Source organism: Pedobacter sp. AJM, from assembly GCF_002197755.1.
Taxonomy (GTDB): Bacteria; Bacteroidota; Bacteroidia; order Sphingobacteriales; family Sphingobacteriaceae; genus Pedobacter.
In genome coordinates this window covers 57672-115342 of the sequence record NZ_NHOT01000012.1, presented here as the reverse complement: position 1 = coordinate 115342, position 57671 = coordinate 57672, and the positions used below count along the sequence as shown (strand labels likewise).

The following is a 57671-nucleotide window of genomic DNA, read 5'->3' as shown; positions in this document are numbered from 1 at the left end:
ACAACATGTTACCTATCAATTATTTTGCCGGGCCGGAGGCCTACAATTCCGATTTTTTCAACAGTACAGCCGAGGCATCTTTTGCGGTGTCAACCCCCTACCTTGTTGCCCAGGGCAATATCAGTATTCCGGATGTAACCGTGAGTGGCGAAACCGTAAGTTTCAACAACATAGCCTTTACTGTATTGACCAATTACATTAATCCCGGTCCCAATTCGTCAGGCGAAAATTATTACACCGAAACCCCTGCGGCTTTTGAACCGGTATGGCCGAAACCCTTATATCCTGATGCGGTATTTACTCCGGTTACAGGTGCTGGCGGCGGTACATTTACCGGCACACTAGATTGTGTGGGGTTTGGCTGCCGTGTCATCACTGCTGTGGGCAGTAATGATCCGCAAAACAATGCCTATAGCCTGTTACATCAACAGGTTGATTTTGATGCGATCCATTTTGCTGCACCTGGAATTGTACCCACGGCATTGGAAATCGCGATTGCCTTCCCGGTACTTTTACCAGGCCGGTGGAGTTATGTTGCGGGTTGTATATCCGCAAGCACCATTCAGGAAGCTGAAAACGAGGAATCTCAAAAACTGAATCAGCCACTCAAAACCTATACCGGTGAATCGCAGAGCGGACTATCTACTGCACAAGCCGGAGATATTGTATCCTTTGGTTATACTGCCGGACATTCTAACGGCCATTTCATGGTGCTTACTGCGGTACCAGAACGTGTACCACTTGATGAAGTGCTTAACCCGGAAAGCTTTGTCAAACAGGTTTACCGCATTTCCGTTTATGACAGTACGGATGCGGGAGGCTCTTTACATTTCAACGATTCCAGGAGAAACAGCAATCCGCAGAGCTGTGGCATCGGCTATGGTGAATTACTGCTACTGGCCAACGAACAGGATCAGCCTGTGGGATTTGTGTTTGGCCCCGAAGAACGCCCTCATTATGTCACCGGCTTAAGCCAGCTGGCAGACGAACTGGTGGTAGCTGCCATTACCGTTGCCCGTTTTCAATAACCATTCACCGTTTAAAACCTCAACCATGTCTACTGAAAATTTAGCTGTAGCAGATCCGCACTGGAATCTGAAACACCTCTATGAACATATCCAATACGCCGCAGACCTGGAGCTGTGGACGATTCCTTTTTACATGTCGGCCATGTATTCTGTTGTGAACCGCAGCGCAGAACCGTTTCAGCTGATCCAATCTGTTCTTCACCAGGAGATGCTGCATTTACAATGCGTCGCGAATATCGGCAATGCCTATGGTTATCGTCCTAAAATCAGCATGCCTGTTTATGAAGGACAGACTATTCCACATCTTGATTTTAACCTGGATGTACCAAATCCTACGCAAAACTATCAGCCCTACACTGCCGAAATAGGTCCGCTGGATATGTCCCGGATCAATGCCATGTGCCTGATTGAATATCCGGAATGGGATTCTGCGACCCAGCCATCGCTCAAACAAAATATAAAGGAATATGCCAATATTGGCGATTTCTACCGTGCACTGCGTTATGGCGCCAGCCTTTTTAAAGACCGCATTAAGGGCGGTGTAAACCAGGTAAACTATTTTTCGGCTTATTACAGGCTCATGCCAGGTATGACAATCACCGAAAACGGAAATGCCGGTTTCAACCAGGTGAGTATGCTGATTGATCTGATCACTGATCAGGGAGAAGGTTCAAATGCCAGCCAGGGCAATGATCCGCTGATCGCGAATTTCCAGAACACGGCAGATGACCCGGAACAAAGCGCTGATCATTTTGAAAAATTTGAACAGATCAAAAACAATACATCGCTACAGGATACCTATGCATTTAAACCGCTAAGCGATTATACCGATTACGACCGGCAACTGATCGAAATATTAAAAGAGAACTTTAATAAACTGCGTAACCGGCTTGATGCCCTTTTTGTTGGCGAAAACCCGGATGATTTTATACCCGCCATGGTCAGCGTAGGCGCAGCCATTCAAAACTGCTGGAAAAACGGCGTGACCCCACAATTCAGTTAACCTTAAAAGATTCAAACCATGTCAGTAAATAAAGTATTCCGCATACACCCTACCATTAATTTTGCGCGCATAGGCACCAGTAAAGCGTATTATCTTTCGCCAGAAACCAGTGCCGGCTTGCCGCTGGCGGGTTCGGCAACGACGGGAGGACTGCCTATTAAACCAGGAACGGAAAATGAAGTCATAGCGGCGACCGACCTTCGCGATGAGGATGGTTACCTTAAAAGACAGGCGGCCCGCTTCCGCTTATATTATTATGAATTAGACGGACCTGATGCTTATCCCTGCCCCGCCAAACCTGCGGAAGTAGTTAAGGGGACCACGCTTGCTGACGGACGGGTGGTTAAAGATATCATCTGGACGGTGCACCTGGCCAATAAAAAGGCTGCTTCCTACAATGTGGTACCGCTGGTGGGTATCAATGCATTCCAGGACGGTTTTCCGCAATTGCGCAACCCGCAGGTATACGGTACAACAGGTACTGTAGCAGACCCGATCCGCTTAAGAAACCTGGTGATTGATCCTGGTCCGAGGGCTGTTTCCGCCATTGCGAATAATAAAGCCAAATTCAATGCAAAAACCCCGGCCAGTTACTGTTCAAATGGAAAGATTGAGGAAATCACCGCCTATCCGGTCACCTTCCCTGCCGGCGAACTGCATTACCCCGCTGGCAAACTCGATTCATTGGGTGAGGTACTAACAGACGAGCAAGGCAGATTACTGGTATTGGCTGCTCATGGCCATACCGCTGCAGGAATAGATGAATATGGCGATCCGGTACCTTGCACAGGCGATCTTAATAACGCCAGCTGGTATGATGACGCTGCCGATGGGCCTGTATCTGCCACCATTGTCTTTGAAGATGGCAGCTTTCAGGAGGCTTTTAATGCCTGGGTGGTTTGCTGCGATCCGGCTTATGCGCCGCAGATCCGCAATGTTGTTTCCACCTGGGATGATGTTTATGATACCTGGGTAAGGGAAATGAACCTGCAGCCGGAACTGTTTGATGCCGAAAGTTTTAATCCGGCCTTTCTCCCGGCATTTGAAAGCATGGTGAGGCCGGTATTCAGGGCTGCGTTACTGCAACGCTGGACCGTAAACCTACCCCGAATGGCCGTTAAAGCACATGAAGCCGTGGATGCCATCACCGGCGCGGACAACCCTGACAAAACCATCATGGCCGGACTGAATTTTATCAGAAATCCGAACCTTACAGGTACCCCACAGTCTGAAGTGAACACCGGTGTACCGCTCATGCCTTTATCAGTGGGTGATGCCGGAACATCCTTCCTGACGGTGACCAAAACCCAGTATTTCTTTTTGGAACAATGGAGCAGGCACCAATTTATTGATGGTGAGGGCCAGCAGCTCGGCAAGGGTGAATACCTGGATATGGCATCCCTGAGCAACTGCCTCGGCGGCCGGTATGTACCCGGCATTGAAATGAGTTATATCGTGAGATCAACAGATATCTACCAGCAAGACTGGCAAACAACCGGCGCAGGACCGTTCAGATTGAAAGCCAGCCCCCTAAATTATGCTTCAGCGAATAAAGCGCCATTTTTAACTGCCGGATGGTTTCCGCTGCAGGAAGACCTGAGTGGTCTGGAGCCCGGTGACATGACCAAGTTCATGGCCATACCCTGGCAAACGGACTATAATTCCTGTTCCATACACCAGCCAAGTATTAATACCAGCGGCGTAAATAAAACGAATGGCAATGGTACAACCCTGTATTGGTCGTGGCCCGCACAACGGCCTGATGCGGTTTACGTATCCAACCAGGTGGTTAATAATGTTTTACCTAAACAGCAATGGGCCATCAGGGGAAAAGGCACTTATTCGCTGGATACTAAAAGTGCCAGTACTTTCCAGAAAGCCAATCAATCTGTAAAAGACTGGGATAAGCTGGGCATTGTTGTGCAGGGTACGGTGATTGGACCTGACTACGATCCGGATTATTACCTTGAGGTACAAAACCAGTTTGATGAAACCATCATACCGGATAACCCGGCACTGGAGTGGCCCTTTAACACCAGTCCTTCTGCCAACAACCCCATTTGATGCGGAGCGCAGCATATGATGTAGTGATCATTGGAGCCGGGCCGGCCGGGCTTGCAGCAGCCATAACCCTGAAAAAACATGCTGATGTACAGGTGCTGGTTATCGATTCGGGAAAGGCTGACAAGATCAGGGCGGGGGAAAGCATCCCACCCGCCGCCCTGTCTTGCATCAGTTTTTTAGGTTTAAGGGACATTTTTGACCGTGCAAACCATTTTGCCTATCCTGGTCATGTATCGGTTTGGGGGCGTCACCTGGCCGGATTTAATGATTCGGTACTTGACCCGATGGGTCCGCCGTGGCGGCTAAACCGGCCGGTATTTGACTGCATGCTGGTGGAAGCGGTAAGCCGGCATCAAACCACTATCGCCTGGGAAACACAATACCTGAGCCGGCAACCCGCTCTCGATGGTTTTGAGCTTACCCTGTATGACCGTGTTAAACGGCAAAATTACAGCTTACGTGCAAAAATGGTGATCGATGCATCCGGACCTGGTGCGCACTTTGCCCGTTCGTTAGGCATCAAAACACATCTTCAGGATCAACTGATCGGTTTACTCAGGTTCAGTTCCATCAACGCCGGAAAACTGACTGCCCAAACCCTGTTAGAAGCAGATCAAAACGGATGGTGGTATGCAGCCAAACTACCGCAAGATAAACTGGTCAGTATGTATATCACCGAAGCCCCGGTGCTCCGGCGAATCAATATGGCTATGGCTGAAAATTTTTCCAAAGGCATTAGCCAAACCCAACTCCTTGCTGCCCATTTAGCGCCGGTTGCGCTAAGCGATCATTGCTTTTATAAATTTCCGGTCTACTCCTCCCGTTTGGAACAAGTGTATGGAAAACATTGGCTGGCTGCCGGCGATGCTGCCCTCTGCTTTGATCCAATTGCGGCGCAGGGCATTTACAAAAGCCTTTCAACTGGCATTAAAGCCGGAAAAACAGCATTGGCCATGTTAAAAAGCAATGGCCATGACATGAGCGCGGCGGTGCTGTATCAAAACCACATTGACGATTCCTGGCAGCAATATATTGATCAGCGCAATCAACACTACCAGCAAGAACAACGCTGGCCGGAATCCGTATTCTGGCAGAAACGGGCAGAGACTAAAGTATACCCGTATAAAATGATGCAGGAATTCAATACTTAATTTGCAGCAGCTGAAATTGATTTCACATCCCTGGAAGATACAAGCAGAACTCATATCTTCCAGGAAAACGGCCGCATACCGCAGCCGGAGTGGAAATTCTGTTTGTGGCTTTAAAGTTAAATAATGGTTTTGCGGGTGCTTAACCTGTTTAACGGATCATTTGCATAATTTCTCTTGATGTCTTTCAGCTTGGCATAACTCTCCTGAAAATACACAGCAGTAGGGATGCTGGCATCTTTGAAGCTGATAAATGCACCGTATGTTTGCGGAAAATCAAGATCCCGGCACCATTCCAACCAGTCCAATGCTTTATTTACATACTGGTCTGCCTGTTTATTAACCCCGTTCTGGTTCCACCATACCTGATACTGTATGGTGTAGGGACTGCTTTTGTATGGAAATGCACTGCCATCATATTCACCTCTTTTCTTTTTATTGATCTCACTGTTATATTCTGTATAAAAGGAGCCTGAAATAGCCCCGAGGGTGATATAACAGGCTAACCCGGCATCAAATCCTTTCTGTTCGAGCAAGTCAGACTGCAGACTTTGAATTAAAATTTCCCGACCGGCTTTACCCAGCCCGCCACCTTCATGACCTGCCTTCACCAGCTTTGATGTAATTTTCCGCGGTGCGGGATCATCAACCTCTGGCGGAATAAATTCATAGCTTTTCAATCCTGAATACTGAAGCGGTGAATTACTGTTATCTTTCCAGTCAATCACCCGGTCCCAGGCAGAAAGACCGCCCCAGAAACTGTTGCTATTTAATCCATTCTCACCGGGATCTGCTGATAATCCATCCTGGAACGTCACATCATCAGGCGTCAAATCAGAATGGAACCATTGGCCAATTACTTTCCGGATCGCATTTTGGTCAACATCACTGCTCTGGTAATACCCATAAAAATAGCATCCCTGACCAGTTGATTGATCATCGCCTGATTTAGCCATTATTTTTAAGTTTGTACCCAGCAAATCAGGGTTGTCGCCACTGATAATTTCTTCCCACTTTTCCAGTATTTCCAATGCCTTTCCATTTTTCCAGGACACGGTAAATTTGGTGGTGTAAGGGGGAAGCTGAAATGTTTTATAGACTAAACTGGTCACAATGCCATAGCTCATGCCGCCGCCGCCACGGAGTGCCCACAGCAATTTCCGGTCATCATCGGTCATGCTGGCTACCGGCTCGCCATTTGCTTTTTTGGGCAACAGTTTTTCATCCCATAATTCCTTTACTGTTCCATCACCTAAAACAATCGTTACGCCGGCCAGGCTTTCGCAGCCCATGCCTTTGGCGCGTGTCCATGGCCCCCAGCCACCACCAAATGAAAATCCGGCAACCCTTACCGAATGGCAGGTACCATGAGGGATCCCTACCCCATTCTGATTTAACTGCGTAATCAGATCAATAAACTGGATGCCCGGGTCAATGATGGCGTAATTGTTATCCTGTTCCTTTTCCAGATTAAAAACCTGCACACTGTTCATACCAGAAAGGTCTATCACCAGGGCATCTGTACCCATGCACTCCCCTTCATGATCATGTCTGCCGGAACAAACCCTGATCGGCCCATCGAAAAAAGGGATCATCTTCACAATGCTCTGTACATGCTGCGTTGTAAAACACATCGCAATATATTTTGGCATAAACCGGTAATAGCGGTTATGGATTTTTCTCTGTTGATCATAATAGTAGGTTTTACCCTGATAGGTGATCTCTTTTTTTTCAATCTGAAGCAACGGCGGAAATCCTTCGCTTATGGTGTCTATAATATCCGGCCGATCGGCCAATTCTTCAAACTGACTGCGCATACTTTCTATATACGGACGAATCTGCTCGCGCTCCGAAACGCCGTTTTCATAGCTTACATCCAGCTTAGAGAGGAAGTCTAAAATTTTTGACATCGTTAAATTGTAATTTAAATACGTGTTGTGATCCGGAAGATAACAGGCTAAAGAGCGCTTTTAAACAATTCTTCGGCTTAAAAAGCAGCCTGTTTTGCCTGTTAACCTGTATTGATCAGCATGAATACATGAATGTAATGTTTGATTTGAAAAAGCGTCAGCCCCTCATGACGAACATGTGGAGGCTGACGTATTGAATTTGCGCTATATCCGGCCTTTAACAGCCTCATCAGATGTTATCCGCATAATGACCAGTCTTTGTTCAGTACCTCATCTTCACCTGGCCGGTCATTTTTATAGGCAATGGCTTCCGGAATGTCCACCTCGGGCAAATGCACATGCACAATAAAATTGGTATCTTTTACATCAAGTTTTTTAAGCACATCTTCCAGCTCATTCATAGTAGACACTTCGAAACCTTTGCCACCAAAAACATCTGCTAATTTGGCGTATTTCCACTGGTGCATTTTATTATAAGGGTAAACCTCGTTCATATGCTCTACCGGATAATTTATTTTTCTATCGGCCGGCCTGAAAGGGTTTGGATTCGTGAGCATTTGTTCGATCCCATAAATGGTGTTGTCGAGAACAAATACAATGGTATTGTGCCCCAGTCTGGCCTGGTTGCTGATGGCCTGACAGGTTTCCTGGAAAGCTCCATCACCCACAAAAACAATCACCTGCTTTTCAGGTAAGGCACACTTGACGCCTACGGCAGCTGGTACCGAATAACCGATAGAAAGCCACGAGGCCTGCGCCACAAAACCATTGGCTTCTTTAATACGCAAACCTTGCGCACCCAGTAAGGAAAAGCCGGAATCAGAAACCACCACATGATCTGTCGTGATGAATTGATTCATCCGGCCAAAAAAGCTGTCGTAGGTAATTGGCAAATCAGCATCTTTCTTCCGTGGTTCAACCACAAAAGTTGCATCGGCCACTTTCTGACTACTATCGTACATATGATGGGGTTTATACGCCACGTCTTTGAGTTGCCTGCGCAGTTCGCTCATAAAATCGCCCAGTGATACGTTGGGTTCAAACTGTGCACCGATCCGTACCGATGAATGGTTGGCCAGGACGGTATGCTCCCCCCAAATATTAAAGCCACCCAGGTTTTTACCTGTGGTCCAGGCACCGAGCCCGATTTTGACACCGGCTTTCTTAAACCGTTCCTGCACATCTTTTGGAGAAGCATTGCCATTAAAAACACCCCGGAAATACCGGTTGCTTTCTGAAACGACTGATTTGCCCATGATGGAAGTGGTAAATTCAATCTTCGTCTCTTCCACTAACTTTAGAAATTCTTCCTGTAAGCCTTTCCGCTGAATTTCTTCACCGGCCCAAAAAATGGGCGCACCAAATTCCTTAATCAGTTCTACCGTTTTCTTTGCAGCCTCCACAGCATTTTGCGTGCAACTCCTATAACCATTAATCGCCAGTTTATGCTTCGGTGCTTCACAAGGCATGCGCCATACATCTTCAAAAACCTCGAGATAAACCGGCCGGCCATAAATCAGGCAGGCCATCAATACAGCGTCTATTTTATAGGGTGCATCTACACTGCTCATCACCAGCTCTGCAGCAACGGTAACATGGCGATATACGTTGATGTTGCTATACATGTCGCCGGTCATGTGTGAGGCCAGCAGGCCTTCGCCAATACTTTTCATCTGATCGGCATTGGTGGGCGAACCATTGATCACCAGTACCGGGCAATGCTCTACATACGAACCTGCCGTAGCATTCAGCAAGGTAAAAGCACCCACGCCATAGGTCACTGCTACGGCAGCAAAACCCTTCAGCCTGGCATAGGCATCGGCGCAATGGCCGGCATTAATTTCATTCGTGTCGCCTATAATGTTTATTTTATCTGCGCTTTCATCTTCATCAATGGTATTTAAAAAAGGAGCCGAATAATTACCCGCTATCCCAAATAAATGGGTCAGGCCAAGCTCCTTCAGCCGCAATACCAAATATTTTGCAACGGTCATGTCTGTTAAATTTTCCATGGTGCTCAGGATTTAAGATCAACAGCCAACGGATTAATTACAGGTGAATCGCCATGAACAGCAGCTTCCTTCAGCTCATTCAGGTAAACAGGTGTTTCATTGATCTCAAGTGCCGTGCGTATTCCTGATTCAATGGCTCCTTCTATCCATGCATGTTTCAAAGAGGCATGTTCACCGGCGAAATGGGCCTTCCCCTCCCATTCTGTTTTTACAATATGCTTTTGCAGTAAATGCAACTGGCCGGGGTTAAATATGGCTGCTTCGCCGAAAGCATAAGGGTCCTGCATCCAGCTTTGGGTTGCACCGCCTATAATATTACCAGGATCGGCATTATTGCTCTGGTCTTTCTTTTCTTCACCACGGGTGACATGCAGTACTGCCAGACCTTTGATCCGCTTTTGTTCGGCCAGGTCCTGAGGTGCGTGGATAACGGCCACATTGTCCAATGCAATATTGTACCTGTCGATATCACTCATAGAATCCCATCGGCTCGCCTCATCAGACCAGCAATAGGAGGCCAGCATCAAACCGTGCCCGTCTTTACCGATATCCTGACTAGGATAATAAACAAACCTGTTGGACAGGTCAGTAATGGTACCACCGCCAACTATCCCATAAGGTTCTTTTTCCCACCAGCGCTCCTTAAATTCGAGCAATACCTTGGTTGCAGAATCGTAATGGAGTTCACGTATCGCTCTTCGTTTTTCCTGACTGAATTTCGGCCACACATGCACCATCCGGAATGCTGAAAAAGGAATGGTAACGATTACTTCATCAAATTCCATGCTGTCAAGCCTGTGGCTGTGCACGGTGTATTCATCTTTTTCCGGATGTTTCGTTTGATGGTCTTTTTCGCGGTCGGTGGTGATTTTAACCTTTCCCGTTTTTTCATTGATCCAGAGTTTGGTGACATGGCAATTAAAATAAATGTTCTGGTGCAATTCATGCTTTTCGAAAAATCCGGTGGTCAGCAAGTCTGTACCGCCAATAATCTGCCAAAACTGGGTATCATCCTTAATCACGTTGGATTCGATAAAACTCTGGATAAAATCATAGGCCAGACGCGATTCCAGGTTTTGCAACACGGCGATCATTTCTATGGCATTCTGCGAATACAGCGACTCCATTAAAAAGCGCATCATCGAATAATTGCCATAGCGCTCGATCAATATCGGCCAGTTTTTTTCAGGGTTTTGCGCCAGAAACGCTTTTAATGGATTAAGCAATGTACCCAGCAGCTGATCAGCACGCTGGTTTTCAAAGTTATTGGGACTGGTTTCCAGGTGATAATCCAGTAACTGGTTCACATCAACACCTTTTTTATAATATTCACTTTGGATCACCCTAAGGTAATTCACAAACAAGAGTGATTTCCGTTCCTGTTCGGGCAAATCTTTACGGGTGCCATTTTTATAGGCGATGGCCTGCTCTTTATTTACCGAAACATAGTAAAAGGGTTCTGTTTTCAGTTCAAGCTGTTTAATATATTCCATGACCATCAGGTGGATGCTGGGAATGCGCATGGCACCCGCTTCGCAATACAGGGAGTCATCTTCGAAATACTTTTTTCCGGCGGTATTGCGGAAGGTTTTGATCCGTCCGCCAACACGGGTATTGGCTTCTGCGATAGTAACCTCATGCCCAACCTGCTTTAACATGGCCCCGGCAACCATACCTGCCATGCCGGCGCCAATGATCAATACCTTTTTTTTCTTTTTGGGGTCAGGAATTTGTGTGCGGATGTAATGAAGATACTGTTGGATAACAGGGTCTGCGCTTTCATCAAGCAGACCATGGAGATAATTTTCCATTTAATGAGAGTGTTAAGAGTGATTAATCAGTTTGTTTTTGTATGATAAATATAAATACAAAATTATGATTTCAACAAATAACTGCTATTAAATATGAGACAACAGCAAAATAATCCAGATAATATGAATCAAGCACTCACTTCAGATATGTATTAAATTTTATGCTCGAAAATATGATTGACCAGCACTACAAGAATAACAACAATTGCTTTTATATAACAGATTACTTAGGCATATTTGCTTTCAGAAAATCGAAGTATTCTCCATCACTGTCTTCTAAAATTTCATCACCCGCCATTTAAAACATTCCAGCTAAACATCCCCCCTCCTTAAACCAGCAAGGCAGTTAAAACTCAGGCTTCACCTCTTTATTCCAAATATCCTGATATTCATCAGGATGGCGCTTAAACTGTGTCGCCACGTAAGTGCATAAGGGAATTACCTTCAACTGATTGGAACGGGCATAATTACTCATGGCATCTAACAGCAGTTTAGCATATCCCTTCCCTTCCTGATCTTCATCTACTTCTGTGTGATATACTTTTAGATCACCACCCAGAATCTCCACGATCATTTCGCCAATTTTCTTATCCTCATCAAACAGGTTGAATGCGGCAGGCTCCTCCCCATCATGTTGAAATTTAACTTCTGCCATAATATCATTTATAAAACAATTTATTTTTCTTCGTTATCTGCATTTGTTTTCCCTTCTTCATAGCGGTCTTCCCCACTTTCATCTTCATGTACAATTAAGGAGTTTGGTGCTGCACCTGCGGGGTTCCCCCCTGTTCCGGTTGTTTTGGGTGTGCGCAGTAGGTCATCGTTTGCCTGTACATCTGCTGTTTCGGCCACATCTGTGTTGCCCAGTGCCTGCTGGCTTAACTGTTCCTGATCTTTTTCTTTTCTTTCATTTACTTCATCCAGAGGGGATGAGTGTACTGTTTTATTGCTCATATCATTTCGCTTTGATTAAGGAAACAACAATGCGAAAATCTGAATGTTTCGATAAATACTTTCTTTATCTCAGCTGACGGTAAACAAAAAAACAGTATCGGGGTTCGATACTGTTTTTTTAAGATCACTAGCTGTAAATGATCTGGTAGTTCACATTCACCCGTTTAGGATAATTGCTTTCCTTTTCATTTAAAGATACAAAGGCCGCATTGGTGTGAACCTTTGCCTTCAATGCGTGTTCGTAATGAAATTGAATGGTTTTTTCGTAATCTTTTTCTGTGTACATGGTGTTTTCTGCTAACAGATTCCGATCATTCAGATCTTCTGGCAATAAAGTGATGTCGCAATTTCCATCACTTATTTCTTTTACTAGATATTTCATTTTTGTTTAAATGTTGGTTTCCGCGCTCTAAACTATCTTCTGCGAAAGCACCAAAAATATGGTAAGTCTGCGTGTTGCATGTAATCTGAAAGTTAATTTTAAATTATTTATACCTGTGAACGTCATTCACCTTGCTTTAATTTATGATTTCAATCTTTTAAATACGTTGAAATTATTTATCTTTAGGTAAAGATCTCACCATGAATCATCTCCAACCCATAAAAGTAGAAACACTGATTGATGTCCCTGTTGAAAAAGTCTGGACATTCTGGACGCAGCCGCAACACCTTACCGAATGGACCTTTGCTTCCAGCGACTGGCATGTTCCATATGCTGAAAATGACCTGAAAGTGGATGGAAAATTTAAAACCACCATGGCTGCAAAAGATGGCAGTATGCAGTTTGATTTTGAAGGCATTTATGGCGTAGTTGATGCACATAAACGCATTGCCTATCAATTAGCCGACGGGCGGCAGGTGGATATTACATTTGAAGAAATTAACGGACAGACCAAAGTGACAGAAGTTTTCGATCCGGAAAATCAAAATCCAATTGAAATGCAGAAAGAAGGCTGGCAGTCTATCTTAAACAATTTTAAAAAATATGCAGAAGAACACGCATGGTAAGTATCATGCGCAACGTTAACCAGTATTTTTTTGATCACCCATTTCACTTGACCCACGTAACATTTCGATGATTATTTGATTCGCATAATTTTTGATTTGAACTAAATAATTGGATATTGTAGCCATAATTTACATTTGCGGTGTAAATTATACCATATGTTTCGCAAGTCTTTATCCTATTTTGCCGTTTCATTCCTTATCTTTCTTTCATTAACTGCAAAAGCACAAAAAATAAGCTTAAAAGAAGCTGTAAACACTGCTTTAACCAATTATGGTACCATTAAGGCAAAGGATAATTATGCAAACGCATCAAAATCTTCCATTCAGCAAGCCAAGCGGGAATATCTTCCAAATTTTAGCTTAAGTGCACAGCAGGATTATGGAACCATTAATGGTCAGAACGGGCCTCAATATGGTTTGGGTGGCCTGGGAGCCGCATCATCTGGTCCTGCACTTGATCACCAGAACTGGAATGCTGCTTTTGGTGCATTATATTTAGCCAATATCAACTGGGATTTTTTCACTTTTGGCCGGGTAAGTGCGCGCATTAACATTGCCGGCGCCACCTATCAGAGAGACCAGAATGACCTGGAGCAGGAAAAATTTCAGCAGGAAATCCGGGTTTCAGCGGCTTATTTAAATCTGCTTGCTGCAAAGCGTTTAACCCGGTCGCAAGAAAAGAATTTAGCGCGGGCCATTATTTTTAAAAACACGGCAGTAATCAGGACTAAAAACGGTTTAATCGCCGGTGTGGACTCCTCCTTTGCCAAAGCTGAGGTATCAAGCGCAAGGATAGCGCTTACAAAAGCCAGGGATGTAGAACAGGAACAAGCCAATAAACTCGGGGTTTTAATGGGGTTAAGTGCTGTATCTTACGAGGTAGATACCGCTTCCATTACGCGAATCCCCGGCAACCTGCTGAGCGACACCAGCATTAAAAGCTCACATCCTTTATTAAGATTTTATCAAAGCCGGATAGCCGTAAGCGATCAGCAGGTAAATTATTACCGGAAACTGTATTATCCCACCTTTTCTTTTTTCGGGGTAACCCAAACACGTGGCTCCGGTTTTAGCTCCGCCTACCTGCTCAACCAAAATGCTTATACCAGCAGCTATCTTGATGGCATTAAACCTACCCGTGAAAACTATTTGATTGGCATAGGTATGACCTGGAACTTGAGTGCCTTGCTCAAAAACCATCCGCAGGTCCGGGCACAATCCTTTATCAGTGCCGGTTTGAAGGAAGAATATGAAATGGCCGATCAGCAATTAAGGGCGCAGCTTTTACTGGCCGAGGCCAAATTGAAAAATGCCCTCGAAAATTACAGGGAGGCCCCTATCCAGGTAAAGGCGGCATCTGATGCCTATCTGCAAAAAAGCACGCTGTATAAAAACGGGCTGACGACACTGGTGGATTTAACACAATCGCTCTTCACTTTAAACCGGGCTGAAACCGATCGCGACATCGCTTATACCAATGTTTGGCAAGCCTTATTGTTAAAATCTGCAGCATTGGGCAATTACGACATATTTATTAACGAATTTTAATCAACACCATACATGAACCTTATCCGTTTTGCCTTACGTAAACCCATATCCATATTGGTTTTAGTTGCGGGCTTATTCTTTTTCGGCATCGGGGCCATCAACCAGATTAAGGTTGATATTTTGCCGCAGATGAATTTGCCGGTGATCTACATAGCCCATCCCTTTGGCGGCTATACGCCCACGCAGATGGAATCTTATTTTGGCAAGCAATACATCAATATTCTGCTGTTTGCAAATGGTGTGAAAAGTATTGAAACCAAAAACACCCAGGGTTTGATGCTGATGAAACTCACCTATTATGAAGGTACCAATATGGCGCAGGCGGCTTCCGAACTAAGTGCCTTATCCAATCGTGCGCAGGCCATTTTCCCGCCGGGTTCGCAGCCGCCTTTTATTATCCGTTTCGATGCATCCTCACTTCCTGTAGGTCAGCTGGTGCTGAGCAGTCCCATTCGTTCCAATAATGAACTGCAGGATTTAGCCAATACTTACGTCCGTTCTTCATTCTCTGCCATACCAGGACTTTTATCTCCGGCACCCTTTGGCGGTAGCCCCAGGACCATTGAAATCAATGTAGACCCAACCCTCTTGCGCTCGCACAATTTAACGGTTGATCAGATTGTAGAAGCCATCAGGTTAAATAACCAGACTGCACCATCCGGAAATGTCCGCATCGGGGATAAAAATTATATTACGCCTACCAATTATACGATCAAAAAAATAAAAGATTTTGAACATATTCCACTGTTTAAAGGCGGGGTACAAAACCTGCAGCTCCGTGATGTGGCCACGGTAAAAGATGGTGCAGACTTAACCGCAGGTTATGCCCTTATTAACGGGAAGCGATCGGTTTATTTAAGTATTGCCAAATCAGGCGATGCCTCTACCTGGGATGTGGTTAAAAACTTAAAAAAGAACCTTCCGGCCATACAAAATACCCTGCCCGAAGATGTTAAATTATCCTATGAATTTGACCAGTCGGTTTATGTGATTAATGCTGTAAAAAGTCTGGTTAGTGAGGGAGCTATCGGTGCCATTTTAACTGGTTTGATGGTATTGCTTTTCTTGGGCGATAAAAGAGCGGCCTTAATTGTGATCCTCACCATTCCCACCTCCATTATTGCAGGCGTTTTATTCCTGAAATTATTCGGGCAAACCATCAACATCATGTCATTAAGCGGCCTGGCGTTGGCGATCGGTATCCTGGTGGATGAGTCTACAGTAACCATTGAAAACATACACCAGCATTTCGACATGGGAAAACCCAAAGCACTTGCCATCTGGGATGCCTGTAAAGAGATTGCCTTCCCAAAATTATTGATCTTATTGTGTATTCTGGCCGTATTTGCACCAGCCTTCACCATGACCGGGATTCCGGGTGCATTATTTTTACCCCTTGCCCTGGCCATAGGCTTCTCTATGGTGGTTTCTTTCCTGTTATCGCAAACCTTTGTGCCCATTATGGCCAACTGGCTCATGGTGGCGCATCCTAAAAAAGGAACTGCACATCACCCGGGTATTACACAGGATGAGGCTGATTTTGAGGCCACCGGAATCCCGATAGAAAGTGAGGGAGATACCTTAAATCAGAAGAAAATGCTCGTTGAAAGAGCAGATTTTGGCGAAGATGGCAAAATAGGTTTCTTCGACAAATTCAGGAACCGTTTTATGCGCTTTCTGGACAGGATTCTTCCCCACCGGAAGATAGTGGTGATGCTTTACCTGCTGGTAATTATCGGCTCTGCGGCACTACTCCTAATGAATATTGGTCGGGATGTATTGCCAAAAGTAAATTCCAGTCAGTTCCAGCTGAGGTTAAGGGCACCTGACGGGACCCGGTTAGAAAGGACAGAAGAAAAAGCAAATACCGTTTTGGCAGAACTAAAAAAAATGGTTGGGGCAGAACACGTTTCCATTTCTTCGGTGTATGTTGGTCAGCACCCCGCCCTGTTTTCTGTAAACCCGATCTATTTATTTATGGCGGGTCCGCATGAAGCTGTTTTCCAGGTCAGCTTAAAAGATTACGAAGCCGATATGGATGATTTTAAAGATCAGTTGAGGGCCAGAATTAAAGAGAAACTGCCTGATGTAAAACTTTCCTTTGAGCCGATTGAACTCACAGATAAAGTACTAAGCCAGGGCTCTCCAACCCCGGTTGAAGTGCGTATTGCAGGTAAAAACAAAAAACAGAACGAACTTTATGCCAACAAAATCCTGGCTGAATTAAAAGAAATTCCCTACATGAGGGATGTGCAGCTGGCTCAACCCATTAAATATCCGTCGCTGAATATCGATATTGACCGCACCAGGGCAGCACAGATTGGTGTAGATATGGCCGATATTTCGAGATCATTGATTGCCTCAACATCATCCTCCCGTTACACAGATAAAAATGTCTGGCTGGATGAAAAAATCGGATTGCCTTACAGCGTCCAGGTGCAGGTACCCATGAACCAGATGACCAGTAAGGATGATATTGGTGAAATTCCGCTGCTCAAAAATACTGCACGCCCGGTACTGAGCGATGTAGCTACCATCACTGCAGATACAACTTATGGCGAAAACGACAATGTGGGCGCCATGCCATTCTTATCGGTTACAGCAAACCTTTACCATACCGATCTGGGAACTGCTACTAAAAATGTGAACAAAGCCATTGCGGATATTGGCGAACTACCAAGAGGACTGACCATTTCGGCTATTGGCTTGGGTAAGGTATTAACAGAAACGCTGGACAGTTTACAATCTGGCTTACTGGTGGCCATTGTGGTGATATTTTTAATGCTGGCGGCAAATTTCCAGTCGTTTAAAGTTCCCCTGGTAATTTTAGCAACCGTTCCGGCGGTAATTCTGGGTGCTTTGCTCCTGCTTACCTTAACTGGTTCCACGCTTAACCTGCAATCCTACATGGGCATTATCATGTCGGTTGGGGTATCCATTGCCAACGCCGTTTTACTGATCACCAATGCTGAACATTTGCGCAAACACAATGGCAACGCGCTGGAATCAGCCAGGGAAGCTGCTGCATTACGACTTCGTCCGATTATTATGACGAGTGTGGCCATGATTGTGGGCATGATGCCCATGGCCATTGGCCATGGTGAAGGTGGCGGGCAGGTTTCGCCCCTCGGAAGAGCCGTAATTGGCGGATTACTGGCCTCTACATTTGCGGTTCTGATTATTTTACCGCTAGTGTTTGCCTGGGTGCAGGGCAAGGAAACTACCGATTCCATGTCATTGGATCCGGAGGATGAAGAAAGTGTACATTACATTAAAGGTTTAGCAGAAAACGAATAAATTACGACCATCATGAATATAAAAATATTGTCTACTTTTTTAGGATTAACCCTGATCACCGCCATGTATGGTTGCGGAAATACGGAAAACAAAACCGAAAAGAAAAAAGAAAAGCCTTTAAACATTGCCACTTTCGAATTAAAAAAAGAACGGCTGTCTACCCGGCTGAGTTTACCAGGAGAATTGATTGCGCGGCAGCAGGTTGACCTGTATGCCAAGGTGAGCAGCTTTGTTAAATCGCTAAAAGTGGATATCGGATCAGAAGTGAGCAAAGGTCAGTTGCTGATGACTTTGGAAGCACCTGAAATGAGTTCTCAGCTGGCGGCAACACAATCCAGGATTAAAGCGCAGGAGGCCATTTATACGGCCAGCAAAGCAAACTATAACCGTTTGTATGAAACCAGTAAAACACCTGGAACCATTTCAACAAATGATCTGGATCAGGCCTTGGCTAGAAAGAACGCAGATCTGGCGCAATTGGAAGCTGCCAGAGCGGCATACAAAGAGGTGGGCTCCGTGCAGGATTATTTAACCATCAGGGCACCGTTCAGCGGAATTATCTCGGCCAGAAATGTAAACCTGGGTGCCTATGTAGGTCCATCCGGCAAGGGCTCAGATTTACCGTTATTTACGCTTCAGGACCAGAAAAACCTGAGGTTAGCCGTTTCCATACCCGAAGTTTACACCGGTTATTTAAAGGCTGGTGACGCAATCACTTTTACGGTTAAATCATTGCCCAACCAAAATTTTACAGCTAAAGTAAAACGCCTTTCGGGTGCTTTGGATTTACGCCTCCGTTCTGAACGCATTGAAATGGATGTGCCAAATGCGGGTAAAACATTATTACCTGGTATGGTAGCAGAAGTCAATATTCCCTTACCTGCCCATACAGGCACTTTTGTAGTGGCTAAAAAAGCACTGCTGGATACCAGCGAAGGTTTATTTGTATTGAAAGTTGTAGATGGAAAAATGGTGAAAATAGCAGTTAAAAAAGGCAGGGAAGCAGATGATCGGGTAGAGTTATTCGGCAACCTCTCAGAAGGTGACAAATTAGTTGCAGAACCGACGGAAGAAATGCATGAAGGAATGCCGATTAAATCTTAAATTTGATTTCATAATTGTTTTAATATGCTGGCGAGAAATCAGGAAATTAATGCCTTAAATAAAAAAGAAACCCTGGAGGATTTTTACAATAAACTAAAAATTACCCGTCCTGAAATTCCTACGCCCAGCCTGAGAATGATTGATGACATCGGTCATTTCAATGTGTTTAACCGTGCGGTGGTTTGCACCAATATGCCTTCAGCATTTAGCAGGCGCGATTTTTATAAAATATCGCTCATCATTGGTAATGGCATCCTGCACTATCCGGATGCGCAAATAGAAATTAAAGGAAGGGCCTTATTGTTTACCAATCCCAATATCCCATATTCATGGGAAAGCACCTCAGTGAAACCTGCAGGATATTTTTGTCTATTTACCGAAAATTTCATCCATAGCCGGAATGAAAGCTTACGTGATTCTTTAATCTGGCGAATTAATGACTGCCCGGTTATTCATATTGATGAAGCACAGGAACAAACGCTGGTGGGTATTTTTTCCAGTATGATGAAAGAAATGGACGGTGATTATGTACATAAATACGACCTGCTGCGAAATTATGTACAACTGATCATTCATGAAGCCTTAAAGGTTAAGCCGAAAGACAGTCTCTTTAAGCAAAATAATGCATCGGTCAGGTTAACGGCTTTGTTTATTGAATTGCTGGAGCGGCAGTTCCCGATTGGTTCTACAGAACATGTATTGGAATTAAAAACGGCACATGATTTCGCCTTACGTTTGGCTGTTCATGTGAACCACCTTAACCACACGGTAAAGGATGTAACAGGAAAAACCACTTCAGAGCATATTGCCAAAAGAATTACTACAGAAGCCACTGCCCTTTTAAAGCATACCGAATGGAATATTTCTGAAATTGCCTATTGCCTTGGTTTTGAATATCCTGCCAATTTCAATATCTTTTTTAAACGCCAGGTTCAGTGTACGCCAAAAGCCTTCAGGGCAGGCTAACCTTCAGCCAGCCGGTAATGCTCATCCTCGGTTTATGGGTAATCAAAACTTCATGGGGTAAATCTGCACTTCTGAAGAATACAGTTTTGCCACTCTCCGGTGAGATACTTTGCACAAAGTCATCGTGATAGATGCAGAGTTCTCCCCCATCGCCATCTTCCCAGCCGGTATTCAGGTAAAGGATCATGGAATATTGACGGCTACCGTTGTTTTGAAACTGATCAACATGTTTTTGATAAAAGGTGCCCGCTTCGTAAAGGGCGTAGTGAAATTCATAGTCTGTAATGCCGGTATAACAGGTGTGATTGAGATAAAGCACAAATTTGTCCATTAAATCAAAAAATTCATTTTCATACTTGTTGTGATGAGAACGATCCAGCCAATAAATGACATCACTCCTGATGCGCTTATCCTGGTTGATGATCACCTCATTCCCTGTTCCCCCGTTTAAAAATTCCTGATCGTGATATAAACTGAGTAGATTTTCCTTTAAATTTGCAGATAGTGTAAGATTCAGAAAGTTTTCTGCTGTACCCACTTTACTCTTGATATAACGATCAATGAGGCAATCAAATATTTTTTCCAATGAAAAAGATAATCTTAAAGCTGAATGCCTAGAGGCTTTAAAGGTAGCCTTTAATCAGGACTATATTTTTAAAACTTTACCTTAGTATAAACATTCTCCTTATGCAACACCGTTTGTTCCCAGCTCAATATTCTACCCTTTCATCAGCTGCCTTACAAGCACATCTTATAGATGCCTACCAATTACCTGCTGACACGACTTGCAGGCTGCTGATCAGAAATGTAAGCGACACCTATCTTTTAGAAAACAGCGAAAGCCAATACATTTTCAAAATTTATCGTGATGCGCACCGTAAGCTGGATGAAATCAGCGGGGAAGTTTCTTTGTTGAATGCGCTTAAGGCTGACGGACATTCGGTATCTTACCCCATAACAGATCGGCATAACAGGCAAATCCAGCAGTTTAATGCCATAGAAGGGCTAAGGAATGGCATTCTCTTTACTTTTGCACCGGGCAAAGTCATTTATGACCTGAATGAAACGCAACTGCATACGCTGGGTACGGACATTGCAAAATTGCATGTCAGCACATCTGCCATCACCTTAAGCCATCCAAGGCCTGTTTTTAATTTTCAAACTACCCTACTTGACCCATTGAATAGCCTGGAGCCACATTTGAAAGAAATGCCTGAAAATTTTGAATACTTAAAAGATATTGCTCAGCGGGTCATTCAAAAATTTAAGTCTTTTGATAGCGCATCATTTTCAACCGGCTATTGCCATTACGACCTGTTTCCGAAAAACTTCCACTTTGATGAAAAAGGAAAAATTACTTTTTTTGATTTCGACTTTGCAGGACATGGTTATCTGGTGAATGATTTAATGTCATTTCTGAATCATTACTTTTTTCACCAGCTGAACAATGCCATCACTAAGGAACAGGCGGCTAAAGATTTTAACATCTTTCTGGATGCCTATCAGCAGGTTAGAAAACTTAGCGCGGATGAAATTGATGCGATACCTTATCTCGGCATTTGCTTCCATTTATTTTTTCTGAAATTCTTTTATGACCATTTTGATGATTGGTCGAATCCTTTCTTGACACCAAAATTCACCAGAAGCAGGATAGAACTGATTCGGAAATGGGAATTGATGTATTGTAATTTTTAAGCAAATGTTAAAAAGTTCAACCATCCTGATTATCTTGTACCAACACTAAAAATCATTTAAAATGGATCAGAAAATTATCGCGCTTTACGATGAATATACCCATAGCGGACTGAACAGAAAGGATTTCTTAAAGAAACTGGCTTTACTGGCCGGTGGCACAGCCATGGCCATGACCATTTTACCCTTACTGGAAAACAATTATGCGGCAGCCGCAGCCTTTAACAGTGATGAAATTGAGGTAGAAAACATTAGCTATGCCGGCACGGATGGAAACATGAAGGCCGTTTTAGCAAAGCCCAAAACGAGCAGAAAATTGGGTTGCATTTTGGTGATCCACGAAAACCGCGGATTAAATCCACATATCATCGATGTAACAAAAAGAGTAGCAGCTGAAGGTTTTATCGCCTTAGGTGTAGATGCACTTTCACCCTTAGGCGGCACACCTACCGATGAAGATAAAGGCCGCGAGCTGATTGGAAAACTTGATCCGGAAAAGAACCTGCAGAATTATTTGAAAGGGCTGGAATATCTTCGCAACAGAAAAGATGCCAATGGCAAAGTGGCTTGCCTTGGCTTTTGCTGGGGTGGCGGCATGGCCAATAAGTTAGCAGTAGCTGATCCAAAATTACAGGCTGCCGTGGCCTACTATGGTGCACAGGCAAATGTGGCAGATGTTCCTCGTATTAAAGCCAGCTTAATGTTGCATTATGCTGGCCTGGATGAACGGATTAATGCCGGTATTCCAGCTTATGAAAAAGCCTTGCAAGACAACAACAAGGATTATAAAATCTATATTTACGATGGTGTGAACCATGCATTTAATAACAATACTTCACCAACCAGGTACAATGAGGCAGCGGCGAAACTGGCCTGGGGCAGAACAATTGATTTGTTTAAACATAAGTTGGCTATATTAACGAGATGATAACCCAATCCGTCATGCTGAATTTAGTGCAGCACCTTATTTTAGATTAACATCTTAAAGATAACGGCTATTCAAATAATTTTCCCGCAGATCTAGAAAATTTCCGCAGAATTAAGTGCTAAAGTCTGCGCTCATCATTTGAATCCGCGGGACCAGCTTTTGCATCATGCTGACCCATTCATAATAACGAAACTAATTCACGAAGACGAATCTTCAAGGGGCATCGTCATTGCTGGAGTCACGACAGCCTGCCCCGACATTTCGGGGAAGCAATCTGCTTCATAAAAATCTGCGCTGATCATTTGAATCCGTGGGAATAACCCTTCTCATCGTGCTGACTCCACTCCTCTTAACGATGATACGGTATCCCCTTCGGAAGGACGAGTATTCGAATAAATCCTCATTACAATAACGGTTTTATAAAGAGATTCTACACCCCAACCTAAAACAGTTCTGTTTTTAACATGGCCTTTAATATATTCGATTGTACGTCGAAATTATTGAGGTGGTTTAAGAAATTGATATCTGAAATTTTCATATAGCTATCTTCCAGCAGTGCAGTAATCTCTGCCGGAATTGCTACCTTCAGTACAGCGGCATTGCTTTTAAGTTTGTCATTTTTATATTCCAGTTCCTGTACAATGCGCGCTTTCTCAGAAAGGTTATTTTCTTTCTCTATTCCGTTGAGCAGGGATACATCACAAAACAGGAATAGGTTTCTGCTGGGAAAGAACATAAAATACCGGTCTGTATCCAGGAAACGATACACCTCCATCACCAAATCGCCACACTTTAAACCCAGGGCAAAGGTGGTACGAAAATCATGCTTGCACAACAGGCCCATCAGTTTCTTTTCTATAACGGCATTGATATTGGTGTAAACCTGCTTCGTACTGAAATCGATCAGCCGGGCAAGCTGATCAGGATTGATATCGAAATAAAAATCGTTGGCATACTTTGAGCTGAATACAAGCATGTTTTTTGAGAAAGGAAAGTCGGTACTGAGATCGGATAACACAGCGAATAACCGTCTTAACGACTGGTTAATTTTTAAAGATTGCTTTTGCTGATCTAAACGGTAATTTTGCTGGTTAACGACCGAACCGGAAATCCTGCTGATGAGTTCTTCATTAAGACTGATCTCATCATAAAGCAGACTCACATTTTTTTCGTTGCTCTTTTTTATTTTCCGCAACAGTGCAATTACACTTTCTGTAAACTGAACATGGAAAAGATCCAGTTTATCAATTTCCAGTTCTTCATTATTGGCAAATAGCTGATGAATAACCTGGCTCCGTAGATAAATTTTATATATAATCTCTTCATCAAAAAACACCGAAAGCAACTGTAAACGGTTGATTTCGGTGCTCGATTTTTCTAAAATATTTAAACGGTAATCATCCATGCTTTAATTTAACTCACCCTCGTTACGTTCTTTTTCAGCTCTGCTTCTAAAGTTTTCAACTCACCATCCAGCACTTTTCTGCTTTGTGCCCCTGCTTCATGAATTTGTTTGACCTCATTCAGGGTACTGATTAGCGATGCTGTCGTTATTTTAAGGGTCTCCAAAGATACCACAGTTTTCTCATTCTCCTTAGCTACATCAATGCTGTTTTGTTTCAGCATCTCCGCATTCTTTTGCAAAATGGTATTGGTAGTATCCGAAATTTTCTTCTGCATCTCTACATTGGCCTTTTGTCTTTGCAAGGCAACGGCAATGGTAAGCTGGTTTTTCCATACGGGGATGGTGGTAGAAACAATAGACTGTGCTTTTTCTGCAATAGAGGTATTGTTATTCTGTACCACACGGATCTGGGCCAGGGATTGCAGCATGATGAACCGCACGATCTTCATATCGGCCAGTCTTTTATCCAACCGGCTGATAAAGTCTCTTAAATCCGCAATTTCATAATCCTGGTAGTCTGCCGGCCGGCCTTCCATTTCAGCCAGTTTTAACGACAGTTCATTATATTTCAGCTGTCCGGCAATAATCAACTCTTCCATTTGATGAATGTAGCCCACATTGCTATCAAACATGGTTTGAAGGGAACTGTTATCCTTAATGGAATTTAATCGGCCAGCCTTAATTTTATTGGTGATCTTATCGATGTTATTCACCACCACATCATACTTCTGGAAGAGCTTTTTAACATCCACCACCAGCGATTTCAGAAAAGGAATCCTGGAAATAAAACTTTTGAAGCCGCTCTGCTCCAGCTCAGAAATATCAATATAATTCAGTTCGGAAAGCAATTCATTAATTAAGCCACCCACTTCGCCACTGTTGTAGGTTCTTACCGATGATAAAAAATCATTACTGTATTTCTCCATCGAATTCTGGGCATCGCTTCCGTAATTTAAAATTGAATTCACATCGGAGGGTTCCAGCGACTTGCCCAGTGCTGCATATTTTTCGGTTTCCTGAGGGGATATTTTTTCAAGATTTACATTTCCGTCTTTATCCAGTTTTACCGGGGTGAGCTCCGGAATAGTGTTTGGGTTGGTTTCCATAGTTTAATTTTTTTAAGCTTTAGGCTTATAAATAATTTTGAGTCACCGTTTTCACCGTATCTTCCAGTTTCTTATCTTTTGTAGGCTCTCCAATGGCATTAAATTTCCATTCGTTGTCCTTCTTATAGAAAACACCCATCACCATAGATACATGGCCGGCAAAGTTGGATCCGTTGGCAATGTCATACCTGGCGAAAACTTCTGTTACCTGTTTGGTTGTACCTTCGTAAATCCGGATAGAGGCAAAAGGAATGGTTCCGAAATCATGCCCCCTGAAGCTGTTTAAAACAAAAGCTACATAGGCCACATTGGCATCCAGCTTCGAGAAGTCGAGTGTGATAATTTCATTGTCCAGCCCGTCATCACCGCCCATATCGCCAGTTAAATCATCGCCACTGTGCTTAACAGATCCGTTTTTTGATTTCAGGTTACCAAAATAAACCACTTCCAGCAGTTGCTTGTTTTCATTGTACAAGGCACAGCTGGCATCTAAATCCACTGCTTCTTTTGATGAGCCAAAACCAAATAATCCCTTTTTCTCTATCGCGCCCCAGTTAATGCCTACACACACGTTTTGCAATTTGCTCCCGTTGCTTTTTTCCAGGCTGATGCGTTGTCCTTTTTGCAGATTGATTGCCATAATTTATTGATATTTGTTTAAATAATCCTGTAAACCACCTTTCATACCCACTCCTACGGCTTCAAATTTCCATTTGCCTTCACGCTTATAAATCCGACCGAATTCTACAGCGGTTTCAATAGAAAAATCTTCTTCCAGTTCATATTTCAAAATCACTTCATTGGTAACGGCATCAAAAATGCGCACAAATGAATTCCGCACCTGACCAAAGTTCTGTCTTCTGTTCTCCGCATCATGAATGGTCACCACCACGCAAATTTCGCTCACTTTCGGGTCTATCCGGGTTAAATCCACCTTAATTTGTTCGTCATCACCATCACCATCGCCGGTTAAATTATCGCCGGTGTGTTCTACTGCGCCGTCTGGTGAAACCAGGTTATTGTAGAAAACAAAATTCTCGTCAGAGATTAATTTCTTCTGGTCGTTTAAAATAAAAATTGAAGCATCCAAATCAAAGGCAGACCCTGTTGATGAATTGTTGGTATCCCAACCTAAACCTATTGTAAATTTCGGCGCATCGATATTTTCTCTCTGCCCCTTTTGCAAGTTGATAGCCATATTATATTAATTTATAAGTATTGTCTTTAATGTAACTTTTAATGAGTTGTAAATTATCAGCATAAGCCTCCATTAAATGGTAGCTGTTGCCTAAAGCCAGATCGTACAGCTGGTGAATAAAATCGTGATCCATACGCTCTAAAAATATCGAAAAGCTTTGGTGTTCGGCATTTAAGATATATTTCACAATCCGGGTATTGAAACAAAAATAACCGTTGCTGATGATTTTTTCCAGGTCGAAAATTGATTTTACCTGATGGTAATTCAGAAAATTCTCTACGTTGGGATGAATCTGAGGGTTAACCAATTCGGCAAAATAAAGCATATGGATTTCATTTTTTAAACCGTATGCTTTGGCCATTTTTAAAATCATGCGTTCATGGCTTCCGGTGATTTTAATATCGTCTAGGAACAATAAGGTTTTTCCTTCCAGAAAATCCCTGTCGATGTGAAAAGTATCATTACCGATCAAATTCATGCGTTCTTCGGCACTCAGTTCACCGTAATCCTCCTTATAGGTAATGGTACGGTGCACTTTTGCTTCCTGCACGGTAAGTCCGCCGTTTTCCACCAGCCAGCGGTTCAGTTGCGATACAAAATAATTTTTCATCGCAAAAGTTGCCGTAGGAATAAAACTGTAAGGACTGGAAATCACCACAATCTGGTCGGCTATCCGGTTATCGGCCAGGTAATACCTGATAAAGCCATCGGCCAGGTCTTTACCAAAAGAACGGGCCACCAGGTCATCGCCGAATTTAAAGCGGCTGTAATCATTCGGATCGAAGCCAAAATCGGCAGTATTATCTATTTTATGAAGGGAGTAGGTATATGGAATCATGAGAGAAGATTGGAGATAGATAGGTTGTTAGAATGGATCAACATGCTGTTTATGCCCATTTGCTGCGCGCCACGGACATCGGCCAAAGGATTGTCACCCACATGGATGATGTCATGTAGAGCCAAATCCGGATGTTTTTCCCGGTCGATCGTGTCAATCATCAGCTGAAAAAAACCACTGTTGGGTTTAGACATCCTCACTTCATCAGAATAAAGCTGAAAATCGATAAATTCATCAATTCCCAAATGAGTGATCACCTTTCGGAGGGTATGGCCTTTTATGAATCCCGTATTGCTTAAAATATTGGTAGAAGTTTCACCATGACCTTTAATTGCCGATAAAACGTCCAGGCAACGGTTACAATAAATTAAGGGCATGTGATGAAGCAGCAGTACTTCCATTTGCTGGTATAGTGCTTCCAGATCAAGATCATGAAAGTTAAAATCGTAGTCATTGATGATGCTGATCACCATCAGGTACATTTCATCGGCATCAACATTTTTACCGGTTTTTTCATTGATGGCATTCACCATTAAATCTACCTGTCTGAATACCAGTCCCACTTCATCCAAACTTTTACGCCTGGAATTAAGATGTTGATGGAAATAGCGTGTCCGCTGCAGTTTAAAAGCAGGGTTAGACTTAATTAAGGTTAACCAGAGATCAAAAGAGTAATGTTTATAAATGCGCATTCCCAATATGTTTTCCTGTAGCTATAATTGTAAATTCATGACCATACCTGTAACGTAGCTTTAAGAGTTATAATATGTAACACCTTAACAGACACGCGGCTGAGAATGTTTTATGACTGTTCTAAAACGTCTTCAGCTTTATCCGCTACCTCGAGGTCATTTTTGTTTTTTTTAGGGAAATTAAACAAAAGCGATGACAGTACCGGTAAAATAAAGATGGCTACGGTAAATATGGAAACAAATAAATCTGTTTTTTCGCCTTCTATAGCATGAGAAACAGGAGATTGCGGATTGAAATGCGTGAATAGAGAGGAGGTTAACTTAATTCCCAGGACACCGATTACAATGAAAGCAACCGTTTCTAAAAAAGTAAATTTCTCCATGAGTTTAACAAATGCCTGGGCAACGAAACGCATGGCTAAAATCCCCACAAACACGCCAATGTAAATCAGGTAAATATTATCGGTAAAGGCCACTGCAGCAAAAACGTTATCGATGGAGAAAGCCAGGTCCATTACTTCTACCAAGGCTACCGTAGCCCAAAAGGTACCAACCAAACCAACGGTTGATTTGTAAATCCAGCTTTTGCTTTTATCCACTTCTTCTTCCGCTTCATTCTTTTTGGCATTCTTTTTCCAGAAATAATCAAAAGCAAGGTAAATGAGGTAAAGGCCACCAAGTGGTTTTAGCCACCAGATTTTCACCAGCCAGGCCGCCAGGAATAAACAGATTCCACGGAAAACATAAGCCCCTATAATACCATATTTCAGTGCCTTATCCCGTTGATCTTTTGGAAGATCCATCACCATTGTAGCTAAAACCGCCGCATTATCGACTGACAGAAGGCTTTCGATTACAATTAAATTTAAAATAATAAGCAGGGCAGCCTGAATGTCATCACCTAAAACAGTGTGCAAAAAATCCATAGAACGTTATATATAATTAAGTATTGAGTTAGCAAAGAAAATAAAATATTCTGATTTGTATGAATAAACAACAATTTTAAAAATGCAGGTGATTAAGGCTTAGACCCGGTTGGCAAACAACTGTTACAATTGGTATCAAATCAATTACCTGCTGAGGATCAGTTCATAAATATTGCCTTTTTCACCAGCGAGGATGATCCGGTTTCCCTTTGCTGATTTTTGCACGGCATTAAAACTGTGGTCTGACAGATGTTTCCAGTTTTGTCCACTATCGGTAGAGATATCTGTTCCGGATGTTCCGGTAGCCACCAGCACCTGTTTATTCAGGTAAGTGACACCAGACCGAAAACCTGCAACAGGTGTGATGGGTTTGTTCCAGGTTTTTCCCCCGTCAGCAGTGATTAAAACATTATTGTCATTGACTTTATCCTTCACATAGTTTCCACCCACCACAACGCCATTTTGAGCATCAAAAAAATCAATCGAAAACGGGCCTGTGGTGTTTTCTCCCTGCCAGATCGGGCATTGATAAATATTCCAGTTTTTGCCGTAATCTGCAGAATAATAAATATGGGAAACAGATCCACCTGTGGCAATCCATACCTTTCCGCCCGCCAGCGTTTTAATGGTGGTTCCGCTTGCGGCAAAACCGGCCTCCCCTTCCGCCAGGTGCTGTTTCATGCCGGACGAGATATCTTTCCATGTTTTCCCTGCATCCGTTGTTTTTAACAAGGGCATTTTACCGTGAATAGGATCGCCAAAAATCATCCCGCTGTTGCGGTTCCAGAAACCCAATCCATCTAAAAAAATGGCTGAATCAATATTTTTATAATGCACACTCCAGGTGGCTCCACCATCATCGGTTTTAAGCACATAGGCAGGTGATCCGGCATTTACAAGGATGGCATGCTGACGGTCAAAAGCTTCTATATCCCTGAAATCCAGTTTTTCATACCCCTTTGGTTTGACCCACTGCCAGGTTAAGCCACCGTCTTCGGTTTTCCCTACAGCACCATTGCTACCGCTGGCCCATATCACCTGATCAGATACCACACTTAAACCACGTAAGCTGGTTTTGGTATTTTCATTTAAAGGCTTTAGGCTAAACGACTGCGCAGTGCAAAAAAAAGGTGCCATTAAAAGGCACCATATCAGTTTTTTCATTGTTATTATTTAACCCGCTTAAAAGTTTCAGATCTGCCCAATAGCGATATGCCAACATAGCCCCTCACATTTAACACATCATTTCCTTTCATGCTCATATTGCAGCTATAGGTTTTGCCACTTTTAGGATCATAAATGGTACCGTCTGTCCATTTCCCGTCATCGTAAACAAAATCTTTTAACAGCTCAACATTTAATAACGGCCTTTTTTGTAAAGCTGCATTTGGATTTTTAACATCCAGTTTTGGCTTTCCATTAATATTAGGTTCTTTAATCCAGGCTAATTTGCCGAAGTATTTATCACCTTTTTTATAGATTTCGATTTGTCCTTCGCCGGATGGATTAAGCCATTTACCAACAATTGCATCTTTATTCTGCGCAAATACTGAAAATGACGTGGCTACAAACAGCAGCATTAACAAGGGAAGCTTTCTCATATTTTTATTTATAGTTAGTTTTTAAAGATAGTGAATTGACTTTTGTATCCAAATAATTAAGCAAAATAATGCATATTTCCGAACATTTATCCGGTAACAATAGGCAGGTATTTTTGTCTGTAGGCATAGAAAAGGAACACATTCAAAATCAGCATCGCCGCCACCATAGGCAATTGTTGAGGGCCCAGGAAGGCATGATAAAGAAAAATATTTAAGGTAACCGGAAAGATGAGCAGTGCGCCTAGTGGTGCAGTACGTCCGATCAGCAATAAAATACCTGAAACCAGTTCTGTTCCCTTAATCAGGGGCATGAGGTAAACGGATGCCGTGACGCCGGTCATGAAAGTGGTCTGGTCGGTGGTCATGGCCGGCATTTCTCCGGGCATTATTTTCAGGAAATAAGGAACCGATGCAAAAAGATACATGGCCGCCAATAATAAACGGACAACAATGGCTGCAATTTTCATAATAATTTGATTTTTATAGGTTTACAAAATATTAAATTATAAAAATTCCGGCAGATTTTCACTGCCTGTGCTTTTATTTCTGCGGCACATCGTAATTAACCATCCATTGTATCCCGTATGGATCAGTTAGCATCCCAAAAAGTGCACCCCAGAACATTTTTTCCAAAGGCATGGTAATTTCGCCACCAGCAGATAAGCTTTCAAAAACCCGACGGGCTTCTGCTTCACTTTCAGCATCTACAGAAATCGAAATCCCGCTGCCATACGTGGCCGGTGGCATGGGCGGCAGAACATCAGTGCCCATGATGATGCCCCCTCCGATGGGTAGTGCGATATGCATGATTTTTTCCAGATGATCCTGCGGCATGCCTTCGCAGCCTGGCGCATCTTTAAATCGCTGAACAACCAGGAACTCCCCGCCGAAAACGGATTTATAAAAATTAAATGCGGCTTCTGTATTGCCATTGAAATTTAAATAGGGATTTATTTTAGCCATCTTTTTCTTGGTTTTTTAGTCTTTCGGCATGGATTAATTAATCTTGTTTGATGCTCATCAATGAAACCATAAAAATAAAATAAAATATTTTTCAACACTATTGACTTATTTCTTTTTTATTTCTATGTTTAATAAACAATTCACAAAAACTTAATGTAAAAATAACCTAACCAACAAACATCTAGTATTATGAGCACATTCCTATTAATCACAGCAGCCTTCTACGTCGGATCATTCGCCCTCATGTTATATTGCTATTTTTCTGCTGAACAGATTCCAAGCGACGACGAAAAATTCTAGGTACAATCTCAAAAAAATAAATCAGCGCTCTCAACAAGTTTTTTCCACCTGACCTTCCTGATTATTTCCAGACCTATAGCGCTTTAACCCGTTTTTATTTCTTTTCAATCCATTCCATGATTGCGGCAGCCTTGCCTGTATACCATAAAATCATCAAAGTTAACAAGAGGATCAATAATATCCACAAGATCGGCCATCCTTCAAATTTACGTTTTGAAGCCGGCACATAGGATTCTTTAAGATGCTTATGGTCAGATCCTATCCTATCGGAGTTTTTAACCGGTTTCGGATGAGATAAATTACTCATAAAATATATTTGGTTAGCCATACAAAACTAAAGGATAAACCTCAATTTCAAAATAATTATTCAAAAAAAGTTTCGTTTTTTTTCGATTTCACGACAACACCCCTCAAACCGAAAGAAAACCAAACCCAACAAGCTAAATCGTTTAAGAAAATCCGGTGATTGATGTAGTCACTGTGCAGGATAGCCGTTATTCGGGTAACATGGTGATCATGTTGCGCAAAGCAGTGATCACCGTTTACATTGAAGCATCCATCCGGTTAAAACCAGTGCATTCAAAACACAAACGGCCTCCGGAAATATCCGGAAGCCGCCTGATTTTGCTAAAAATTAAAAAAACGGGTTAATTCCATCCGCCACCTAGCGCATGGTAAATATTTACCACGGCATTAAGCTGTTGTTTTTTGGTTTCGATTAATTCCAGTTTGGATTGCAGGGCATCGCGCTGCGTCATTAATACTTCGAAATAATCTGCACGGGCCGATCTGAATAAAGCATTGGAAATATCAATCGATTCGGTAAGTGCCTTTACCTGCTGATTTTTTAAATCATAACTTTTTTGCAGATTATTGATATTCGACATCTGATTCGCCACTTCAATATAGCCATTCAATATGGTTTTCTCATAATCGAACACGGCCTGTAACTGTTTCGCATTTGCGGTAAGATATTCTGCTTTTATCGCATTTTTATTAATCAGCGGACCCGCTAAATCTCCGGCAAGGGAGTAAATTAAAGATTCTGGTGTTCTTAATAAATAGCTTGGGTTAAAGGCCTGATAACCTAATGTTGCAGAGATGCTTAGCGAAGGATAGAATTGTGCCTTCGCCACTTTCACATCTAATTTTGCCGCAGCCAGTTCCAGTTCGGCCTGTTTAATATCAGGGCGGTTCGCCAATAATTGCGATGGAATACCAGATTGTACCGTTGTTGGAACCAGGTCTGTAAAACTTTTGCTATCCCTGATGATGGGTTGCGGGTACCGGCCCAGCAGAAAATTAATTTTGTTCTCTGTCTCTGTTATATCTTGCTGAATATCAAATTGCATGCTCTTAGAGCTTAAAACCTCAGCCTGGAATTTCCTTACCGCAAGTTCAGTAACCCTGGTAGCCTCTTTCTGAATCTTCATGAGTTCCAGGGCATCACTTTGAATTTTAATATTTTGTTTTACAATATCCAGCTGGTTATCCAATGCCAGTAATTCATAATAGGAATTGGCTACCTCAGCCACCAGGTTCGTGACCACAAAATTCTTTCCTGCAATGGTTGACAGGTAATGATTCACCGCAGATTGCTTTGCATTCCGCAATTTATGCCAGATATCTGCCTCCCAGTTGGCCTGTAGTCCAAATTTGTAATCAGGCAGTACTTCAGGAACACGTTTTCCCGGCGTAATATCTGTTGAGGCATCGCCGGCACCGGGGCTGGTGTACCGGCCCACTTTTTCCAGTCCGGCACCAACACCATAACCTACTGTTGGTAAAAGGTCACCTTTTTTGGCTTTGATATCATTTCTGGCAATTTCAATATCCTGTAAAGTGATATTTAGTTCCTGGTTATTTTTCAAAGCTGTATCAATGAGGGTAACCAGATTAGGATCTGTAAAAAATGTTTTCCATTGGATGCTTGCGCTGTTTAGGGTATCCTTTGAGTCGCTAAAACCCTCAGGTACGTTTTTATTTTCAGCACGTTGCGCCACCTCCGGTAATTTACAGGCGGTATAAGCTGCACATATTACAGCTAAACCGAGGCTTTTATAAATGCTATTTTTAAACATTGTCTTCAATTTCTTCAGTTAACGGATGTCCTTCTTCAATATTGATCAGCTTACGTTTGGTTGCTATTGTACCAAAAATGTAAAACAAACCCGGGATGATCAATACGCCTAAAACGGTACCGAATATCATCCCGCCGGCAGCGGCTGTACCAATTGTCCGGTTCCCGATTCTTCCTGGTCCGGTAGCTATGGTAAGCGGAATTAAACCAGCCACGAAAGCGAAGGATGTCATTAAGATCGGCCTGAACCTGATGGCAGCACCTTCCATTGCAGCCTTGATAATGGTCACCCCCTGACTATGCCGGTGCATGGCAAACTCCACAATCAACACGGCATTTTTCCCCAGCAATCCAATCAGCATCACCATCGCCACCTGTGCATAGATGTTATTTTCTAAGCCAAACAGTTTGACGAATAAAAATGCACCAAAAATACCGGTAGGAAGCGATAAGATAACCGCCAATGGCAGAATAAAGCTTTCATACTGTGCAGCCAATACCAGATACACGAAACCCAGACAGATTAAGAAAATATAAATGGCTTCATTTCCACGGGATACCTCATCTTTTGAAATACCTGCCCAGTCAATGGCATAACCACGTGGTAAAGTTTTCTGTGCCACTTCTTTAATCGCCTCAATCGCTTGTCCGGAGCTGTATCCCGGTGCTGCCTGACCACTGATCTCTGCGGCATTGTGCATATTATGGCGTGTAATTTCAGATGGGCCATATACTTTTTTCATCGTCATAAAGGCAGAAAAAGGCACCATTTCATCTTTATTGTTTTTCACATAAAGTTTCAAAACATCTTCAGGTAAGGCCCTGTATTGTGGCGAAGCCTGAACCACTACTTTATACGGACGGTCATATTTAATGAAACTGGTTTCATAATCACTACCCACATAAGTAGATAAGGTATTCATGGCATTATCAATACTCACCCCTTTTTGCTGTGCCAGATCATTATCAATGTTCAGCATGTACTGAGGGAAACTTGCACTGAAGAAAGTAAATACCGAAGCCAGTTCTTTCCGTTTATTCAATTCCCTTACAAAATCGTTACCTACTGTTTCCAGTTTTTTGTAATCGCCACTTCCGGCCATATCCAGCAAACGACACTCAAAACCACCCGCTGCGCCATATCCCGGTACTGCCGGTGGTTGGAAAAACTCAACTGTGGCCCCAGGAATATCTTTGGCTTTTTCTTCGAGCACTTTAATAACATCAGTTGCTGAATTCTTACGTTCGCTCCAGTCTTTAAGGTTGATTAAACAGGTACCTGTATTTGATCCCGTACCTTCTGATAAAACCTCATAACCTGCCAATGAAGAAACTGATTTTACGCCTTCCACACTTTCAGACATTTTTTGCAGTTTTTCTGCAGCCTGATTGGTACGCTCTAAGGTTGAACCCGGAGGCATCTGAAGAATGGCATAAACCATCCCCTGATCTTCATTCGGAATAAAGCCTGATGGCACACTGTTACTGATAAAATAAATGCCCACACAAAATACGGCCAATACGCCAAAGGTAAATAACCGCCTGCCTACGACCTTACTTAAGACATTTTCATATCGGCCAGTTAGTTTGTAAAAGCCATTGTTAAAGCCATCCAGTAATTTATCAACAATCGTTTTCTTTTTAGCAACACCATGATTATTTTTCAACATCATCGCACATAGGGCCGGCGTTAAAGTTAATGCCACCACACCCGATAAGATAATCGCTGTAGCCATGGTGATGGAGAACTGCCGGTAAAAAATACCCACCGGACCAGACATAAAGGTTACCGGAATAAACACTGCCGCCATCAAAAACGTAATGGCAATAATGGCGCCGCTGATTTCTTTCATGGCCATTTGTGTGGCCTTCAAAACAGATAACTTCGGATCATGCTCCAGCTTGGCGTGTACGGCTTCAATTACCACAATCGCATCATCCACAACCACACCAATTGCCATGACCAAAGCAAAAAGTGTAATCAGGTTTAAAGTGATGCCAAAGAACTGCATGAATACAAACGTACCAATCAAAGATACCGGAACAGCAATCGCCGGAATTAGTGTAGATCTCCAGTCACCAAGGAACAAGAAGACCACTAAACCCACCAGGATAAATGCTTCTACCAGTGTGTGCACTACCTTCTCAATAGAGGCATCCAAAAATTTAGAAACGTCATAACTGATTTCATAATCCAGACCTTTTGGAAAGGATGTGGCTTTAATTTCAGCCATTTTGGCTTTTACATCTTTAATTACCTGTGTGGCGTTACTTCCGTATGATTGTTTTAATACAATAGCTGCAGAAGATTTTCCATTTAAAGTTGAGTAAAGGTTGTAGAATGAAGAACTGAAACTGATATCAGCCACATCTTTTAAGCGCAACATTTCACCATTGGGATTGGCCCTTAAAATGATATTGCCATATTGCTCAGGTGTGGTAAAACGGCCTGAATATTTTAACACGTATTCAAAAGCTTCAGAACGCTGACCAGAACTTTCACCTGTTTTACCCGGCGATGCTTCCAAACTTTGTTTACCCAAAGCATCCATGACTTCATCCGGAGAGATTTTATAGGTCTGCATCCTGTCTGGCTTTAACCAGATCCGCATGGCATAATCCCTGTCTCCCAGGATATCTGCAAAACCTACCCCGTCTACCCTTTTCAATTCGGAAAGTAAATTGATATCGGCAAAGTTATACAGGAAGTTCTGATTCATTTTTGGGTCGTTACTATACAAGTTGATATACATCAACATGTTAGGCTCTTCCCTACTGATTTTTACCCCTTCGCGAATGACCAAAGGCGGGAGCTTGTTGTTCACCGCAGCCACACGGTTTTGTACGTTTAATGAAGCCTGATTAGGATCTGTTCCCAGATTGAAAACCACCTGTACACTGGCTTCACCATCGTTACCGGCATTTGAAGCAATATATTTCATTCCTGGTACACCATTTAAGGCACGCTCTAAGGGAATGATAACTGATTTAACTAATAACTCGTTGTTTGCACCCGGATACTCAGCCGTGATGTTAACTTTAGGAGGTGATATCGTTGGAAATTGGGTTACGGGCAGACCTGTGATGGCCAAAACACCCAGAAACACAATAATTAGCGATATTACGATAGAGAGGACGGGCCTCTGTATAAATTTACCGAACATAATATGAAGATTAAAGGGTGATTACTCTGCAGCAAGTCTTAACTGGTTAATGACATCCTTAGGATTAGATAGCTTGTATTTGATTTTGTCGCCGTCTTTTACCTTCTGAATGCCTTCAAGCAAAATTTTATCGCCTTCTTTTAAATCAGTACCTACAATGTATAAATCTGGTATTTCGGTTACGATTGTAATTTCTCTTGAATGTACCCTGTTATCGTTTCCAACAACGAATACATAGGTCTTGTCCTGGATCTCATAAGTAGCTTTTTGCGGAATAACCAATGCCTTTTTTAATGGAACCACCATCTGGATTTTACCGGTTTCTCCGTTTCTTAACAAGTTATCCGGATTATTGAAGCGCGCCCTGAAAGCAATGTTTCCGGTCTCATTATTAAATTCACTTTCAATCACCTCTACTTTTCCCTTTGATTTAAGTACTTCATTATTGGCCAGCAATAAACCAACTTCCTGTTCACCCTTTGCTTTAACCGTACTCTGGTAGGTTAAATATTCAGGTTCCGAAACGTTGAAGTAGGCAAAAACCTGGCTATTGTCTGATAAGCTGGTTAATAACGCACCCTCATCAACCAGACTTCCCAGTTTAAAAGGAATACGATCGATTGTCCCAGCGAAAGGTGCCCTGATTTCCGTAAAGGCAAGGTGCATTTTAGCCATCGCGGTTTCGGCATTGGCCGATTGTAATTTAGCCTTCGCCATCGCCAGCTCATTTTTCGACACTACATTTTTATCTGAAAGCAATTTTGTATTTTCCAGTTCAATTTCTGCCGCTTTAGTTTCAGCTTGTGCTTTTAGCAATTCAGCCTGTGCCATTCTGGGCATAATTTTAAATAAAACCTGTCCGGCATTTACATGCTGACCTTCATCTACATAAATGTTTTGCAAATAGCCCTTTTCTTGTCCGTGGATTTCGATGTTTCTTACCGATTTAATTTGAGAAACATACTCTTTGGTGTATGAAGTATCGATCGTTAACGGCGTCGTAACCGCATAAGTAACCTCTTCTTCTTTCTCTTCTTTTTTTGATGTACATCCTGTTACATAAAGCAAAACGCTTAAAGCGAGGAACATGACATTTCTTTTCATTTTGTTTTTTGTGAATAGTTATCTGATTTTTTCTATCTGATTAATCTGGGATTGATTCATTCAAGATGACTGCTGTGCAGTTTGCAGTTCCATGCTGTAAATTAGTATACCCCATTCAATTAATACTGATACGAAATAACTACAGATTTATGAAGTTATAATGAAGTTGAAATTCATATTACAGCAATCAGTATAATAGATACTACAGCAGATGGGTCATGTTGAGATTCGGAAGAGCACTATTCCATACATGCTGATGCTTTAGAGCGTAAAGCCAGCGCACCAAACAAGCCCGGTTAATTTTTGTTAGCTTTTTATATCAGTTAATACAAGATGAAAAATGAACGACCATATATAATTTGCCTCATGATGACCTCCGTTGATGGCAAGATTTTAGGCGAAAAATGGGGTAATGGTAAAGAAATGGAAACCCTGAGAGGGAAATTCGAACACATCCATGAAGAAATCGGAATTAAAGCCTGGATAGTAGGCAGAACAACCATGGAAAAGGATTTTACAGATTTCGAAAAACCGATTATAAAGCGTACGCATTCAGCTGTAGACCGAATTGATTTTACCGGTAAGCATGATGCTTCAGGCAGGTTTGCCATTGCCCTGGACGGGCATGCCAGGTTAGGCTGGAAGGAAGCGACACTACAGGGCGATCATGTCATTACCATTTTAACCGAAAAGGTAAAAGACGGTTACCTTGCCCACCTTCAGGAAATTGGCGTGTCGTATATTTTCGCCGGAAAAGATGAAATAGATTTAACATTAGCCTTAAAGAAACTGCGTAAATTGTTCGGGATTGAAAAACTAATGCTGGAAGGCGGTGCGCGCATTAACGGAAGCTTTCTTCAGGCCGGCCTGATTGATGAATTTCACCAGTTGTTGCTGCCCATTGCTGATGGTGGCCTGGAAACATCATCCGTTTTTGAGATTGATCCAAAAATAAAAGAAAATGCAGCTAGCCTGATGAAGCTTAAAAATGTAAAACAAATTGAAGATGATGTCCTTTGGCTGACTTATACATTTTAAAACAATTTAAAAATGACCTATCCGGATCAGCATTTTATAAGTGAAATGATGACCAGTTAACCTGCTATAACCTTACATGTTTACGAAAAAAACCATTCCCCTCCTGCTTACGCTACATTTATTTCTTATTTTCAGTGACACTTTTGCCAGAAATGAAAAAATATCATCAGCAAATAAAGCCGTTACCGTAACTGGCGGACGGGTTCAGGGTTCATTATCTGACAATGGCGTATTATCTTTCAGGGGAATCCCTTATGCTGCGCCACCAGTTGGCGAATGGCGTTGGAAAGCACCGCAACCGCCAATACCCTGGAAAGGCACCAGAAATGCAGAACATTTCGGCCCACGGCCTATACAAGATTCCAACCTGTTGTATGAATTCAGGTCGACAGATATGAGTGAAGACTGCCTTTACCTCAACGTTTGGACTGCCGCACGTTCTAATCAGGAAAAACGGCCGGTATATGTGTTCATTCATGGCGGTTCATTTATTCACGGAGATGGCTCGCAGCCGGCTTACGATGGCGAAAGTATGGCAGAACAGGGTATTGTTTATGTTTCCATTAACTACCGTTTGGGGGTATTTGGATTTATGTCGCATCCGGAATTGAGTCAGGAATCCGGATATGGCGGTTCGGGGAACTATGGACTGCTTGATCAGGTGGCCGCGCTGGAATGGATCAAAAAGAATATCAGCCAGTTTGGCGGCGATCCCAACCGCGTAACCATTGGCGGAGAATCTGTAGGTGCACAATCGGTCAGTGCGCATATGGTATCACCACTTTCCAAAGGCCTATTTAAAGGTGCCATTGCCGAAAGCGGTTCTTTAATAGATGTGCGTACCATGGTGTTGCCATTGAAAAAATCTGAAGCACTGGGTACGGAGTTATCAGGTTTATCGAAATCAAAAACAATTGCCCAAATGCGGTCAATGCCAGCGGAAAAACTGTTGAAACTGGTGGAAAAAGGAAATCCACGACGTTTCAGGCCTGTGGTAGATGGCTATTTCCTGAAAGAAAATCCTGAGAAAACCTTCATGGAAGGCAGGCAGACCAATGTTCCTTTACTGGTTGGATGGAATGCACAGGAAGTACCCGCAGCGGCCTTATTTCGACTTCGCCGCATCAATGCTAAAAATTATAAGGCCGCCGTAGAAAAGATTTATGGGGAAAGGGCTGACGACGTACTGGCACGCTATCCGGGTGAAACCAATGCAGAGGTAAAGCAGGCCGCGAGTGAGCTCATGAGCGACAGACTCATTAATTACAGCAGCTGGAAACTGGCCGAACTGCATGCAAAAGCTCAATCAGCACCTGTTTACCGATACCTTTTCGCCCACCCGCACCCCGGACTCAATCTGCGTACCATCAGGGAAGGCAATGTTTTCCAGGTTTTGATCAAGAAACTGCTGAATAAAGTGATTACCGGTACCTCGTTTCATGCTTCGGAAATTGAATATGCGCTCGGCAACCTTGAGGTGCAGGATAATTATGCCTGGAAAGCTGAAGATTACCTGGTATCCAGACAGATGCAAAGCTATTTCGTCAATTTTATCCGGAGCGGAAACCCGAATGGTGCGGGTATAAAAGGCATTTCACTTACCAATTGGCCGGCCTACCATAACGGAAATAAGGGAGAATTTTTACGGATAGCCATCAACAGCAAAGCTGAGGCTGACGCCACGAAAGAAAGATATTTATTTTTTCAGCACCTGAATGAAACAGAATAATCAAGGAATGATCAGCTGTTAAAATTTCATGATCGGGTTTTCAAGGTCGTGGTAAAGCAATACCGTCCAATTTTGCTTTTTGCCTTCCTCCTCCCACTCCTGGCGTGATTCGAGTGCCTTTTTACCATCAAAATCATTTTTAAAAGCCAGGGGATATTTAAGGTAGTTTTGCTGTGGTAGATTATCCGCGCCATAAAAAATGGTTTCCTCTTTTTCCTTTACCCAAAACACCTGATGAAAAGGCGTATGTCCACCAGAAACCTGGTAAGAAATTTCATCAGTGATGTTCCCCTGGTCTTCGTCTAACAGCACTACATTGGGCCGTTTGGCCAGCTGTTGCAGCATTTCTATCCGGTAAGATGGGTTTTCTGTCTGCGTGAAGGCAAAATCCAATTCCCGCCGATGAAGATAAATCGTGGCATTTGGAAAACTATCCATTAACTTTCCATTTGAAAAGTAACCGATCCCATCAATATGGTCTTTGTGAAGATGTGAAATCAGCACTTTTGTAATTTGCTCCGGCTTGATATTTTCATTTTCTAAACATGCTACAACCGGAGGCATTTCTTCCTGACTGGAATTCAAACCGGTATCCATCAGCACATAATCATTTTCAGTCATCACTACAAAAGGCTGGATGGCCACTTTTGTTCCTGCAACAGTGGAGCCAGATGCTATTAATGTAAATTTCTTTTTTGGATTAACGGTGTAGTTTCCTTGTTTCAGGGGGATTACTTTCATGCTATTTGTGGTGGTTCAATTTAGATCCGATGATTTAATATGGCATAAGTATTAACAGATGGAATCCATTCCTGTTTGCCTGACCGGGAAAATTGCGCCTTAAGGTTTTGACCTTAAACAATGATCATCTGGTTGATCTAAAGATTTACGCCAAATTGATCCGGTTCATAAAGACTCCGTTGTTGCTAAAAACTGGAGATTATGAACAGCCACAGCCTGCTTTCCAGGCAGGAATGCTTTATTATGGTCTATAAGCTTTAAACGTTCAAAAAGCATGGGGATATAATGGTTCATTATTATCAAACCCGCATCTTGAACAGGACTATTGCCTTTGAACCTGTCATCTGATAGATTGATCATAAGTTCCGGATGACTTCCTTTTTGAGTTGAAGTTTAACCGGTTTTGCTTTCCTGAAAGGCGGCAACTTCTCCTTTGACAAAAAGTTCAAAACAGAAGCCTGCCGTCTATTTTTTATTTACCATTGGTGATGGTTAACTGTTCATGTGCGATTTCAATGGTATCAACCGCTACCTCATCGGTGTCCGATTTTAAATCGGTATTGGTCATTTTGATGGGCCATGCATTGCTGAGCGACCATTGCATCGTTACGTTACCCCCTTCATCCAATAACTTAATCAGCATGGTTCTCCTTTTAATGGTATTCATCTTAATTTCTTCATACCAGTTCCAGAAGGTATTGTCATTAACGAAAACGCCCCTCTTCATTGTCACCTTACCATATTTGGCAATGCCGGGCATTTTTACTGTTGAGAAGAGTTCGCTGCTACCTGTACGGTATGCTATCACCTGCGTTTCGACATCCAGTCCGGAAACTTCCTGAAAAGCCACACCTTTTAACTCCGGCCCAAAGTCTACCTCAAACCTAAACTTAGGCATGGGCCATGTGGAGCCTTGTTTATTGCCGTCATCTACCATAATCTATATCTATTTTAATTGAAAATAATTTGCCCGACTAATTGCTATGCTGAAACCGGCATTTTCTGCTGGAAAGTCAATACAATAAACTCTGCCGGACGAATCAGGGCTACTCTTACCACCACGGTCATGATGCCATTCAGCACATCATCTGCGGTCATGGTCGTGCCCAAACCACAGGCTACAGAAAATGCATCGGCAGGTGTTGCGCCCATTAATCCGCCTTCTTTCCAAACCGAGGTTAAGAAACTGCTGATCATTGATTTCACGGCTTCCCAGGTATTTCGATCATTGGGTTGAAAAACGTATGGATGACAGGCCATTTTACAGGATTGCTCCAGGAATGTCACCGTCCGACGCACCGGGATATATTTCCAATCCTCGCTATTGCCCTCCAATGTACGCGCACCCCAAACCAAAATGCCGATGCCCTTAAAAAAGCGGATGGCATTAATAGATTTATCGGAAACAGCATCCACATTTAAACTGGCTTGCTGACTTTCGGATAGATTGATCGGCAGTGAAGATGCACCTACAATACCTGTATTGGCAGGTGCCTGCCACGGGCCCACCTGGTTATCAATAGTGTTAATTACCCCAGCCATGGCACCACTTGGCGGTAATATATTCGCTCCGGCCAACACCTGACTGATGATCGTACCATAAGTTTTACTGGCATTCTGCAAAGCATTGTGGTATTGCGCTACGGTTAAAGGTACACCTTGAGGATTGGCAATATTGGCTAAAATCTGTGCTGCTGCCGGATTGGGATTATTAGCAGGATTTAAAAGTGGTGCCAGTTGCTTGGTATCTCCACCAAACAGATTGGTATAATCTATATCCGAAGTTTGCATGGTGGTGGTACCAATAAAAGGGTAATATGCCGCTCCATAATCCAGCCCCACCACCCCGGTATTGTTTCTAAAAGTCTGAATATCCTGTGTGTATAAAACCGGATCAGGATTTCTGCCGCCGATAACATCAAATATAGACATGGCGGTTTGCATTTGCGTGCATTGCAGCAACATGGCTTGCATTAAGGTGCCATTATCCGCTACCGACAATAATGTTGCTTCCGGGCAGATATACAGGGTGGGTTCCGGCTCATTCAGCAACAACTGCAGCCCAGCGGTTAAATCGGTCAGTTTCACATGAGGATTGACCAAAGGCGCACCTGCCGCCAGAGGGCTTTTAGATGGTGCACCATAGGTACCCACAGAAACAATATAGGCATCACCACCACCATTTTGGTAAAACATTCTAATGCTGTTGTAGAGGTAGTATATGGTATTCGGATCCGGAAGTATCGAATAGTAGTTGCCTTCAATGATCAGGCAGTTCTGATCAGCAGGTTTCGATTGCTGCTTTACCAAGTAATATTCCGGGCTGTACTGTTTCGCCGGACTTGCCGGTGCCGGCGGATCAGGGTAACAGTAAAAAGCCTGAAAATCTGAAAATGAAGTGATCTTTTGCGGAACATTGATATAAGATTTCCCCTCGTACATGGCTTGTGGCGTATAACCGATAAATGCGGGTACGGCAGTGGCTACGGGCACCACTGCATTGGGAAAAGCATTGAGTTCATTGATGTAAACCCCTGGCGACTGGATATTAGACGAGTTCATAAGCGTTAATTTTTAATCATGTTGTTAAGTTTTACATAAAGATATAAAATTTGAGAAAAGCCTGATTGACTATGGTATTTATTCGTCCAATTTCTCAGGCATGAGGTTCCGTATTTTTAAATAAGAATTGGGATAACCATTTTTTTCCTTGCGTTCAATAATTGGGAAATGAATGATACAAAACGCTATCTAATCTAATGTCGCTTTCATTTAAAATTCCTAAATTTTAGTCCGGTCAAAACGATTTTAAAAAAATCATCTTCCAGATATATAGTAAAAAGATTGAAGTGGAATGTAGCGTTTTAAGCAATCGAATCGTATAAATAGTAAATAGCAAACGAAACCGTGTTCTTGATGCTTACTGAATATGTATTAAAAACCAGCCCATGGCGGAACAAAGCAGTATAGAGGAAATCTTTTTCAGATATCTTTTGCCATATCAATTTGAGAAAAATGGCTTAGCCTATTCCATGGTAATAGGTACACATCTATATTTGAAGCCCTTCCTGTTGTCCGTAATTCAATTACCTGTTTTTTAGATGTTTACAAAATACAAAACCTTTTTTATTCTTCGAATTTCGGTAAGCTGCCAGGATATTTACTTTCCTGACTATGAGAAAAGCGAACAGCATTTTTGTGAAAGCAAAATTCGCGAAAAAGACAGTCGGAATTTGAGCGTCAACCCTATCAAATACTTTTAGCCTTCTAAGCTCATATATTATGCAAGCAAAAACAGTATTATCCGTTTTATTCATAATCTTTGGAATATCGTTCCAGTCATGTAAACGAAATAATCCAATTCTTCCAGGAAGTGATCTGGGCGTCCCCAAAATGGAGGAAATATTAAATGGTAAGGACCAAAATCTGATCAACCTGCTCAACAGGGTAAGGGGAAGCGTTGGAAGACGAGGTTCTGGGTCAAAAACAATATGGAGCAGAAAAAACGATTATGGCCTGGGATTGTATATAAGCGCCAATCATGTCTATAACATCACTGGATGGAATTCCCGAAATGCCCATTTTTTTAATTTATCATCTGAAAACCCTGGCATTTTCGAAACGTCACAAATTCCCCCGGTTAACGGAAGCATAGCCTTAGGAAATACGCTGATAGCAGATTTTCCCTTCATTCATTTTAATATTTCTACCGGTGCTACCAATACGACGCTATTACCGGCAGAAGATTTTTATATAGGCATCATCGATAATCAACGAATTGAGCAAAGTCCACTGGCCAATTACCCTGAGCTTGTTAAAACCTCGGTACCTTTGCAGATGTACGATCCCGATAACCGTACCAAAGCAACTCCAACCTGGAATATCGCTGTTGCAGGTGAAAAGGTAATTGCAGTGGGCTATCCTCAGGATAATGCCAATTACCCCAATGGAGCAGTTGCTTATGGAAAAATATTATCCGATACAGAAGCGACGCAAACCATCCAAAAACTGAAGATTGCCGGAGACACCGAAGGAGATATACCGTATAATTCGAGTGCCGAATTTTTAATAGAAGCCCAGGCAATAGCAGGGATGAGTGGAGGAGGCGTATTTAATGCCGATGGGCAATTATTGGGGATCATGGTTAGAGCAAGCGATAAGGAAAATGCCCCCAAAATCATCAGAGCAGTTAAAATCGCTCATATTAAATCTACTATGATCGAATTTTACAATAGCCTGCCTGAAACGGACAAGAGCAGAATAAGACCATTTATAAGTGGTGAATTATGATCAGTCGTGAGATTGAGTAAGATAAATTTTGACGCATGCTTCTTTAGAATGCGCTATTATTGAAATGGAAATATACTTTGATGCAGTTTAGGATGACGCCCCAATTAAGTTTTCAATAATTTAAGTGGCCGTTTGCAGCAACCGTAATAATTAAAATTTTTCTTTGAGATTTGAGATTTTGTTTCTAAATTGCCTATGCGAAATAATAATAAACAGAATTTTCAACTTAGACAGAGAAGCAATTAAGTAAGCAAATCAATTTTTAACAATATTCCTGGGTGAGCGGTTTGGCACCGTATCTAAATTTTCTCTGAAAAGAGTTTATTGTTGTTTCGCAGCACCCAGGATCTTTTTAACAATGTTATGCGAAACAACAATTGTAAAAACCAAAACACACAGCTCCCTGCTCAGGTCGCAGCTGAATTAGCCAACACTAATGTATTACCTGCCATTTGCGCAGTAAAGGCTACCTTACATCATATTGATGGCCACGTTTCTGAAATCATGATGACTTTGCCACGCTACACCGGTTGGGCAGAATTTTTAGAGGACGGGCAAAATTCCATTCGGGAATATGTATATCAGCTCACCCGGCATTGGATTCAAATTACCCATTTCTTTATCGAAACCGGAACCATTAATGCCAATGGAACAATAGCATCTTGTTTTTTACCACGCCGATTTGATATTCCTTTAGGCAAATTTTATAATCCGATGGTACCTGGTGCGTGGGTATCGGCCAATCAACACCCGCATCATCCAAAGTATCACCAAAAAGGATCGAGCAAAAGTTTATCGGCATTAATGGCTATTGCAAGCAACAGAAATGATGTTGTTTATCATCAAACAGAAGCTAATATAATGCTTTGTGGTATTCCTTTCGAAAGTAAATCAGCTTACTTTGAAAAAGGTGATATTCCTATCGGGCATTTTGTAAAGGATGGAATGGAGTATGTGGTGATTTATAGTTATGTTGTTGATGGGAAAGGAAGTTTTGAGTGATAGATGGATAAACTGAATTTAAGCCCTTGCGGATGGTGAGGGCTTATTATATAATAAATAACTCAGGCAAGCCTCGAGGTATTCTCGGAATAAGGTTTTGGAAAAAAGACGACCGTTCTAAAGGATCAGTTTATATTCAACTCCCAGCAATTTATCTGAGCTTAAAGAGGATTTTACCTATTGGTGAGGACAACGTATTGAAAGAAAGTGATTCAGCAGAATTTGTCTCAATTTTCATAAATATTTACAACCAATATGCTAAAGAATTATCATTAGCCGCCCTTTGACTTAGAATTATTTGATATATTTACTTTGATCATTACTCTAAATTAATAATATGTACATTGACTATTCAACTTGGGAGGAATTCGATTATAAAGTAAGCTCTCTTCATCTAGACATTAATAATCCGAGAATAAAATACAGAGGGATTCCATTAAATCAAACGCAAATAATTGATTTTTTAATTAAGTCAGAAAAGGTTTATGAGCTGGCTAAGAAAATATCTGAGGAAGGATATTTCGTTGGAGAAGCTCCCATAATTTGCATTGAGAACGATAAGAAAGTTGTCTTAGAAGGCAACAGACGTACCGCAGCGCTCAAGATTTTACAAAATCCTAATAAATATCTTTCAAAGGTAAGAGCAAATGTTCTTTTGAAGAATATTTTAAAAAACAACATCCCGACTAATAGAAAACTAAGATGTTTTATATCTCCAAATAGGTTGCTTGCCAACCCAATAATTTACAGTAGGCATAATGGTTTGTCTTTAGAACGGTGGAAGACAGGAAATCAGTATCTTTTTGTTGCTGAAATGTATTATGAAGACGGACTAAGTATTGAAGATATTTGTGATGTGTTGAATGAAACGAAATCAAAAGTTATTAAACCTCTCAAAGCGTATAACCTGTTCTTAGAGGGGCAGGATGTTTTGAATAGGGAGGTAAATATTCAGATTGATATTGCAACGTTTGATTTTACAAATCTTGAGAGATTTTTTAATTATGATGATGCTAGAAAATTGTTGGGGATTGACTTTAATGAAGAAAATGGGGAATTAATTATAACAATTTCTCGTGAAGAGTTTGAAAAAAGAGTTTTAGTCATTTTCAAAAGATTAATTGATGCTGAAAGATTTTCTCGAGACTTCAATCGTGATGAGCAGAAAAAGGAATATGTAAAAGATTTATCTGAAAACTCAGATTTTGATTTCTCGACTATTGATACACAAGCTAAAAGTTCACAAAGTAAATCATCAATTGATAAAGTAACTCTTGATGAGAAGAAAAATAACACTACTACTAGAAGAAAACAAAATCCCCTCAAAAGATCGTTTGAAAACTCAATAATTAGTAGTGAATGCTTGATTTCCTTCGAAAATGATAAACTGGATGATCTCTTTTCAGAGCTAAAATCGTTAACCATAGATAAGAAATATTCTTTTGCAATACTTTTGAGAAGTTATTTAGAACAAGTGCTTTTTCATTATGTCAGTGAAAAAAATCTATTTGCCGCAGTTGGCTTAAAGTTGAATCAGGAGAAAAGAGAAAGTGGACTAGCAAAAGTGAAAGTTTTAAATTCTTATGTCAAAGGGAAATACAATATTTCAGAGAATCTAAATGCAGAGGATATCATGAAAATATTAAAGTTCACTGGAGATAAAGACTATTCTTCTTTAAGCTTGAAAATCATGCTTGACTACATTAAAAACATTGAACTAGCAAAATTCCAATTAGAAGCCAATATTCTTAAAAATATTAAACAATACATCGATAATGTAAAAAATGAGCTGGACTTGGCTGTTCATAATCTGAACTTTATAATAGACACTACGCATAACAAGCGTGCCTGGTCTCAACTTTTACCACTATTCGAACTTCTTAGTAAAGACTTGCTCAATATGCAAGAAAATTAAGTTTTGATTAAAGGGCTATTTTGAAAACAGATTGTTTATTTTTGTAAAAATAGTTACATTGGCAAATCCTAGAACCCAAAGCCCACTTAGATATCCGGGAGGCAAATCATGTCTTACCAATTTTATAACTGAATTAGCGAACCTAAATCAGTTACAGGGCTCTACCTACCTTGAATTATATGCTGGTGGAGCAGGAGCAGCACTCAACATGTTATTTAATGGCGTATTTCGACAAATTCACATAAATGATTTTGATTACGCAATGTATTCATTTTGGTTCTGTGTCTTGAATCATACAGAAGAATTAGTTGAAAAAATTATCTCAACAGATATTTCAATTGACGAGTGGCATAATCAAAAAAGAATTTACGCTAGAGGTTATGAGAACGATATTTTAGAACTTGGATTTTCTACATTTTTCTTAAATAGAACAAATCGCTCCGGAATAATATTTAAGGCAGGGCCTATTGGAGGAATAAATCAAGAGGGGGACTATCTATTAGATGTAAGATTTAATAAGGTTGATCTAATTGAGAGAATTAGAAAGATTGCGACATTCTCTGAACAAATAACTTTAACAAATTTAGATGCCTTAAAAATTCTGCAGAATATAAATGATTATCATCCAGATATAGATAATTTATTTATTTATTTAGATCCTCCCTATTACAAAAAAGGAAAACAGCTTTATCTTAACAATTACGACCATCAGGATCATGAAAATCTTGTAAAAACCATTAATAACTTAGACCCCAATATTAAATGGCTAATCTCCTACGATAACGTAGCTGAAATTAGAGAATTGTATGATCATTATAGGATGTCATCATTTGATCTTAATTACACTTTACAGAGTAAAAAATTTGGAAGTGAATTGATAGTTTTTTCTCCACAGCTTATTATTGGTGATTTTATAATTGTCAACAATCGTGTTAGTGCGCTTAATATTTTCGAATAATTATCAAAACTCTTAGCTTATACATTCAATTTATTTTTTCTCTTGTCTAGCATCATGTTATCGTCGAAAAGGGAATTCCAACTTGAGTAAAGATACTAAGTTATTTCAGACAGATGTCCGGTTGAGAGATCAAAAGATTGATAATATAATGGTAGATTAAATTTATCCCTTAAATGATTGAAATACTCTTTCGCTTTAGGTGTTATGGGAATTTGCGTAACTATAATGATTTTTACTGCACGATTGTGCTTAGACCAGTAAGAATATTCCATAAGTTGGCCAAATGCCTCTCTTATAGCTGTCAGAATTGAGGGATAAGTTTTGATCTCATAGAAAACTAACCCCTGGTTGGTATTTACAACAATATCGATCCTATGCTGTCCATAACCAGCTGGATGCTCAGGGTGAACATTTTGATGCTGATGGATTCCCCTAATTTTTTGTGTTAAAGCTATACTAATAGCATCATGAAGGTATACAATCTCTACTTCCTTAGGTTTGCGGAAAGACTTTTTTCGTTTGGGCTGACCGGTGTCTTCATTTGTATCTTTCCCATCGTTACTTGATGGTGGAAATGGAGTGATAAATATAAATTGCTCTTCTTCCTCTTCGATATTTAGAGAAAAAGAAGTATCTTGGATAAAAGTGTATCGTTGCGCACTATAAATAGCATTTTCCTTTGGTATGGCCTTGTATGGACTATTGATTCGTAGATTTTCAGGCCTATATCTAACATTGAAAATATCAATGCCGTTGAAACCTGAAAAGCCGTTATCATTTGCTCCGCATGCAATGATCTGTTGTTCCATTTCTTGAAGCCATCCATTTGTCTTATATTGTTGTTTTATCGAATCGGCAAGTTGCTCGTCAATTACTTCAAGGCCATACACCTCCCCAACCTCATATCGAATGCTTGAATCGGCATCGAGAGTATAAAAAGTCACATCATAAATTTTACCAGTATGGAATTTCTGATATTTTCTTACAGGCTCAAGAAACCCATAGTGATAACCATCAATTAGCTTTGCGTTATCAAACAGCCATTCTTCATGCCCATACCCAAATTGCCCCTCATGAGACTTTAGATCTTTGCTTTTCCCTTGCCTGCCAGATGGAGACATATAACCATGTTCAAGATTCCAAGTAAGCCTTGAAAGCCTTTTATTCGTAATTTCATGATCAAATATTAGCTCGATATCTTCCGGCCTACTTATCTCTAAAAATGTATTCCACCAGTTTCCAGCTCCTTGTCCTGATGGTTTCGGCCCATTATAAAGTTTTGGAAAATAGTCCCAGATAACCTCAAGATGTCCATTATGGATTTCATCGATACTTTTCACAGTTCCAAGCGCTGCAATCGCAATGGTACTATTCTTTCTGCTAAAAAACCGAATTGCAATTCTATCATTAATACTTACTTGAGAAAGTCTCTTATCTATTGTCTTTCCTGTCTTCGAAGAAAAGTCGTGGTCAGTAGCCCAATAGCTGTTTTTTATGAAGTCCTCAAGCATAGGTATATGGTTTGGAGATTCGCCAAAATAACTCGCCCCTATCCAAAATTTAGGTGCTTTATCCTTGCCCTTTTCACTTTTAAACTGAATATTAAATCCAAGCTCTGAAATCCGGGTTCTGTAGAAATGATCACTACGAAAATCAATCTTAAATTTACTAGCTAAATGAACTGAATGCTTAAAGGGATATGGAATGCGGTTATACATGATCCAATACTGATTCCATTCATTGTCTTTTGGAATCCCATTGTGATCTATAAAATCTAAGGCTTCTAGAATCTCGGCTTTAGTAATGGAACTTAATTTATTCGGCATAGTAAACAATGGTTATAAGAAGTTAGAGATAGGGCCTAAATCCATTTCAAAAGGATACACATTAATATTTAGTGTAAATCAAAGGCTTAACAAGCCTCGCAGTTTAAAGACTTTTATTGGTTTAACCAAAGTCAATATAAGCCAATTTTTGAATCCAAAAAGAAGTAAGATTTGAATTATTTGGGTTGAAGACAATATTCTTTCTACAAAATATAGAAAATGAAGAAGTCAAGATTTCTGTTTTCATAATGAGAGCGAAGTTATCTGAGAAATATTATAATAGTTTAAACTTACAACTTTGGAAACAAACAATCCAATGAATTCCATTAATAATAATTTACATCTCCTTTCTTAGCACAAGTCTTGGGAGTTGCGGAACTGTTGTGGCTGACTTGTGCTTTTCAAAAACTTAATAAATCAATGATTTTTGATATCATACAGCAAAAGCTGAGAAAAACAGTAAGTATAAATTTGCCGGACCAGTTTATAACAGTTAATTAATTTGGGTTGGTTAACAGAGACTTCCCCTATCAATTCAGCCAAATAAATCAGCCAAAGAAATCAAAACCAATCATCGAACGTGGTGAAACAGGTAGTTACCGTGGCGAAACGAGCATTAAACACCAGCATTCTACCCAATTACAATCACCTACTTTGTGTTAACATTAACTTAACACAACAGACATCTTTTCTCCATACCTTCGTGCCGCATTGAAAAATGATCTATGTTAACGCAAACAACTAGACATTAAAATCAAAGCATGAAATTAAAAAACATCCTTACCTATTCAGGATTTATCGGCATCCTGATCCTATCCTCCTGTTCAAAAAAAACAAGCATCGGAGATGAAACACCAACCACACCACCAAAATCGCCAACTGCTTATGCCATAACAGAGACTTTCGAATCCGGCAGCAAAGGCGCTTATGCGTTAGACAGTGTTCAGCTACTAACCGGCAAATGGACATTCAGCGATGCGCTGCTGGGCAATCTTTCAGCTGATGCCAAGGACGGCGCGAAATCTGTCCGGTTAAGAACAGGTTACCTGTCCATGAACTTTGATATCGCAGGGACTCAAATGATTTACGTTTCCCATGCCAAATATGGAACCGATGCCAGTTCAACCTGGCAGCTTCTGGCTTCTACCGATGGTGGTAAAACCTTCACGCAGTTAGGTACGGATATTACAGAAACCAGCACCACACTGGTGACCGATTCCTTTAAGGTGAATACAACAGGCAAAATACGCTTTCAGATCAAAAAAGCCGGTACAACCAGGATCAACATCGACGATATCATCTTTAAAGGTACAGGTGATCCGGGCATTACCGTAGGTGGAGCGGATACGGATCCTGTGGATAACGGCGGCTCCACAGCAACCCCTGGAAGAGGCACGCCGGATGCAGGTGCGGATGCACCACCGGCCGGAGGTGATAATTCAAACTTACTTTTTGGTAACCCATCAGGCGCTACGGCCAACCTGGTTTCAGCAGAAAATTACCTGATCGATCAAAAATATTACACCGAGAGTTACAGCATGACCCGCGGAACACCAAACTGGGTAAGCTGGCACCTGGATCCGAACAACTTTACTGGTGCAGCAAGCAGAAAAGACGATTTCGCTTCATTTACTGGCCTGCCGGCAAATTGGTACCAGGTACAGAGCAACAGCTATTCAGGTTCCGGTTTTGACAGGGGTCATAACTGTCCAAGCGGTGACCGTACAAGCTCAAATACTGCCAATTCAGCAACTTTCCTGATGACCAACATGATCCCTCAGGCACCGAACAACAACCAGAAAACATGGGAATCTTTTGAAAGCTATCTCCGCGCCCAGGCATTGAACGGATACGAGGTTTATGTGATCATGGGCAGTTATGGCACAGGCGGCATTGGTTCGGCAAGCGCGTCGGTAGTGAACACCATCAACAATGGCAAAGTTACCGTGCCGGCAAACGTATGGAAAGTGGCTGTACTGCTAAAAACGGGAGACAATGATATCAGCCGCGTGAGTAGTTCGACAAGGGTTATTGCCATCAACACACCCAACGTCAACAGCACAAATCCAAGCTGGAAGAACTATATTGTGTCTGTCCGCGATATAGAAAGTGCAACGGGTTATAATTTACTTTCAAATTTACCGCAGAACATACAAGACGTGGTGGAGAAAGTGAAAGATCCTGGTAACTAAAATCAGTTATTAACTTGAGGATATAGCTATTACCCTTACAGAGGCGAAATTTGCATCCCATAAACAAGCCGTATCAAAAAAATTGATACGGCTTTTCTGTTTAATCCAGAAAGCTATTAATCAAATCACCAGATTGCTTGAAATTGATATGTATCAAGGCCAGAAAAAACCAGCCTTTTAAGTTACATTATTGGCTTGGTCAGGTAAGATATAAACTGAAGCTTTTAGCGTACCCAAGAGGAGATCCGATAGCTATCGGATCGAACTCCCACACCCATACAGGCGCCAGCCCCTCAAGCTGGTGCGTCTACCACCCCGATAGCAATCGGGGTCGCCACCATTATCTGTACAGCATAATCAGCTTGGTCTGAATATCTTCGTATTTTTTTAGGTTTTCTATGTAAGTTCTACTTTTCATTTTTTTAATATGCAGTTCAATCTGTCTGGCTTGCTGGTATGCCAAATCATTGATATGAAGAAAAAGTTCCCAGTCAGTAGCTTTGCTCGTAAAACTATCAGGATAAACACCTTGTAAATGCTCATCTAGTCGTTGGGATAAATCCAGGCAACTACCAGTATAATAACGGTTCAATTTTTTGGAGAAAAGAATATAAACTGACGCCATATAACAAGAAAGAGTTTGGTAAAAACCAAACTCTTTGTACCCAAGAGGAGATTCGAACTCCCACACCCATACAGGCGCCAGCCCCTCAAGCTGGTGCGTCTACCAATTTCGCCACCTGGGTATTTACTACTTAATCATTCCCGAAAGCGTCTACCATCCCGATAGCTATCGGGACCGCCCACCTGGGTTTGAATTGTTGCAAATATATAAATTAACCATAGCGCTTTGCAACATTCATCAAATATTTTTTGAACTGATATTCTAGAAAGCTAATCTTAACCTGGTCAACCCGATACAGTAACACAACTTCCTATGGTAACCTTATTTTAGTTGTGGGACACCATATAAAGGCAGATACAACCGCCTAACTGTTTTGACGGACTTTCGCCGCATTTAAGTCGGGGTTTCGTCGGACTTCTGACAATTGTACCCGAATAAAAGCCGGCGTAAGTCAGAAGCAAATACAACTTATTGGTTTATTAATCAGCAATTTGCTATATTGTATTACATAAACTAATGCCATCATGGGAAAAATAGAAAACGGAATTAACGGGGGTTTCACCGGGTCGGTGGGCGCCGTGACCGGTTATTACCTGAACGGGAAATGGGTGATCAGGAGTAAACGCAGAAAATCCATCAAAAACAAAACCGGTACTGCTGATCAAAAGGCCTGCAGATCCCGTTTTACTATGATGCAGACCTTCTTGAGCCCTATAGTTGGTTTTATCCGGATTGGTTTTAACCTGGAGTCGAAAAAGCGCGAAATGACCGCCCATAATGTGGCGAAATCCTATAACATGCTGAATGCCCAAAATGCCGCCGGCGAAATTGACTATGCCGCTGTGCGTTTAAGCTTTGGAAACCTCAGCGGTGTGGAGGGGGTTAAGCTGGAACACGACGATGAGGGTGTACATTTCAGCTGGACGGATAATGCTAACGGCGATTACACCAGGCAAAATGACCAGGTGATGTTAATGGTTTATGATGTGGACAACAAAACGGCCATCTATGAAACAAGCGGCGCCAGACGGTCAAAAGAAAGGGAAAGCCTGGAAATTCCTTCTTTTTATAAAGGAAATACATTTCACACCTGGATGGCTTTCATTGCAGACGATAGAATGGAGATATCTGGGAGTACGTATTGCGGCAGTTTCATTTTTTGATCACAAATGACTGAAGCTTTTAGGTTAGATAACGCTAACATTCGAAATTCAGCCCGTCATAAGCCAGCCTGATATGCGCTGGTAAATCTTTTTCTACCTCCGCATGTAGGCCTAAATTATGGCTGATATGTGTCAGGTACGTCGTTTCTGCCCCAACCTTTTCTGCAAAGGCAATGGCTTCGTCCAGAGTAAAATGTGAAATATGGGGTTCTTTCTGTAATGCATTAATCACCAATATTTTTGTTCCTTTTATTTTTTCAAAACTCTGTTCTGATATGGTTTTGGCATCGGTGATGTACGTAAAGTCGCCAATCCGGTAGCCTGTAATCGGCAATAAATGGTGCATTACTTCAAGTGGAATGATGGTCGTTTCGCCAATTTTAAAATCTTCTCCATTGGTAACGGTATGCAGGTTAATTTGCGGCAAACCATGGTATTTGGTTTCCGCAAAAATATAATAGAACTCCCTTTTTAAAGCCGTTTGAACCCTTTCGGTGGCATAAACATCTATTACCTTTTGCAACAGGTAATTAAACGGCCTGATATCGTCTAAACCTGCAATGTGATCCTTATGTTCATGTGTAAACAGTACCGCATCCAGATCCTTTACCTGCGCACGAAGAAGCTGATACCGGAAATCAGGCCCGCTATCCACTACAATGGTTTTATCTCCGGTTTCTATTAAAACAGAAGTCCTTAACCGGTTATTTTTCCGATCATCAGAGCGGCAAACTTCGCAATCACAGGCAATTACCGGAACGCCCTGTGAAGTGCCGGTACCTAAGAAAGTAACTTTCATTGTATATGACCTTCCTTTCTTAACATGTCATCTGCTGTCTTTATCTGTATCAAAATAACTCCGTTTGCTGTAGTGTATGAAAAAATTGCCGTTGTTTTTCATCCAACAGATGTACATCAGGACTGGTTTGCTTAATCAGGGCAACCAGGGCTGCGATTTTCCCTTCCAGGTTTGAAAACTTATTGACCACGATTATCCTGTTATGCTCCAACAGGCAAGAGCCGGTTTTAAAGTTTCCTTTTTCATAACGAACCTTAAAACCCATCGCCAAAAGCAATTGCTCTAATTTTTCTAATGAATGATTGGTTAAAGGCAACGACATTAGAACAAACTTAGAGAAATCTGTGGAGCATTCATAAATACATGATGAAAATTTTATCAATCACCATGTTCATTTCTAAAATAAAAATATCCAGAAAATTGGGGTTCTATTAACAATCGATCATGAAAGCCCTATCATTTTATCAATGGCATATGCTAAGATTGGCGTCATCCCGACCGGAGCAATGCGGAGTGGAGAGATCTTTGGACTGGATTAAAAGATCTCTCCGCTACGGTCGGGATGATGATTGTTTGTAAACCTGTCATCCAGATCCTCGACACTTATTGTCTCTTAAAAGCACCAGGCCACCTAAACCCGACAGCAGCGGCAGCGCCCGATTCTTCATCGGGCCTATAGCGAATGGCGGGACTGCTGCAACCTAAGCATTACGGCTATTGCTTTTCAAAAAAAGCCATATATGGTCCTACGATATACCTGAAATCTGCTTTAAATAAAACAAAAAAGGTTCAGCTGTTTCCAACTGAACCTTTCACGAAGCGCAGGATCTTAGTTAATCCGGTTAAAAAGTCCTTTTACATTACCGGAGCCACCGCTGCCTGTGGTTGTGATGTGGCCAGCATTTCCATTTCCATCATAACCGCTTCCTTTGTTATTGCTGGCGGTGCAATTGGTCACCGTATGCGCAACATTTTGCCCGGCACTGCCCAGCTTGAAGCCATTTCCATCACCATTGGTACCATAACCATTATTGGTGGCCGTACAATTGTTCATGACAACCGTATAAGGTTGTCCGTATAAATCCCAGCCATCATCAGAATTGTGGTAGGCATTGCAGGCGTTAAACTGATTACCCGCTCCGGCAGATAACTTACAGGCATAACCATCTGCATTTTCACCTCCATTGGCCACATCATAATTATCGTATGAGGTGGAATTATTAATGCTGTTATGGTGACCGCCGTTATAAATCTGAAGTCCGGAATCTTTGTTTCCATAGGTTGTTACCTTATTGACATAATTGTAGCCCCCGGTTTGGAAAACAATCCCGCAGTCAGGTGCGTTTCTGATCGTCATATTGGTAATATTCCAGTAACTTCCATTTACTTTTACACCCCAGTTGGCACCGGAAATACGGGAACAATCCAATATGCCACCGGTAAAATTAATTTTAGAACCGGATGTACCACTTTTAAGTAACTGCAGGGTGCTGGTGAGATAGATGGTACCACTTACCGTGATCACATCGCCCGGTTGGGCATT

Annotated in this window: 51 protein-coding genes and 1 tRNA gene (1 of these 52 only partly in view); 20 read left to right on the top strand and 32 right to left on the bottom strand. The window is 41.8% G+C overall.

Going from position 1 to position 57671, the window contains the following annotated elements; genetic code table 11:
• Positions 1 to 5: 5 nt before the first annotated feature.
• The 4 genes from CBW18_RS18385 to CBW18_RS18370 are packed head-to-tail and all read left to right on the top strand — an operon-like array spanning position 6 to position 5246.
• A complete protein-coding gene (locus tag CBW18_RS18385) occupies positions 6 to 1028 on the top strand; it encodes a hypothetical protein (protein ID WP_088302845.1) in 1023 nt (340 codons plus the stop codon).
• 25 nt (positions 1029 to 1053) lie between these two features.
• Positions 1054 to 2031: a ferritin-like domain-containing protein gene (locus tag CBW18_RS18380; protein WP_088302844.1), complete on the top strand. Its 978-nt coding sequence runs from the start codon at positions 1054 to 1056 to the stop codon at positions 2029 to 2031.
• Positions 2032 to 2049: 18 nt separating this feature from the next.
• Positions 2050 to 4095 carry a LodA/GoxA family CTQ-dependent oxidase gene (locus tag CBW18_RS18375; RefSeq protein WP_088302843.1) on the top strand — a complete coding sequence of 682 codons (2046 nt, stop codon included), beginning with the start codon at positions 2050 to 2052 and terminating at the stop codon, positions 4093 to 4095.
• Entirely contained in the window at positions 4095 to 5246 is a 1152-nt protein-coding gene (locus CBW18_RS18370; protein ID WP_088302842.1) for an FAD-dependent monooxygenase, read from the top strand. The genes CBW18_RS18375 and CBW18_RS18370 overlap by 1 nt, the downstream gene beginning before the upstream one ends.
• 116 nt (positions 5247 to 5362) lie before the next feature.
• Here CBW18_RS18370 and CBW18_RS18365 read toward each other — a convergent pair whose 3' ends face one another.
• The 6 genes from CBW18_RS18365 to CBW18_RS18340 form a co-directional block, all read right to left on the bottom strand.
• Positions 5363 to 7153 (bottom strand): FAD-dependent oxidoreductase, encoded by a 1791-nt coding sequence (locus tag CBW18_RS18365; protein ID WP_088302841.1) that lies wholly within the window; start codon positions 7151 to 7153, stop codon positions 5363 to 5365.
• Positions 7154 to 7389: 236 nt separating this feature from the next.
• Positions 7390 to 9165 carry an alpha-keto acid decarboxylase family protein gene (locus CBW18_RS18360; RefSeq protein ID WP_216359266.1) on the bottom strand — a complete coding sequence of 592 codons (1776 nt, stop codon included), beginning with the start codon at positions 9163 to 9165 and terminating at the stop codon, positions 7390 to 7392.
• A gap of 5 nt (positions 9166 to 9170) precedes the next feature.
• Positions 9171 to 10976 carry an FAD-dependent oxidoreductase gene (locus tag CBW18_RS18355; RefSeq protein WP_088302840.1) on the bottom strand — a complete coding sequence of 602 codons (1806 nt, stop codon included), beginning with the start codon at positions 10974 to 10976 and terminating at the stop codon, positions 9171 to 9173.
• A 346-nt stretch (positions 10977 to 11322) separates the two neighbouring features.
• Entirely contained in the window at positions 11323 to 11631 is a 309-nt protein-coding gene (locus CBW18_RS18350; protein WP_088302839.1) for a GNAT family N-acetyltransferase, read from the bottom strand.
• Between the two features lie 20 nt (positions 11632 to 11651).
• On the bottom strand, positions 11652 to 11930 hold the full coding sequence (locus CBW18_RS18345) for a hypothetical protein (RefSeq protein ID WP_088302838.1): 279 nt from the start codon (positions 11928 to 11930) through the stop codon (positions 11652 to 11654).
• A 127-nt stretch (positions 11931 to 12057) separates the two neighbouring features.
• Complete coding sequence (locus tag CBW18_RS18340; protein WP_088302837.1) at positions 12058 to 12312, bottom strand: hypothetical protein; 255 nt, start codon at positions 12310 to 12312, stop codon at positions 12058 to 12060.
• Between the two features lie 200 nt (positions 12313 to 12512).
• Here CBW18_RS18340 and CBW18_RS18335 point away from each other — a divergent pair, with 200 nt between their 5' ends.
• From CBW18_RS18335 to CBW18_RS18315, 5 genes are all read left to right on the top strand, one after another.
• Positions 12513 to 12938, top strand: a complete 426-nt coding sequence (locus tag CBW18_RS18335) for an SRPBCC family protein (protein ID WP_088302836.1) — start codon at positions 12513 to 12515, stop codon at positions 12936 to 12938.
• A 156-nt stretch (positions 12939 to 13094) separates the two neighbouring features.
• A complete protein-coding gene (locus tag CBW18_RS18330) occupies positions 13095 to 14486 on the top strand; it encodes a TolC family protein (RefSeq protein ID WP_088302835.1) in 1392 nt (463 codons plus the stop codon).
• Between the two features lie 12 nt (positions 14487 to 14498).
• Positions 14499 to 17783, top strand: coding sequence for an efflux RND transporter permease subunit (locus CBW18_RS18325; RefSeq protein ID WP_088302834.1), 3285 nt, complete (start codon positions 14499 to 14501; stop codon positions 17781 to 17783).
• Positions 17784 to 17795: 12 nt separating this feature from the next.
• The gene (locus CBW18_RS18320; RefSeq protein WP_088302833.1) at positions 17796 to 18887 is read left to right on the top strand and encodes an efflux RND transporter periplasmic adaptor subunit; all 1092 of its coding nucleotides are present in this window, start codon (positions 17796 to 17798) and stop codon (positions 18885 to 18887) included.
• A 24-nt stretch (positions 18888 to 18911) separates the two neighbouring features.
• The gene (locus CBW18_RS18315; RefSeq protein WP_088302832.1) at positions 18912 to 19853 is read left to right on the top strand and encodes an AraC family transcriptional regulator; all 942 of its coding nucleotides are present in this window, start codon (positions 18912 to 18914) and stop codon (positions 19851 to 19853) included.
• Here the strand turns inward: CBW18_RS18315 and CBW18_RS18310 are convergent.
• Complete coding sequence (locus CBW18_RS18310; RefSeq protein ID WP_088302831.1) at positions 19840 to 20439, bottom strand: 2OG-Fe(II) oxygenase; 600 nt, start codon at positions 20437 to 20439, stop codon at positions 19840 to 19842. The genes CBW18_RS18315 and CBW18_RS18310 overlap by 14 nt on opposite strands.
• 101 nt (positions 20440 to 20540) lie before the next feature.
• Between CBW18_RS18310 and CBW18_RS18305 the strand changes: the two genes are divergently transcribed.
• The gene (locus CBW18_RS18305; RefSeq protein ID WP_088302830.1) at positions 20541 to 21548 is read left to right on the top strand and encodes a phosphotransferase enzyme family protein; all 1008 of its coding nucleotides are present in this window, start codon (positions 20541 to 20543) and stop codon (positions 21546 to 21548) included.
• Between the two features lie 61 nt (positions 21549 to 21609).
• The gene (locus CBW18_RS18300) at positions 21610 to 22473 is read left to right on the top strand and encodes a dienelactone hydrolase family protein (protein WP_088302829.1); all 864 of its coding nucleotides are present in this window, start codon (positions 21610 to 21612) and stop codon (positions 22471 to 22473) included.
• A 442-nt stretch (positions 22474 to 22915) separates the two neighbouring features.
• Here CBW18_RS18300 and CBW18_RS18295 read toward each other — a convergent pair whose 3' ends face one another.
• The 12 genes from CBW18_RS18295 to CBW18_RS18240 form a co-directional block, all read right to left on the bottom strand.
• Positions 22916 to 23878 carry a hypothetical protein gene (locus CBW18_RS18295; protein ID WP_088302828.1) on the bottom strand — a complete coding sequence of 321 codons (963 nt, stop codon included), beginning with the start codon at positions 23876 to 23878 and terminating at the stop codon, positions 22916 to 22918.
• Between the two features lie 8 nt (positions 23879 to 23886).
• Positions 23887 to 24984, bottom strand: coding sequence for a toxic anion resistance protein (locus CBW18_RS18290; RefSeq protein ID WP_088302827.1), 1098 nt, complete (start codon positions 24982 to 24984; stop codon positions 23887 to 23889).
• A gap of 25 nt (positions 24985 to 25009) precedes the next feature.
• Positions 25010 to 25624: a TerD family protein gene (locus CBW18_RS18285; RefSeq protein ID WP_088302826.1), complete on the bottom strand. Its 615-nt coding sequence runs from the start codon at positions 25622 to 25624 to the stop codon at positions 25010 to 25012.
• A gap of 3 nt (positions 25625 to 25627) precedes the next feature.
• Positions 25628 to 26182, bottom strand: a complete 555-nt coding sequence (locus CBW18_RS18280; protein WP_088302825.1) for a TerD family protein — start codon at positions 26180 to 26182, stop codon at positions 25628 to 25630.
• 1 nt (position 26183) lies between these two features.
• A complete protein-coding gene (locus CBW18_RS18275; protein WP_088302824.1) occupies positions 26184 to 27020 on the bottom strand; it encodes a phosphoribosyltransferase family protein in 837 nt (278 codons plus the stop codon).
• Entirely contained in the window at positions 27017 to 27712 is a 696-nt protein-coding gene (locus CBW18_RS18270; protein ID WP_088302823.1) for an HAD family hydrolase, read from the bottom strand. The genes CBW18_RS18275 and CBW18_RS18270 overlap by 4 nt, the downstream gene beginning before the upstream one ends.
• A gap of 110 nt (positions 27713 to 27822) precedes the next feature.
• Entirely contained in the window at positions 27823 to 28638 is an 816-nt protein-coding gene (locus CBW18_RS18265; protein WP_088302822.1) for a TerC family protein, read from the bottom strand.
• A 144-nt stretch (positions 28639 to 28782) separates the two neighbouring features.
• Complete coding sequence (locus CBW18_RS18260) at positions 28783 to 29802, bottom strand: YCF48-related protein (protein WP_088302821.1); 1020 nt, start codon at positions 29800 to 29802, stop codon at positions 28783 to 28785.
• Positions 29803 to 29807: 5 nt separating this feature from the next.
• Positions 29808 to 30239 (bottom strand): DUF2147 domain-containing protein, encoded by a 432-nt coding sequence (locus tag CBW18_RS18255; RefSeq protein WP_088302820.1) that lies wholly within the window; start codon positions 30237 to 30239, stop codon positions 29808 to 29810.
• Positions 30240 to 30325: 86 nt separating this feature from the next.
• A complete protein-coding gene (locus tag CBW18_RS18250; protein ID WP_088302819.1) occupies positions 30326 to 30706 on the bottom strand; it encodes a DoxX family membrane protein in 381 nt (126 codons plus the stop codon).
• A gap of 73 nt (positions 30707 to 30779) precedes the next feature.
• Positions 30780 to 31202, bottom strand: a complete 423-nt coding sequence (locus tag CBW18_RS18245; RefSeq protein ID WP_088302818.1) for a VOC family protein — start codon at positions 31200 to 31202, stop codon at positions 30780 to 30782.
• Between the two features lie 394 nt (positions 31203 to 31596).
• Entirely contained in the window at positions 31597 to 31809 is a 213-nt protein-coding gene (locus CBW18_RS18240) for a hypothetical protein (protein WP_088302817.1), read from the bottom strand.
• A 155-nt stretch (positions 31810 to 31964) separates the two neighbouring features.
• Here CBW18_RS18240 and CBW18_RS18235 point away from each other — a divergent pair, with 155 nt between their 5' ends.
• Positions 31965 to 32153, top strand: a complete 189-nt coding sequence (locus tag CBW18_RS18235; RefSeq protein ID WP_088302816.1) for a hypothetical protein — start codon at positions 31965 to 31967, stop codon at positions 32151 to 32153.
• Here CBW18_RS18235 and CBW18_RS18230 read toward each other — a convergent pair.
• The 3 genes from CBW18_RS18230 to CBW18_RS18220 are packed head-to-tail and all read right to left on the bottom strand — an operon-like array spanning position 32150 to position 37850.
• The gene (locus tag CBW18_RS18230) at positions 32150 to 33583 is read right to left on the bottom strand and encodes a TolC family protein (protein ID WP_088302815.1); all 1434 of its coding nucleotides are present in this window, start codon (positions 33581 to 33583) and stop codon (positions 32150 to 32152) included. The genes CBW18_RS18235 and CBW18_RS18230 overlap by 4 nt on opposite strands.
• Positions 33576 to 36746, bottom strand: a complete 3171-nt coding sequence (locus tag CBW18_RS18225; RefSeq protein WP_088302814.1) for an efflux RND transporter permease subunit — start codon at positions 36744 to 36746, stop codon at positions 33576 to 33578. Before CBW18_RS18225 ends, CBW18_RS18230 begins: the two co-directional genes overlap by 8 nt.
• Before the next feature lie 21 nt (positions 36747 to 36767).
• Positions 36768 to 37850 carry an efflux RND transporter periplasmic adaptor subunit gene (locus CBW18_RS18220; RefSeq protein WP_088302813.1) on the bottom strand — a complete coding sequence of 361 codons (1083 nt, stop codon included), beginning with the start codon at positions 37848 to 37850 and terminating at the stop codon, positions 36768 to 36770.
• Between the two features lie 333 nt (positions 37851 to 38183).
• On the opposite strand from CBW18_RS18220, the gene CBW18_RS18215 reads away from it, so the two are divergent.
• Positions 38184 to 38888, top strand: coding sequence for a RibD family protein (locus tag CBW18_RS18215; RefSeq protein ID WP_088302812.1), 705 nt, complete (start codon positions 38184 to 38186; stop codon positions 38886 to 38888).
• Positions 38889 to 38964: 76 nt separating this feature from the next.
• Positions 38965 to 40617, top strand: a complete 1653-nt coding sequence (locus CBW18_RS18210) for a carboxylesterase/lipase family protein (RefSeq protein WP_088302811.1) — start codon at positions 38965 to 38967, stop codon at positions 40615 to 40617.
• An 18-nt stretch (positions 40618 to 40635) separates the two neighbouring features.
• On the opposite strand, the gene CBW18_RS18205 is transcribed toward CBW18_RS18210, so the two are convergent.
• The 4 genes from CBW18_RS18205 to CBW18_RS18195 form a co-directional block, all read right to left on the bottom strand.
• On the bottom strand, positions 40636 to 41358 hold the full coding sequence (locus CBW18_RS18205; protein WP_088302810.1) for an MBL fold metallo-hydrolase: 723 nt from the start codon (positions 41356 to 41358) through the stop codon (positions 40636 to 40638).
• A gap of 165 nt (positions 41359 to 41523) precedes the next feature.
• Positions 41524 to 41718, bottom strand: coding sequence for a contractile injection system tape measure protein (locus CBW18_RS21900; protein ID WP_371566962.1), 195 nt, complete (start codon positions 41716 to 41718; stop codon positions 41524 to 41526).
• A gap of 112 nt (positions 41719 to 41830) precedes the next feature.
• Positions 41831 to 42295, bottom strand: coding sequence for a phage tail protein (locus tag CBW18_RS18200; protein ID WP_088302809.1), 465 nt, complete (start codon positions 42293 to 42295; stop codon positions 41831 to 41833).
• A 44-nt stretch (positions 42296 to 42339) separates the two neighbouring features.
• Entirely contained in the window at positions 42340 to 43920 is a 1581-nt protein-coding gene (locus CBW18_RS18195; RefSeq protein ID WP_088302808.1) for a phage tail sheath C-terminal domain-containing protein, read from the bottom strand.
• A gap of 831 nt (positions 43921 to 44751) precedes the next feature.
• Here CBW18_RS18195 and CBW18_RS18185 point away from each other — a divergent pair.
• The 4 genes from CBW18_RS18185 (at position 44752) to CBW18_RS18165 (ending at position 49523) form a co-directional block, all read left to right on the top strand.
• A complete protein-coding gene (locus tag CBW18_RS18185; protein WP_172406573.1) occupies positions 44752 to 45648 on the top strand; it encodes a serine protease in 897 nt (298 codons plus the stop codon).
• Between the two features lie 363 nt (positions 45649 to 46011).
• Complete coding sequence (locus tag CBW18_RS18180; RefSeq protein WP_088302805.1) at positions 46012 to 46650, top strand: hypothetical protein; 639 nt, start codon at positions 46012 to 46014, stop codon at positions 46648 to 46650.
• Between the two features lie 337 nt (positions 46651 to 46987).
• The gene (locus CBW18_RS18170) at positions 46988 to 48565 is read left to right on the top strand and encodes a hypothetical protein (protein ID WP_088302803.1); all 1578 of its coding nucleotides are present in this window, start codon (positions 46988 to 46990) and stop codon (positions 48563 to 48565) included.
• Positions 48566 to 48623: 58 nt separating this feature from the next.
• Positions 48624 to 49523, top strand: a complete 900-nt coding sequence (locus tag CBW18_RS18165; RefSeq protein ID WP_088302865.1) for a DNA adenine methylase — start codon at positions 48624 to 48626, stop codon at positions 49521 to 49523.
• 95 nt (positions 49524 to 49618) lie between these two features.
• Here CBW18_RS18165 and CBW18_RS18160 read toward each other — a convergent pair whose 3' ends face one another.
• Complete coding sequence (locus CBW18_RS18160) at positions 49619 to 51349, bottom strand: hypothetical protein (RefSeq protein ID WP_088302802.1); 1731 nt, start codon at positions 51347 to 51349, stop codon at positions 49619 to 49621.
• Positions 51350 to 52110: 761 nt separating this feature from the next.
• On the opposite strand from CBW18_RS18160, the gene CBW18_RS18150 reads away from it, so the two are divergent.
• Positions 52111 to 53541 (top strand): DNA/RNA non-specific endonuclease, encoded by a 1431-nt coding sequence (locus CBW18_RS18150; protein ID WP_253249083.1) that lies wholly within the window; start codon positions 52111 to 52113, stop codon positions 53539 to 53541.
• Positions 53542 to 53881: 340 nt separating this feature from the next.
• Here the strand turns inward: CBW18_RS18150 and CBW18_RS18145 are convergent, their stop codons facing one another.
• Together CBW18_RS18145 and CBW18_RS18140 are read right to left on the bottom strand one after the other, a co-directional pair.
• Positions 53882 to 54166, bottom strand: coding sequence for a GIY-YIG nuclease family protein (locus CBW18_RS18145; protein ID WP_088302800.1), 285 nt, complete (start codon positions 54164 to 54166; stop codon positions 53882 to 53884).
• 37 nt (positions 54167 to 54203) lie between these two features.
• Positions 54204 to 54287: transfer RNA gene (locus tag CBW18_RS18140), tRNA-Leu, on the bottom strand.
• 403 nt (positions 54288 to 54690) lie between these two features.
• On the opposite strand from CBW18_RS18140, the gene CBW18_RS18135 reads away from it, so the two are divergent.
• Positions 54691 to 55329, top strand: coding sequence for a DUF6266 family protein (locus CBW18_RS18135; RefSeq protein WP_088302799.1), 639 nt, complete (start codon positions 54691 to 54693; stop codon positions 55327 to 55329).
• Between the two features lie 34 nt (positions 55330 to 55363).
• Here the strand turns inward: CBW18_RS18135 and CBW18_RS18130 are convergent, their stop codons facing one another.
• The 3 genes from CBW18_RS18130 to CBW18_RS18120 all read right to left on the bottom strand — a co-directional run.
• Positions 55364 to 56128, bottom strand: a complete 765-nt coding sequence (locus CBW18_RS18130) for an MBL fold metallo-hydrolase (RefSeq protein WP_088302798.1) — start codon at positions 56126 to 56128, stop codon at positions 55364 to 55366.
• 49 nt (positions 56129 to 56177) lie between these two features.
• Positions 56178 to 56450 carry a hypothetical protein gene (locus CBW18_RS18125; protein ID WP_088302797.1) on the bottom strand — a complete coding sequence of 91 codons (273 nt, stop codon included), beginning with the start codon at positions 56448 to 56450 and terminating at the stop codon, positions 56178 to 56180.
• A gap of 507 nt (positions 56451 to 56957) precedes the next feature.
• Positions 56958 to 57671, bottom strand: partial view of a right-handed parallel beta-helix repeat-containing protein gene (locus CBW18_RS18120; protein ID WP_088302796.1) — the 3' portion only. 189 nt of this gene lie beyond the right edge of the window; 714 of the gene's 903 nt are visible here — the last part of the coding sequence; its start codon lies beyond the right edge, outside the window — the gene reads right to left on this strand; the stop codon is at positions 56958 to 56960.

Coding starts and splice junctions, on each gene's coding strand:
- CBW18_RS18385 (WP_088302845.1), top strand. CDS start 6: ATGTTACCTATCAATTATTTTGCCGGGCCGGAGGCCTACAATTCCGAT.
- CBW18_RS18380 (WP_088302844.1), top strand. CDS start 1,054: ATGTCTACTGAAAATTTAGCTGTAGCAGATCCGCACTGGAATCTGAAA.
- CBW18_RS18375 (WP_088302843.1), top strand. CDS start 2,050: ATGTCAGTAAATAAAGTATTCCGCATACACCCTACCATTAATTTTGCG.
- CBW18_RS18370 (WP_088302842.1), top strand. CDS start 4,095: ATGCGGAGCGCAGCATATGATGTAGTGATCATTGGAGCCGGGCCGGCC.
- CBW18_RS18365 (WP_088302841.1), bottom strand. CDS start 7,153: ATGTCAAAAATTTTAGACTTCCTCTCTAAGCTGGATGTAAGCTATGAA.
- CBW18_RS18360 (WP_216359266.1), bottom strand. CDS start 9,165: ATGGAAAATTTAACAGACATGACCGTTGCAAAATATTTGGTATTGCGG.
- CBW18_RS18355 (WP_088302840.1), bottom strand. CDS start 10,976: ATGGAAAATTATCTCCATGGTCTGCTTGATGAAAGCGCAGACCCTGTT.
- CBW18_RS18350 (WP_088302839.1), bottom strand. CDS start 11,631: ATGGCAGAAGTTAAATTTCAACATGATGGGGAGGAGCCTGCCGCATTC.
- CBW18_RS18345 (WP_088302838.1), bottom strand. CDS start 11,930: ATGAGCAATAAAACAGTACACTCATCCCCTCTGGATGAAGTAAATGAA.
- CBW18_RS18340 (WP_088302837.1), bottom strand. CDS start 12,312: ATGAAATATCTAGTAAAAGAAATAAGTGATGGAAATTGCGACATCACT.
- CBW18_RS18335 (WP_088302836.1), top strand. CDS start 12,513: ATGAATCATCTCCAACCCATAAAAGTAGAAACACTGATTGATGTCCCT.
- CBW18_RS18330 (WP_088302835.1), top strand. CDS start 13,095: ATGTTTCGCAAGTCTTTATCCTATTTTGCCGTTTCATTCCTTATCTTT.
- CBW18_RS18325 (WP_088302834.1), top strand. CDS start 14,499: ATGAACCTTATCCGTTTTGCCTTACGTAAACCCATATCCATATTGGTT.
- CBW18_RS18320 (WP_088302833.1), top strand. CDS start 17,796: ATGAATATAAAAATATTGTCTACTTTTTTAGGATTAACCCTGATCACC.
- CBW18_RS18315 (WP_088302832.1), top strand. CDS start 18,912: ATGCTGGCGAGAAATCAGGAAATTAATGCCTTAAATAAAAAAGAAACC.
- CBW18_RS18305 (WP_088302830.1), top strand. CDS start 20,541: ATGCAACACCGTTTGTTCCCAGCTCAATATTCTACCCTTTCATCAGCT.
- CBW18_RS18300 (WP_088302829.1), top strand. CDS start 21,610: ATGGATCAGAAAATTATCGCGCTTTACGATGAATATACCCATAGCGGA.
- CBW18_RS18295 (WP_088302828.1), bottom strand. CDS start 23,878: ATGGATGATTACCGTTTAAATATTTTAGAAAAATCGAGCACCGAAATC.
- CBW18_RS18290 (WP_088302827.1), bottom strand. CDS start 24,984: ATGGAAACCAACCCAAACACTATTCCGGAGCTCACCCCGGTAAAACTG.
- CBW18_RS18285 (WP_088302826.1), bottom strand. CDS start 25,624: ATGGCAATCAATCTGCAAAAAGGACAACGCATCAGCCTGGAAAAAAGC.
- CBW18_RS18280 (WP_088302825.1), bottom strand. CDS start 26,182: ATGGCTATCAACTTGCAAAAGGGGCAGAGAGAAAATATCGATGCGCCG.
- CBW18_RS18275 (WP_088302824.1), bottom strand. CDS start 27,020: ATGATTCCATATACCTACTCCCTTCATAAAATAGATAATACTGCCGAT.
- CBW18_RS18270 (WP_088302823.1), bottom strand. CDS start 27,712: ATGCGCATTTATAAACATTACTCTTTTGATCTCTGGTTAACCTTAATT.
- CBW18_RS18265 (WP_088302822.1), bottom strand. CDS start 28,638: ATGGATTTTTTGCACACTGTTTTAGGTGATGACATTCAGGCTGCCCTG.
- CBW18_RS18260 (WP_088302821.1), bottom strand. CDS start 29,802: ATGAAAAAACTGATATGGTGCCTTTTAATGGCACCTTTTTTTTGCACT.
- CBW18_RS18255 (WP_088302820.1), bottom strand. CDS start 30,239: ATGAGAAAGCTTCCCTTGTTAATGCTGCTGTTTGTAGCCACGTCATTT.
- CBW18_RS18250 (WP_088302819.1), bottom strand. CDS start 30,706: ATGAAAATTGCAGCCATTGTTGTCCGTTTATTATTGGCGGCCATGTAT.
- CBW18_RS18245 (WP_088302818.1), bottom strand. CDS start 31,202: ATGGCTAAAATAAATCCCTATTTAAATTTCAATGGCAATACAGAAGCC.
- CBW18_RS18240 (WP_088302817.1), bottom strand. CDS start 31,809: ATGAGTAATTTATCTCATCCGAAACCGGTTAAAAACTCCGATAGGATA.
- CBW18_RS18230 (WP_088302815.1), bottom strand. CDS start 33,583: ATGTTTAAAAATAGCATTTATAAAAGCCTCGGTTTAGCTGTAATATGT.
- CBW18_RS18225 (WP_088302814.1), bottom strand. CDS start 36,746: ATGTTCGGTAAATTTATACAGAGGCCCGTCCTCTCTATCGTAATATCG.
- CBW18_RS18220 (WP_088302813.1), bottom strand. CDS start 37,850: ATGAAAAGAAATGTCATGTTCCTCGCTTTAAGCGTTTTGCTTTATGTA.
- CBW18_RS18215 (WP_088302812.1), top strand. CDS start 38,184: ATGAAAAATGAACGACCATATATAATTTGCCTCATGATGACCTCCGTT.
- CBW18_RS18210 (WP_088302811.1), top strand. CDS start 38,965: ATGTTTACGAAAAAAACCATTCCCCTCCTGCTTACGCTACATTTATTT.
- CBW18_RS18205 (WP_088302810.1), bottom strand. CDS start 41,358: ATGAAAGTAATCCCCCTGAAACAAGGAAACTACACCGTTAATCCAAAA.
- CBW18_RS21900 (WP_371566962.1), bottom strand. CDS start 41,718: ATGATCAATCTATCAGATGACAGGTTCAAAGGCAATAGTCCTGTTCAA.
- CBW18_RS18200 (WP_088302809.1), bottom strand. CDS start 42,295: ATGGTAGATGACGGCAATAAACAAGGCTCCACATGGCCCATGCCTAAG.
- CBW18_RS18195 (WP_088302808.1), bottom strand. CDS start 43,920: ATGAACTCGTCTAATATCCAGTCGCCAGGGGTTTACATCAATGAACTC.
- CBW18_RS18185 (WP_172406573.1), top strand. CDS start 44,752: ATGGAGGAAATATTAAATGGTAAGGACCAAAATCTGATCAACCTGCTC.
- CBW18_RS18180 (WP_088302805.1), top strand. CDS start 46,012: ATGCGAAACAACAATTGTAAAAACCAAAACACACAGCTCCCTGCTCAG.
- CBW18_RS18170 (WP_088302803.1), top strand. CDS start 46,988: ATGTACATTGACTATTCAACTTGGGAGGAATTCGATTATAAAGTAAGC.
- CBW18_RS18160 (WP_088302802.1), bottom strand. CDS start 51,349: ATGCCGAATAAATTAAGTTCCATTACTAAAGCCGAGATTCTAGAAGCC.
- CBW18_RS18150 (WP_253249083.1), top strand. CDS start 52,111: ATGAAATTAAAAAACATCCTTACCTATTCAGGATTTATCGGCATCCTG.
- CBW18_RS18145 (WP_088302800.1), bottom strand. CDS start 54,166: ATGGCGTCAGTTTATATTCTTTTCTCCAAAAAATTGAACCGTTATTAT.
- CBW18_RS18135 (WP_088302799.1), top strand. CDS start 54,691: ATGGGAAAAATAGAAAACGGAATTAACGGGGGTTTCACCGGGTCGGTG.
- CBW18_RS18130 (WP_088302798.1), bottom strand. CDS start 56,128: ATGAAAGTTACTTTCTTAGGTACCGGCACTTCACAGGGCGTTCCGGTA.
- CBW18_RS18125 (WP_088302797.1), bottom strand. CDS start 56,450: ATGTCGTTGCCTTTAACCAATCATTCATTAGAAAAATTAGAGCAATTG.